Genomic DNA, 57,671 nt, shown 5'->3' on the forward strand with positions numbered 1-57,671 from the left:
ACGGAATCTTGTAGATGAGCCGCGTATCGAACTGAGGCAGGCTGGAATAGGCGTACAGCCACTTCCGCCCGTCTTCGCGCGCGTAGTAGAAGCCGTCCGTCTTGCCCTTCACGAACGCCGCCAGCTTCTCCTCTCCGAGCCGCTCCGTCCCGTTCTTCAGCAACTGCTCGCCGCTCCCGTTGTACAGGAAGCTGCTCGCGTGCGCCGGCAGCTGCACGGCCACGAGATCGCGGTTCAACAGCACTTCCAGCTTCGATATGAGGAGGAAGCCGATCGTCTCGTCGTACTGCTTCGGGTTCAGAATGCTGCGCATGAGGCTGACCGTCGTTCTGCCTTCCGGGCTCGGCGTCAGCCTGAGCGTGCCGGATCCGCCTTCGTTCAACGTCTGCTCCGCCCAGGGGAGCGCGCCGTCGCGGTTCTCGTCGAAGTATTTGAACCCCTTGGTCTTGCCGGACAAGTCGAACGGCGTGCTCATCCCTTGCTTGTTCGCCATGTACAGCGTAACCTCGGTACCGCCCGACGACCAGCGCTCCAAGATGCCGTCCGCCGCCGAGATCTGTCTGAGCGTCTCGATGTGGGTCCAGAATTCGAATTGATCGACGTCGCTGAAGAAGTGATTGTCCAGCAGCGTGACCATTCGTTCGTTCACCGACGACAGCGTCTTCTCGATCGTGATATGGTTCTGCTTCGCCAGCTGCAGCGTCGTCCGTCCCACTTCGTTCGCCATCGACTCCGATCCCTTGTAAGCCGAGATCCAACCGACGATCAGGAAGGGTCCGACGATGAACAGCAGGAACGCCAAGGTGACTTTGACTTTGAGCTTCAGCCCGCTCCCCTCCCGTTATCCTTGCGATATTCCGCCGGGCTGACGCCCGCGTACCGCTTGAACATGCGGCCGAAGTGCTCCGGCGACTCGTAGCCGATCTCGTAGGAGATTTCGTACCGCTTCTTGTCCGTCGTGGCGAGAAGCTGCTTGGCGGCATCGATCCGCAGCTCGGTGACGAAGTCCCACACGTTCTTCTTCATTTCCCGTTTGAAAAGATAGCTTAAGTACGTCGTGCTGAAATGCACCTCGTCGGCGATATCTTGTATCTTGAGCGCGGGATTGCGGTAATTCTCTCGAATGTAACCGACGATGCGCGCGATAATCGTTCTCTCGCGGTCGCGGACCATCGTCTGCATCGCCTGCGCCGCTTCTTGAATGTAAGCGTCCAGCCGGTTCGGCTTCACGTCCGCGGACAGCCCGCGGAAGTATTGGTCCGGATCGAAGCGGTGCAGCGAGACGCCTCCCGAGTGTCCGAATTCCAGCAGGAGCGCGTAGATTCGGTATACCAGCATGCCGAACCGGCTATTGAACAGCTCCTCGGTCGCCGCCATCTCCGTCAAAGGTTGGACGACGTCGCGCGTATCGACTTCGCTCCCGTCCTCGAGCTTCGACTTCAGCGTCTGCACGAACCGGTCCACGGTGCCGATCCATTCGACGACGTCCGCGTTCTCGTACCGGATCGCGTCCTCGTAATAGAGCACCTTGTGGTTCGGATTCAGGTTTTTCCACTCCGCCGCCGTATTGGCTTCCTCCATCAGCTTCGGCAGCATGAACACGTCCGAATGCAGCGTGCTGATGCCGACCGTCGCGTCGACGTTCAAATACTGTTTCAGGTTCATATGGATCATCTGGCCGATCAGCTGCAATTGCGACTTGAGCGGATAGGACGGGCCGTCCGCTTCCGGATCCTGCAGTTGGATAATCGAGACCAGTTCGTTGCCGTACCCGTTGAACGTCAGCCCGTTCCATTCGGACAAGCTCTCTTCCAGAATGTTGACCGACGCGTACTTCAGCAGCTTCCGGTCCGGCAGCGACACTTCCTTGTCGCTGAAGCCGCCGCTACGCAAGTTCAGCCGCGAGGAGAGGACGCCGAAGCTGCGGCCCCGGAAGCGGTCGCCCAGATCGGCGGCCAGCTGCTCGTAATCTTGCCGGGTCAGGTTCCGGTCCGTCACGAGTTCCTGCAGCATCTCGTTCACGCTCATCGACTCCGCCTTCTCGATCCGGGCCAGAGACTGCTTGCCGTGTTCTTCTTTCTGTCGCAGCACTTGGCGGACGACCCTCAGCAGATCGTCCCTCTCGACCGGTTTCACCATGTAATCGTGGGCGCCGAGCCGCAGCGACTTGGCGGCGAAGTCGAACTTCTCGTGGGCGGAGATGACGACGAACGGAAGCTCCGGCTGCTCCATGCGGATCGTCTCCATCAGCTCGATGCCGCTCATCCGGCCCATCTGGATATCGGTCAGCACGAGGTCGAACGCGTCCATGCGCAAGTAATCGATCGCCTCGAAGCCGTTCAGCGCCGTCTCGACGTGCGTGACTTCAAGGTCGGAATCGAGCAGAAAATCTTTGATTCCCGTGCTTACGTTCGGTTCATCGTCCACAACCAATATTTTCACCGTTCGCTCCCCCTGTCGGTCGCCCGCGCGCGCGAGGCCCGCGGCCTATTATTAACATATTAGAGAATCGGAATGGCGGACGGAAGGATGTAATGCCGCGAAATCGTGATGTATTATCCTTCCTTCGCCTCGGATTATAGCATTCGCGCGCGCATCGCGGAATGCATCACAAAGTGAAGAGCTTACATCCTATCTCCGGGCGCCGCTCGCCTATACAATCTATTATTGTAAGACCGATCTCAAACTATCAAGGAGGAATGAAGTAATGTTAGGCACAAGGTTAGGCAAAAAAGCGCTCCTCTGCTGTCTCGGTATGCTCCTGCTTCTGAACGGTATCGTCGCATCGCCTAGCTCTACCTCGGCCGCGGTCAAGCCGCTGCCGGGCCCGTCGAACCCGCTCTTGTACGCGGACTTCAACGGGGGAGGAGATTACACGGGCACCTGGCCGAACTGGCACAGCGACAACGGCGGCTCCGGTACGTCCGCGAAGCTGACCATCGACTCCCGCACGGCCATGAAGTTCGCGCAGACGCCGGCGACGAGCGCTTCGCGAGCCAAGTTCCAGCCGCAGAACGACACGTTCGACGCGCGCGGGTACCGCTACGTGAAAGTCGCGTTGAAAAACCCGGGCTACCCGAACTCCCGAATCCGAATCAACATCCACGACGGCACGAAAAACCACGGACTGACGGCAGGCTTCATCTCGGTGCCGACGACGTGGACCGACTATACGTTCGACCTTGACGCGCTCGTCCCGGCCATCAACAAGAAGTCGGTCAAATTCGAAATCTGGCTGCAGCAGACGACCGGCGCGTACGGCGAGATGCTGGTCGACGACTTGCTCTTGACGACCGCAACCGGCGGCACGGCTCCGACGCTCGCGACGAACGTCGTCACGAACGCCACCGTCGCCACCCCGAACACGATGTACACGTTCAATGCGACGTACACCGACGTCGATAACGATAAGCCGTATGTTATGCAGCTCGTCATCGGCGATACCGCGTACGACATGCGGGAGACCGACGCCGCCGACACGACTTACTCGAACGGCAAGTCGTACGTGCACATGACGAAGCTGCCCGCGGGAAGCCATACGTACTACTTCCGGACGACCGACCTGCGGACGAACGAAGTCGCCACGACGCCTCAGACGGCCACCGTCTCCGCGTCGTCGCAAGCGATCGACGTCGTCGTCAGCCAAGCCGGTTACAGCGCGGCGGATTACAAGAGCGCGAAGGTCGCCGCGACGACCGCTCTGTCGGACACGTCGTACGTCGTGACGACTTCCGCCGGCACCGTAGCCTCCGGGAACATGACGTACGAAGGCTTCTATTGGAATAAGCACGTGTACACGGTAGACTTCACTTCGCTCACCGCGTCCGGCACCGACTACAAGGTGACGACGAACGGCGTGTCGTCTTATCCGTTCCAGATCCAGCCCAACGTATGGGACGGCTACAAGGACGAGATGACCGGCTTCTACCGGTTGCAGCGCTCCGGCGTCGCGACGGCGGACGTCTATCCGCCGGGCTACAGCAGCATCTTCCCTTCCGCGAAGCTGTTCCACGCCGCGGGACATCTGGACGACGGCAAGTCGTTCGACGGCACGACGCATTACGACTTGACCGGCGGCTGGTACGACGCCGGCGACTACGGCAAGTACGCGGGCAACCAATGGGTCGGCACCGAGATCGCGCTCGCCTATATTCGCCATGCGAGCGCGCCGTCCGTCAAGTACGATAACGACAACAACGGCATTCCCGATCTCGTCGACGAGGCGGTATTCGGCAGCGAGTACTTGATCAAGTGGATTGATCAAGCCGGCGGCCTGATGTACGACCTTCCGAACCAAGGCGGATGGCTCCATCCGGAGAAGGTGACGGATAACATCCCGGGCACGGCGGACGATCGCCAGCTGATCCGGCCGAACGTCGGGGGCTCGGCCAAGGCGGCCGCGACGCTGGCCGCGACCGCGCGCGCCATTGAAGCCGCCGTCGCCGAGGGCGACGTCGATCCCGCCGAAGTCGCGGCGCTCGAAGCGTTCGCGGACGACAGCTTGGACGCCGCGCTCGACTTCTACGCTTACGTCGTCGCGAACCCGACCGATCCGCTCGGCGGATATTCGACGACGCGCGGAGGCCTTGCGAACTCGAAGCTGATCGCCGACGTCGAGCTGTACCTGCTGACCGGCAATCCCGCTTACCATACGGCCGCTACGAGCTATATCAACTCCGTGCCGGTCGGCGACCTCTTGTCGACGAACTATTGGGACATGCGGCCGATGGCGCTCGCGGAGTTCTACCCGGTCGCGGATTCGACTACGCAAGCTCATATTCAGGCGTTGCTTAAGGATCAAGTCAACACGTTCCTGACGCTGGCGGACGATACACCTTACGGCGTGCTGGACCAGTTCAAGGACTTCGGCGTCAACGAGCCCCATGCTTCTTACATGGGCGATCTGATCCGCTACTACGAGCTGTTCGGGGATCCCGCCGTCCTGCGCGCCGTTCAGAACGGCATGTACTGGATCTTCGGCGCCAATCCGTGGAACATCAGCTGGGTGTCGGGCGTCGGCACGGACTTCGCCGACTTCCCGCATACCCGGCTCGACGAGGAAGCGAACACGCCGACCGGCATCGGCGCGGTCTTCCCCGGGGCCATGTTCAGCGGCCCGCTGCTGAAGAATACGCTCGATAAGGAGAGCTCCAGCCCTTGGTACCAGGATCGCGCGCTGTACCAAGACGACCTCACGCAATGGCGGTACAACGAATACAGCGTCAGCATTCAAGCCGGCATGCTCTACTCCGTCTTGGCGCTTAGCGCGACCGCGGGCGGATCGGCCGCGGGCGTCGTCCCGGCGGAGCTGCCGACGCTGTCGCCGGTCATCGGAGACTACGTGCGCGGCAACGTCACGCTGTTCGCCAAGCCGGATAGCGGCGTTACGAATATCGAGTACTTGCGCAGCGGCGTGTACAACCCGATGACGGAAGACCGCGGCGTCTATAGCGCGACGATCGATGAGAGCGGAGCCGTTCCGTTCGCGACGCGGCGAATCGACATTCGCGGCGTCGACGCGGGCGGCAACGCCACGTACAGCGCGACGCATTACAGCGTGGCTCCCGCTCTGCCGGACCCGGCGAACCTGTCGCTGTACGACGACTTCGGCGGCAACGGCCTCTGGGGCGTAACGAAGAGCAAGCCGGCATGGGTGAACTGGTGGAACCAGGACGGCGGCGACGGCTCGTTCGAGAAGGTAACCGTAGACGGACGAACCGCGGGCAAGTTCATGCAGACGGCGGATTCGAACAAATCGTACGCGAAGTTCCAGCCGTGGCATAACATGTGGGATTTGATCGGATACCGTTACGTGAACTTCACGATGAAAAACCCGGGCTCCGCGAACATGCAGATGAAAGTCGACATTCAGAGCGGAACGAGCAGCTACAATCTGTCCGGCGGTTGGATCAACGTGCCGGCGACGTGGACCGATTATCAGTGGGACTTAAGCATGGTTCCGTCCGTCCTCGACAAGTCCACGACGAAGTTCTCGATCTGGCTCAGACAGGCGTCGGGCACGTACGGCGAGCTGTTGATCGACGAGATCAAGGCGACGAACGTCGCCACCGGCACGGCGCCTACGCTGACGGCGGTCGGCGTGAATACTTCGACGGGCGACCCGGATACGCCGTTCACGTTCAGCGCGACGTATACGGACGCCGATAACGAAGCGCCTCTCGTCGTGGAATTGCTCATTGACGGCGTCATTCGCCACATGACGCCGGTCAATCCGGGCGACACGAATTACGCCGACGGCAAAGCGTACGCGTATACGACGAAGCTGACGGAAGGCGTACACTCCTTCTACGTCAACACGACCGATACGACTTCCAACGCCGTATCCAGCCCGTTGCAGACCGGAATCAGCGTCTTCGATACGCTGTTCGAGGACGACTTCTCCGACGGCAACGCGGACGGCTGGACGTCGACGAGCGGCTCGTGGACGGTGACGGGCGGACAATATCGCGGCCAGGCGACGAGCCTGAACAGCTATTCGACCGCAGGCGACTCCGGTTGGACGGATTACACGTTCCAAGCGGACGTCAACGTCACGAACAACTCCGGCGGCAACAAGGACGCCGGCATCGTGTTCCGCTATACGGACGAGAACAACCACTACATCCTGATGCTCAAGAACAACGATAAGTCCGGACGCAAGATGGAGTTGCTCTCGGTAGAAGGCGGCGTGAAGACGTCGCTGGGCTTCTCCAACCCGAGCGTCGCTCCGGATACGTTCTACACGTACCGTGTCGAGCTAGACGGCGACGAGATCGAAGTGTACCAGAACGACACGCTCATCCTGAGCGCGACGGACGACACGCACGCCGGCGGCAAGATCGGCGCTCGCGTGTACGCCAGCACGGCCGCGGTATTCGATAACATCATCGTGAAGCCGTAACGCGAAAGGGCTGTCACCCGAATTCATCCGGAAGGATGACTCGGGCGACAGCCCTCTTTTCTTATCGAGTCGTAATGACGTATTCGGCGAATTATAGCTTGCTGTGCTTCCGTCGATACCCCGTCGGAGAGGAGCCCTTCTTCCGTTGGAACACCCTGTTGAAGGTGCTGAGCGAATGAAAGCCGGTTTCGGGGGCGATATCGCCGATTTTCAAATCCGTCGCGGTCAACAATGCGCAGGCATGGCGTAAACGAACGTCCTGCAAATAATCGGTGAAATGCTGGCCGGTATGCTGCTTGAACAATACGCTCAGATAGGAGTCGTTATAATGGTAAAGCCGGGACAGCTCCGAAAGGGTTAGCTCCTCTTTGAAGTGATGCTCGATATGACGGATCACGTTCCAAAAGTTAGATGAGCGTTTCGAAGGATTCGTCGCTTCGGAGCCTGTAGCAGCCGATGCCATGCGCGCGCGATCGAACGAGATCATAAGCTCCAACAGTTTGCAGCGAATGCTTACGAATTTCCACGGATCGTCGCGATCCAATTCCTCTTGAATGCTCCGGAACAGGTTATCCGCGACCGTTCTCGCCTCTCCGTTAAGCAACACGTTGGATGGGAGCTCCGGGTAAGCCAGCAGGAGTCCCTCCATGCCTTGACCGTCTTCCGAAGGACCCGCGAACAGATTCGGCGACATGCCGCAATGCAGCAAAGTTAAGGTCGAATCCGGATCCGGACGGATTTCATGATATTGATGGGGCAACAAGAAGGTGAAGGAGCCCGGCTCCAGCCGAAACTCCGCGCCGTTAATGATTTCCACGCCGCGACCTTCGCTGACGTACGAGATTTCGAGAAAATCGTGCCTGTGGCTTTCTACCTTGGAGGAGAGGCACGACCTTTGCACGGAAAACGGAAACCGCTTATCCATGTTCGTGTAATATTGCAAATACAAAGGAAATGCCACGAGATTACACGCTCCTTCGAATGCCAACGAGATAAGAAAAAGTTCCAATGAGTTGCGTAGTTCATGCGACCGATTGTCTCTATGATTCTATTATAAGTTGCGCGACCTTCAAGGGGGAATGGCAGAATGATCGATCTCGATGTGACCAGGATACAAGATACCGTTTGGATAGAGACCGATAGCGGTTGGATCCTGCTCGAACAAACCGAAGATGCCTGGACGGGCGAAGGCTTACGATTGTATTGTACCCGAGATGACGACGCATTGCGTATATCAATTGCCGCGCCCCATGCCGAAGTCAAGAGAATTAAGCTGATATGGCGCCATGGCATCCAAGGCCGAATTTCCGTATACGGCGACCATTGGGAACGAGGCTACGGCGATCTGGAATGGCGCGGCATCGTGCCGGAACGAATCATGCCTTGGTATGCCATGATTCATGACGGCAACGAAACGGTCGGAATCGGCGTTAGAACCGGCGGCAACTCCTTCTGCCATTGGCAACTGAACGAACGTTCGGCTACGTTGATCGCCGATGTTCGATGCGGCCCCGCGGGCGTGCGGCTAGGAGACCGGGTGTTGCAGGTCGCCGACGTCGTACAATACCGTAGCCGCGAAGACGAAACGCCGTTCTACGCCGCGAAGTCTTTCGCGAAGCGTATGTGCGCAACGCCGCTGCTGCCCGCCCTGCCCGTCTATGGCGGGAATAACTGGTATTGCCGCTTCGGCGATATCGACCCTCAAGATGTTATCGAGGATGCGAAGTTTCTGGCCGGCTTGGCGGACGGGTTAACCAACCGGCCTTACATGGTCATCGATGACGGTTGGCAGCTTCACAGCGGAGACAATGGATACAACGGCGGACCATGGGTCGGAAACCGCAAGTTCCCGGATATGGCCAAGCTCGCCAAAGAAATAGAGGAAGCCGGGGCTATTCCGGGCATCTGGATCCGTCCGTTATTAACGAGGGAGTCGGTACCGGCAACCTGGACGAACGATATGGAATCGGGAGCCATTCTGGACCCGAGCATCCCGGAAGTGCTCGCGCACATCGGGAATATGTTCCGTACGTTGAACCGGTGGGGCTATCGGTTAATCAAACACGATTTCTCGACTTTCGATTTACTCGGACTATGGGGCCCGGATATTAAGGGAAACGCGGCCGCGTATCCATTTGCCGACCGCACTAGAACGTCCGCCGAGATCATCAAGCAGCTCTACCAAACGATCAAAGACGCATCGGGAGACAGCTTGATCATGGGCTGCAATACCATCAGCCATCTAGCCGCGGGACTGGTGCATATCCAGCGTACCGGGGACGATACGAGCGGCGCAGGCTGGGAACGGACGCGCAGAATGGGCATCAATACGTTGGCATTCCGCATGCACCAGCACGATACCTTCTATAGCCACGACGCGGATTGCGTGGCGATAACTCCCGGAACGCCGTGGCCTTATGCCGCTCAATGGCTTGACCTTGTCAGCCGCAGCGGAACGCCGTTGTTCCTATCGGTCAAGCCGGGAACGTTAACCGACGAGCAACTCCTTGCCGTCCAAGCCGCGTTCCGAATCGCTTCCGAACCGCAGATCGACGCCGTTCCGCTGGACTGGCTGAACACGACTTGCCCCGCGACATGGCAATACGACGATCAAGTTGTCGCCTATGATTGGTATGCGGATGAGGGAATTCGAACCATCGACCGCGATAATGTATGGTGGGTATAAGAGCAAGGGCACTCGCGAAATCGCGAGTGCCCTTGTTACGTGTCCGCGTCGGTTATGCGCGCGACTGCAAGAACCGATCGATCTGCTCCCTCGTCGGAATCGAAGCTTGCGCGCCTTCTCCCGTAACGGCGATGGCCGCGGCCGCGGAAGCGAAGCGCAAGCCTTCCGGAATCGCGCGGCCTTCCGCCAGCGAGCTGGCGAACGCTCCGATGAAGGTGTCCCCCGCGGCGGTCGTGTCGACGGCTTCGACTCGGAACGCCGGGCAAGAGACGGCGGCGCTCCCGGCCGCCTTATAGAGACAGCCCTTGGAGCCTAGCGTCAAGATGACCGACTGAATGCCGGCGTCTAACAAGCTATCGATAGCGGCCTCCGCGCCGAGCGAATCGTCGCCGATCGGCATACCGGTTATGACTTCGATCTCGGTTTCGTTCAAGATGAGAGTATGGATATACGGATAGACGTCGGCGGGTATCTTCATCGCCGGAGCCGGATTATACAACACCCGCGCGCCTTGCGAGCAGGCCCTCTTCATGACTTCGCGATTCGTCTCCCACGGAATCTCGTTCTGCAGCAGCACGATATCGACGGCATGCAGAACGTTCAAGCTCTCCACGCGATCATCGAGCCGAACTTGGCGATTCGCCCCGGCCGATAGAATGATGCTGTTCTCGCCCGACTCGTCTACCGTAATGAAGGCGATACCGGAGTTTCCCGGCACGCGCGACACCTGTTCCGCGTTCACGCCACTATCGGCCAGAGACGCGATCAACTCGGAAGAGAACGCATCCTCTCCGACCGCGCCGACCATCATCGTCGTTCCGCCGGAACGAGCGGCGGCGACGGCTTGATTCGCCCCTTTGCCTCCGGGATAATACTTGGTCGACAATCCATGGATCGTCTCCCCGGGCAACGGGTGCTTCTTGACCTCGTTGACGATATCCATATTGATGCTGCCGACGACTACGATATTCTTCATCTCTATCCCCCCTTCTATCTATTTAAATCGAATACGGCGAAGCGATCAAGCCGGAAAAACCGGCCGTCGAATATCCGGTCACGAAGGATTATGGACTATCGCAAAGGAGCGAAGCCTTCCAACCGCCCCAATAGCTCGTCGATCCGCGCAAGCGCATCGGGCGACAGCTTGACGCCGGACGCCCGGACGTTCTCTTCGATCTGCGAAGGCTTCGTGGCGCCGATCAGCGCGGAGCTGACTCCCTCCTGGCGCAGCACCCATGCGAGCGCGAGCTGGGATAGCGTCAGGCCCAGATCGCCCGCAATATCGTTCAGCCGTTGGACGACTTCCAGCACGTCGTCGCGGAAGTAGCTCTTGATAACGCCGTTAACCGATTCGTTCGCCCCTCTGCTGTCCGCGGGATATGCTTGTCCGGGCTTGTACTTGCCTGTCAGCACGCCCTGCGCGAGCGGGGAGAATACGATCTGCCCGAGCCCTTCCTTAGTGCTTAGAGGAAGCACTTCACGTTCGATGTATCGCTCGAACAAGTTGTAGATCGGCTGATTCGAGATGAGCGGACGAAGTCCCAATCTTCTCGTGATGCCCGCCGCATCGGCGATCTGCGCCGCGCTCCATTCGCTGACCGCCGCATAGAGGACCTTCCCTTGGCTCGTCAGGTCGTCCAGCGCCCGAAGCGTCTCTTCGACCGGCGTCTCGGCATCGTACCGGTGACAGAAGTAAATATCGATATAGTCGACGCCCAGCCGGCGCAAGCTCGCCTCGCACTGCTCCATGATATGCTTGCGCGACAATCCCCGGTCGTTAGGTCCTTCCCCCATCGGAAAATACACTTTGGTCGACAGCACGTAGCTAGACCGGCTGAATTGCTTCAGTACGGCGCCCATTGCTTTCTCGCCTTCGCCGCTATTGTAAGCGTTCGACGTATCGAAGAAATTAATGCCGTTCTCGTAAGCCGAGCGAATGCAGGCGTCCGCCGCCTCCTTCTCCGCCGCGGTGCCGTACGTCAGCCAACTGCCCAATCCGATCTCGCTCACTTTGAGTCCGCTGTTGCCTACGCGTCTATATTGCATCCTTATCCTTCTCCTATCGTCCGCTAGAATAACAAGAGTATAGGCGGATAACGCGATTCTCTCAATAAATGAAACGGCGTAAAACTAACCTTTCGTGCGATCCGAACGAGAAAAAACCTTGATGCCCGATCGCGTCGTGACATCAAGGTTCTCCTCTTACAACTGAATTTCACGGCCTCGCTCAGCCGATTCGTATATCGCGCATAGAATCTTGATCATATCTACGCCATGCTCCGGCGTAATGGTCGGCTTCTCGCGACCGAGCACGCACTCGACGAAATGCCGGATATTCGCCGTATGCTGGGGAATCGAAGCGTTCGGGAACTTCGGCTGTTGATCGATCAGCACCCCTTCCTTCTCGGTAAAGAGGCTCAGCTTGTCGTTCACCAGGCTGAATCCGCCTTCGGTGCCTCTCCACTCCAGGAACTTCTTCTCTTCTTCAATATTCGAAGCCCAACTGAATTCGATCTGCAACGATGCTCCGTTATCGAACCGGATGAATCCCGCCGCCAAATCTTCCACGTCGAACGTACCCTTCGGAATGTTGCCGTCGGCGTCCGGTCTGTCCGCGAACTTGCGATAGGTCGATCCCGATACGGTTACCGGTTTCGGGTTTCCGCTTAGCCACATCGCCATATCGATCATATGGACGCCAAGGTCGATAAGCGGGCCGCCGCCGGACAATTCCTTCGTCGTGAACCAGCCGCCGCGCCCCGGTATGCCTCTGCGGCGAATCCAACCGCAACGCCCCATGTACAAGTCTCCGAGCTCGCCTTTCTCGATCAGCTTCTTCGCGAATTGCGCCTCCTCGGTGAATCTGTTATTGCGCATCGTCATGAGCAATTTGCCGGACTCGCGGGCGATGTCGGCCATTTTCTGCGCCTCTACCGGATTAACAGCGTCCGGCTTCTCGCAGAATACGTGCTTGCCCTTGCGCAACGCCGCGATCGCGATTTCCGAATGGAACAGGTTCGGGGTACTGATGCCGACAATATCGATCGAAGGATCGTCCAACAGCTCGACGTAGCTATCGTATACCCTCGCTTCGGGGAAATCCTTCGCTACCGCTTCGGCGGAAGCCTTGAAGGAATCGCAGAACGCGATGACCTCCACTTCCTTATGCGATAACCATCCCGGCAAATGCGCTCCCTTGAATATGCCGCCCGTACCGATTACGCCTACTTTCAATGTCATGAAAGAATCTCCCTATCGTCGTGTATTCAGGTGCGAACACAACTATTAATATCCTTAATTATAGGCAATAATACCGCCTCTTTCGATTGCCCGTTCGCTTCAGTTATTACTCTATTCTGTCCTTTGAAATTTCAAGTTAAGTAAATCAAAGTTGAAGTATTACTCGATTATGATCAAAACCGCGGGATTTGCCCCGCGGTATTGATATCGTCATATAGCGCCCCAGCCGCACTCACGGCGCGGCGTAGAGATGATACACGCCGAATACGTACTAGTCGCTCTCCGGCGCGAGCCCGAGCTTGATCGTCATGTCATGTAAGGTCATTTCCCGGATTGGTCATGAGGAACGGTAACTGTCGCGGTGCCGTTCGTCCGGTTACCCGCACGGTCGGTGGCCGTGTACGTGATCGTATAGATCCGGCCCTTCACGGCTTTCAGCGAGAAGGATGTCGCATCGGTGCCGATCCGCGCGTCGATGTCTCCTATCGCCTCAGGGACGTTGCTGACGATCGAAGTCAAGATCACGGAGTCGAGACCCGAGCCTCCCGCGTCGTTGGCGTTCACGGTTGCGTTTACTATCGCCATCTTCTTGTTAGGCGGCCAAATCTCGGTCCGGTCGAGCAGCAGGCTCAGCGTAGGCGCGGTCTTGTCGATCGAGACCGCGAGAGACTGGATCGGCTCCTCGTTGCCCGCTTGGTCGACGGAGCGATACTCGAGCAGATTGCTGCCTTCCTGACTAATCAGAATCGGACCTGAATAAGTCGCCCAGTTCTCTCCGCCGTTAAGCCGATATTCCGTTCGCTCCACGCCGGATTCCTGATCCTCCGCGGTCAGAGCGACTTCCGCGTTCGAAGCGAGCCAGCCGCCCTCCGGAGCTTGCGGCGTTATCGCCGCCGCCGTGACCGGATGCTCGGCATCGGTCGTCTCTCCTTCGATCTGAACGTCCAAGCTGGAGATGACGGCCTTGACCGGGAGCTTGCCCGCGCCGGAGAACAGGCCGATGCCCGCGAGGAAGCCGCCTCCGTCGAACTCGACGGTCGTCGATCCGATCGTCGCCCACTGTTCGTCCTTGTAGTAGAAGCCGGTGACGGTACCGCCCTCTTTGACCAATCTCATCCGAAAAGGCGCCTCGATGCTCTTGCCGGCGTAATCCAACGCCAACCCCGTCGCGGAACCCCAATATTTCTGTTGGGCCGGAGGTTTCTGCGCATCGAGGATGCTCTCCTCGTTGCGGAATACGAACCGCAGCACCTTGCCGGTGCCGTCCGTGCGGAAGTGAACGTGCTTGGAATCGTCGGCGTCTTGCGCCCGGATCATGAGCCCGACGGAAGCCGGATCGCCAGCGCCGAGCGAGTCGATCGTCGCGGTCAGCGTCACCTTCGCGTTCGGGTTGTTCAAAGCATAGCTTCGACTAAGATAGACGAAGTCATCGGACGTATTCCACACGTTGTCACCCGCGCCGACGAGGGAGATCGTGCCGTTCTCCTCGGTCGCGAAGCCTCTTCCGTTCGTGCCGTACGTTCGGACGGACCATCCGTTCACGTCCTGCGGAGCCCCTTGCGGGAATACGGTAACGACCTGCGTATCCGCCTTGGTCACGCCGCCGAGCGTCGCCAGCGCTGTAATCGTGACCTGCCCCGGCGCGAGCGCCGTGAACGAGGCGGCGGCATTCGCCACGCCGTCGATGCTCAGTACGCTGGAATCGCTTGAGGTGAACGAGATGTCCGCGGCGGACAAGTCGGCCGCCAGATCGTTCTGCAGCGTGCCGGTAATCGGCAGCGTTCCTTGGCCGCCGACCGTATACACCGGATTCGGCGCTTCGATCCGGACTTCCTTCAGCATGGACAAGTCGACGCCGGGATCGAACGCCGTCGCCTCGATAAGTCCGGTATCGTCCGCGTAAGAGATGCCTTGGGCATTGCCGGACTTGTAGATTCGGACTCGCGCGTCCGTATTCGCCATGCCCGTGCGGAACGGGATCTCGATCTTCGTATAGGCCGTGCTGTCGGTAGACGTATCGATCGCCGTGCCGCCGTAATTCAACACGCCGACGACGATTCTCTCGTTGGTCGTATTCGGAGCGTTCATGACCCACGCCACGAACTTGTAGTCCGTATTCGGCTTAAGCCCCGTCACCTTCTGCTCAACCCCGCCGCCGGGAGCCAGCTTCAAGCGCCTGCTCTTGCCTCTGAATTCTTGAGGGGGAGAATTAGGAACGTCGACGACGCTATTGGCGGCGTTGGTCGACCACAGCAGCCATCCGTTCGTACCGTTCTCGAATCCGTTGTTCTTAACGAGATTCATATACGGCGTATTCACAGACGTATACGAAACATTCGGAGGATTGTTCAAATCCGCTCCGGCCGTCCAGCCCGCGCCGCCGAATTCGTACGCGCCGGCGTCAGGGGCCGTGCCGGCGTAACCGTCCGTAATGCCGGGAATGACGGCTCCCGAGTTGATGGCCGTAGAACCGGCCGTCAGGCGGTAATCGCCGCCCGCCTCGTCGGCGAATCCAACGCCGGAGCCGGTCAGGATATTGAAGCCGCTCGACGCGTCGCTCGTGAGCGAGACGCTGCCCGTGAAGATATTGTTGTACGCCCGCGTCCCGAATAGCTCCTGGCTGTAGGGCGCGGTGCCCCAGTACCCGATGCTGGTCAGATCGTTGTTCGCGACCGTGTTGTTGTAGATGAGCCGGTAATTGCCCGGCGTGTTCAACTGAATGCCGACGTTGTTGTTGTAGATGACGTTATGATGCACGACGGCGTTATTGGCGAAGTTGTCGAAGTACAACCCCACGCTCATGTCCGTGCCTCTGCTGTCGTGGATCAAGTTATGGGCTATCTCGCTGTTGCCCATGTCCGTTCCCCAACTGTAGATCAACGCGCCGTCCCGCGACAGCCACATGCCGCCCGAGATGTCGTTGTACTGTATCTTGGCGCTGCCGGTTCTCCAGTAGAGGTTATAACGCCCGGAATTGTAAATGTCGTTGTGGCTGATTAAGTTCTCCGCGCCGCTCGTCAGCTTGATGAGCGGATCGTAGGAGGCCATGTAGCTGCCGTCGTGGACGATGTTGTTCACGATCCGGTTGTTGGATCCGTCGATATTGATCAGCGTGCCCGAGGAGTAGGCGATCTCGCTGTTCTTGATCTCATTGTTGTTGCCCGAGACGTTGATTCCGTTCGTTAGCTGGTGCTGAACGGAGGTGCCGTGGGACTCGGTCGAGGTATACAGATACCGCGCTTCGATCCGGTCGAGAACGTTGTTGCTCGCGCCGTTGTCGACATGGATGCTTCCGCCGACCGTCTTGATCCCGGTAAGGCGAATGTACGATAAGCCGCCCAGGTCGAAGACGGTCAGCCGCTTCTTCGCTTCGATACCGGCCGGAACGCCTCCGCCCGGAGCCCAGAGATACGCCTTCCCTGCGTTGCCGTCGACGTACCATTCGTTCGGGGCGTCCAGCTCTCCGAGGACGCCGCTTAAGTAGAAGGTCGTGCCCGCCTCGGGGTCCATGTAATCGAAGCTGTTCGGGATCGGGTCGAAAGTCAGCGTACGGCTCGCCAGATCGTAGCCGGTCACCTTGGCCGATTGCGCGACGTAGGCGTCCCCTCCCCGCTCCCAGAGCGTAGCTCCCGTCCAATATCCGCTCGGCTCCGTCAACGCGGCGCTGACGAGTGTCGTCGCCGAACCGCCAGTCGCGGTCGCAACGCCCTGTTGAAGCGCTTGCAAGTTATGGGCTCCGATATTGGGCCAGCGAGCTTCCCACAGCGGCGAAATCCCGCCGCTTCCGATCGCCAGAAACTGATTCTGTTCCTTGAGATCCCAGCCCAGGTCGGCGACGTAGATCGAACCGGCATACGGCGCCCAACCGCCGATCGGTTCCATGCCGCTAACCGTGACGTCCGCGCCGGGAGCCGCCGCGAACGTAATCGGCTGGCCGGCCGAACCGCTGCGCGCCGGCTTGACCGTCTCCCGGTAGGTTCCCGACTCGATGAGACAGGTGTCTCCCGGCTGCGCGACTTGCGCGCAATAGGCAATCGTTCTGAAAGGGGTGCTTGCGGATCCGTCAGCGGAGTCGCTTCCCGCCGTCGCGACATGATAGGTCGTGCCCGCCGCGTACGCCGTAGGCGCCGCGGGCAAGGCCACCGTAAGCAATGCCGCAACCATAATAAGACACCAAATCCCTCCCGACATTCTCGACACTCTCGAATTCTTGAACAAGCGAAAACCTCCTCATAAAGGAATAATGGGCTAAGCCACGCTATCCACTCTATCAGGAAGACGCCGGATCGGAAGTGCAAAATCCATACTTTTCGGCATTCCGGCGTTCCACGATGCATACTTATCTGAATTTTCTGTTAGGGTTCGACCGATTGCATGATCCGGTCATCCTTGGGGATCGTGCCGAACCGTTTCTTTTATATTTTCGCACAATAAAACAAGGACGAGGTTGCTCTACCCCGTCCCTTATAATTCGATCATGTCGGATTTCGATTGAAGCTTAGCCTTTAACCGCACCGAGCGTGATCCCTTTGGTGAAATATTTACCGAACATGACGAACAGCGCAATCAGCGGCAGCGTCGCCAGCACGGCGCCCGCCATCGCGATTCCGTAATCGTTATGGAACTCCTGCGCCTTCTGCACGACGCGGATTCCTACCGGCAACGTGAACATGCTTTTATCCGTCAAGACGAGCAGTTGCCACACGTAGTCGTTCCACGTATTGACGAATGTGAATATCGCCAATACGGCGAGTCCCGGCTTGGCCAACGGCAGGATGACGCGAGCATAGATGCGGAATTCGCTGGCTCCGTCTATCCGGGCAGCCTCGATGAGCGCCGTCGGCAGCGTCTGCATAAATTGACGAAGCAGAAACACTCCGAATGGCCAAGCGACGACCGGCAAGATCGCCGCCGCGTACGTATTAATCAGATGAAACTTATTCATCATTTGAAACAGGGGAATGAACATTACGGCGTGAGGAAGCGTCAATGCGCCCAGCATGACCGCGAATATGGCGTTGCCAGCCCGAAAGCCCACCTTGGCGATCGCATAAGCTGCCATTGAGCTTAATACGAGCACGAGCGTCGTCGAAGCAGCCGCGACAAGGGTGCTGTTGAGAAACCAGCGCGCAACCTGATGTTCGACGAACAACGTCCGGTAGTTGCTCCACGTCGGCGATAGCGGCACCCACTGCGGCGGAATCTCGATGGCGACGGTCAAATTCTTGAACGAACCCGCCAGCATCCAATAGAACGGCCATAGGAAGAATACCGTTCCTAAAGCCAGCAGGCCGTTGCCGACCCAATGTCGTCTCGTTGTTTGATCCATAGGAACGTTCTCCTTAATATTCGATATCCGTCTTCATCAGCCGAAATTGGAGCAAGGCGATCGAGGTGATGATGAGGCACAGTATGATCCCCATCGCGTTCGCCGCGCCGAAGTTCATGTTGATGAAAGCTTCGCGGTAAATCAGCATTAGCATCGTTGTTGTCTTATAAGCGGGTCCGCCGCCCGTCATTAATAGAATGATCGTAAAAATTTGAAAGGACGCGATCGTCGACGTGACGAGCACGTACAACAGGCTAGGCTTCAGTAACGGTAGCGTAATGCGCCACAGCGTGCGTCCTGGCGAAGCGCCGTCGATCGATGCCGATTCGTAGATTTCGCGTGGGATGCCGTTTAATCCGGCAGAAAGTACGACAATCGCTGCTCCGACAGAAATCGTAACGACGATCAAGGCGAGCGCGTATACGCCGAAATCGATGCCCAGCCAGTTGACCGGCGCGAGACCGACCGACTTCAATGCGTAGTTGGCAAATCCGAATTGGTTGTTATAGATGTATTCCCAGACCATCGCCAGACTAACGACGGACGTTACCGCCGGCACGTAGAAAACCGCCTTGTAGAACGACTGCGCGCGATTCGAGAATCTATTAATCGTCAGAGAGACGGCGAGCGCTATCAAGGTTTGGGTCGGAACGATCAATACGACGAACCACAACGTCGTCCGAACAGCTCGCAGGAATACGGAGTCGGATAAGATCGCGGCGTAATTGCCGAAACCGTTCCAGTAATAGGACGTATAGTCAAAGCCGTACAGACTGGACTTGAACGCCTGTAAAATCGGATAAACGACGAATGTCAGAAAGACGAGCAGCATCGGTGACACGAACAGCCACCCCGTCAATTCCCGTCGTCCGCGCATGGTCAGCTTATTTGTTTTGGCGGTCATGTAACCGCTCCTTTCTTGCGGGATATAGCGTATTTCGGGCAAGGAAAAGACCGGGCGACAAACCGCGTTTACTGCCCGGCCTTCCGACTTCCATGAGCTTACTTTTTGTATTTTTTAATAATGTCGTTAAACTTTCCGGATATCGTATCGATCGTAGCTTTCGGCGTCGTGTCGTCGTCAATGAACAGACGCTGCATCTCTGGATACATTGCGGCGCGCATTTCCGGGAAACCCTTGACCTTCGTCAGCGGATCGATTAAAGGCCATTCGCCGACTTGTCCGAGCAGTTTGGACAAAAACTGCCATTCCGGGTCTTCGTTCGTCCACGACGGAGCATCGCCGATCGTCTTCATTTGTTTCAGGCCGTTAAAGTAAATATCCGTTTTATTAATCGCCCATTCGAAGAAAATTTTCGACCATTTGACCTCATCCGCATTCTCTTTCTTGAACACCGTGCCGTAGCCGAGCGAAAGCTTGATGCCGGACTTTCCTTTCGTTTCGGACGGGAAGTTGACGAACATATAGTCGAACGGTTCTTTGATGCTGCCGTCCGCGATTTTGGACTTGATCGTCTGAACGACGGCGGGAGCGGCGACGATAATCCCATTCTTCCCTTGGAAGAAATAGTCGTTGGCATTCGTTGTCGACAGCGTTTCCGGGTTCGGAGCGACGAGTCCTTCGTCCACAAGCGAACGGAAAAACGCAAGCACCTCTTCGGATTTCGGGTCGGCGGCCGCCGTATATTCGGTGTAATCTTCGTTAAATAGCTTAACCCCGTGCGTCATCATCGTGTTGTTGTATAGTTCGTCACCCTGTTCGTTCATTGCGTACATCGTGAATCCGTACGTGCCCGTCGACGGATCGGCCACGGCTTGAAGCGCCTTCTTGAACTCGTCGAGCGTCCAAGTCCGGAGTTCGTCCTGCGGCAACAAATCGAGCGCGCCTTTGGCTTCCCACAGGCTCTTGTTTACCAGCATCGTGACCGGGACGGCCGCTAGCGGCATAATGACGATCTGATCGTTAAGCGAAACGAACTTCATCAAATCGGGTTTGGAACGAACGCCCTTCAGGTCTTCAGGCGTAAGAATGTCGTCCAACGGCTCGACGACTCCCAATTGAGCCAGCGGCAATATTCGGTTGGCGACGTCGAACAGCAGGTTAGGCAACGTGTTCGAAGCCGTGGCTACCGACACTTTCTCTTGAATACCGTCGAAAGGCACCAGCTCGACGTTGATCTTAACGTTCGGATACAGCTTGTTGAATTCGGGAATCAAGTCTTGGGCGATCCATTCGCCCGGCTTCTCGCCGTCCTTCAGAATACCGTTAGGCGTCGCCCAAAGCGTTAATTCCGCGGACTCGTTCGGATCTACGCCAGAAGCGGCCGATGCCGCCGGCGACGAGGAACTAACCGGCGTGCTTTCCTTCGCGCTTGCCGCCGCGTTCTCGTTTCCGTTGTCGTTGTTGCCGCATGCGGAGAGTACCACTGTTACGATTAAAAATAGGCTAAGCATCATACCCGTAAAACGTTTGCTCAATTCCGCCACCCCTTTGATCGATTAGTTTTGCACCTTAACGGTAACAGCCGTTTCGAGCATTCAAAAAGGTAAAATTGTTTAGAATCAGGTCGAAAATATAGGCGAAAATGAGCATTCTCTATGTTTTTTCTTGATTTCGGTATTGCGAAGGGGTGAGACCGGTTTTGTCCTTGAACCAGATGCCGAAATAATGCGAGTCCTCGTAGCCGACCTCCAGCGCGATCTCTTTGATCTTCAGGTTGGATTGCGCCAATAACCGGCGCGCGCTTTCAAGCCTAGCGCGGTTCAAGTAATCGATAAACGAAATGCCTATATCTTTTTTGAACAACTGGCTGAAGTATACGCCGTTCATATTGAGCCTTTGAGCCATATATTCGATGCCGATATCGAACTCCCGGTATTCGCGGTCGATGATTTCGACCGCCTTTGCGATAACGGCACTAATCGGCTTCGCGTTACGGCCTTTGATCGCTGCGATGTATCGGTCGATGGCCGCGAGCAACTCCGCGAAACTCTCGGCAGGCGTTAGCCTGTTGTCCGCGATCCATTCTCCCGTGCCGAATTTGGGGCCGAATAAGGAAGACGGGTCAACGCCATTCATGATCGCCTGCTGATTAACGAATATGTAAGCGTTTGCTAAAAGGGTTTGAAGAATGAACGGTTTCGTCGCGCTCCCGCGCATATGGTCAAGCAATTCATCGACCAATCGTCCGCATTGCTTCGCATCGTGCTGTTCAATGTAATATTTAAGTCGGTTTTCGAACTTCTCCGGATAAGTCGTTTGCCACATTTGCGCCATCACTTCGTCGTAGCGGATGCAAGAAGATTTGGAGAAGAAACGGTAACTCGTCAGCTCTTTCGCTTCCTCGAACGAGTTTTTGACGAAGTGGATTTCCGCATACTGACCGCCGATATAGACGGTCGCGGCATCTCCAGACTCGTTACGGAGACGGACCGACATCTCCGCGGCGATGTTGGCCGTTTCATTCGCGTCCACGTTGAAGATAACTCCGTAACGCCCTGGTTTCAGCGTGAATACGACCAGAGGATGGCGTTCCTCGTAAGCGAATAGGCGATCTTCCCATTCGCGCAGCTTATCAGGCTTCGACTCGGGCGGAAAGTCGACTAACGCGACTTGGTAGAAGGGTTCATTCAGCGGCAACGCGGTCATCCGGTTCATCTCGCGGAATTCCTCCATCGTCACGTTCTGCTCCAGAATGGACCTGATCAGCTTCTCTCTCCGCAATGGGATACCTTCGCGAATATTCGCGAGCATGCGATTGAAACTGGCGCCGAGCATGCCGACCTCGTCTGCGTATTGGGGCAGGAATTTGACGTACAGATTGCCTTTCTCGACCTCTTCGTTCAGTTGAGTTAACGTTTTGAGAGGACGCGAGATGCTTCTCGACACCGCAATGGATACGAGCCCGATCGGAACGAACGCAGCGAGGAATAACGCAGCCCATACGATATACATATCGTAAATGTCATTAAAGAGGACATTGCGGTCGATTGTATAGATGAACTTCCAATCAGTGAGCGGATTCGCCGAATAAGTAACTAAATAGGAACGGCCTCCCGACTTGCTTGTATAGTGTCCGCTATCCCCCGACATTTTCGCCGTATCGATGGTCGACATTCGGACATCCGACTCGTCCCTCGAATAGATCTCGCCGTTGCCGACGACAAGGCTATATTCCCCTTCCGCGGAGACGTCGGAATTGAACATTGATTTCAGAATGTCTGGCGAAATCGTGAAAATTACGACGCCAAGCGTCTGCTGGTTTCTTGTGCTTTGAATCGAACGAACCATTTGAATCGTCTTTTGACTCGCCGACCAATTGGTGATTTCCCATTGGTACAGTCCTTTTGATTCCGCCGCGCGTACAAACCAATCTTCTTGCGGGTATCGGCCGGCTTTATCGGGCGCTAGCAAAGACGAACTCTCCCCGAAGGTAAACACGTTACTGTAATTGTCGACGATCGAGATAGATGAAATGCCGTAGGAATTGTTGGTGATCTCGCGAATGCGCTCGTGAATGTCGCGGTAAGCCTGTAGCCGCGGTTTTGGCGCTAGCGCGTCGGGATTGCCAGTCAAGTGGTCTTGGATAGCCGTGCTGTAGATTAATAGAACGGATGATTTGTCGATCCCGTTCAAGTAATTGTTAAGATTGTCCCGGAAAGCTTCGAGATTCGTAAGCGTCGAGCGGATTTCTTTATCCATTAGTATGTTCTTATAGATGATGATCGTCGTCGTGGAGAAAATCGTCAAAGCGAGCAAGCAGAGGAAAGAGATTGCTAGAGTTAGCTTATAGCGCAATTTCAAATTGTGGAAAAAGCCGTTTAGCGAACGCGTCATTTCGTTTCCCCCTTCGTGCGCGTCTAGATTGTCCCAACGCGATCGGATGCGAATATTCCACAGTATAGCACAGGGCCGAAAGCAACCGAACGGGGCGAAACGACTTTGCGAAACTATCTAAATATACCGACCTATTTCCTAAGAATTCGACCTATCCCCGCAGGTCCCGATTGCGGACAATTAATCTGCGCGGCGCCTAGGCGAACGCGAACGACCGTGCGGTTCCCGTTACGGCGTAGATGAAGGGGGAATGGAAGTTGACGAGATCAACAATCGGCATGCGTCCTAGTAAAGTGCTCGCCAAGCTGCGCGCAGGGGAAACGGTGCGGTCCATCAAAGTAAACCTGGCGGATTCGCGCGTCATAGAGATTGCCGCTTTGGCCGGATTCGATTGCATATGGACCGACATGGAACACGTCGCCAACGACTGGTCAGCGATCGAAAAACAAATTCTCGCAGCCAAGGCTTATGATGTCGACATCGTGGTACGTACCGCGCGAGGGGGATATAGCGATCTCGTGCGGCCGCTGGAGCTTGACGCGACCGGCATCATGGTGCCGCACGTGATGAGCTTCGCCGATGCCGCGTCCGTCGTGCGCCAGACCAAGTTCCACCCGCTGGGTAGACGTCCAGTGGACGGAGGAAACGCGGACGGAGCCTATTGTTTGTTGGACTTCCAGCAATATTTGCAAGAGGCGAACGATCAGCGGTTCACGATCTTGCAGATCGAGGACCCCGAGCCGTTGGAGGAACTAGAAAAAATTGCAGGGTTGCCCGGTGTCGACATGTTGTTCTTCGGGCCTGGAGATTTCAGCCAGGGTATCGGGGCCCCTGGGAAGTTAGATCATCCTGCAGTCTTGGAGGCAAGGCGGCGCGTCGCCGAAGTCGCGGCCGCGCACAGGGTATTCGCCGGAACCGTCGGTACGGTCTCTAATCAGGAAGAGCTCATTGAACTTGGTTACCAGTTCATCAACATCGGAGCCGACGTAATCGGTCTTGGCCGATATTTCCGAGAGCTGGCCAGTTCATATTCTACTGAACGATCACCTGCCGCGGCGTTGGTAACCGAAAGCGTATATTCGGACAAATAAGAACGCAACTGCTTGATTCCTAGATAACACAACTATTAGGAATGCTACCCGTTAACGCAAAAAAGGGCCGCCACAATAGCAGCCTTTTTTGCGTTAGCTTAGAAATGAAACTTGAGTTGAATTCCCCGTAACTGTGTGTGCCCCTACACCTTATAAGCCTTCATCGCCTTCAACAATTCCTTGAACGAAGGCCGCTTGCCGTACATAAGAACGCCGGTGCGGTAAATCTTCGCGGCGAGCCACCCGAACAAGACGATCGACGCGAGCAGAATGCCGACCGACAGCACGATTTCCCATACGGTCGGCTCGCTGAGTCCGATGCGCAGGAACATGAGGAACGGCGCGAAGAACGGGACGTACGAGCAGACTTTGATGAAGATATGCTCCGGATGCGACAGGCCGAAGATCGCGATGTAGAAGCCCGCGAGCGTCAGCATCGTGATCGGCAGAATCGCTTGGCCCAGATCCTCCGTGCGGCTGACGATCGAGCCGACCGCCGCGAACAGCGTTGCATATAGGAAGAACCCGGTTAAATAGAAGAACACGGCGAACACGAGCAAGAGCGGATCGATCGAGCCAAGATCGAGGCCCATATCCTTGAGCGCGTCGAGATTGTCGGAGCGCATCAGGTTGATGACGAGCGCGCCGATCAGAACGATCATCTGCAGAATGCCGACGACGAACGTGCCCAGGATTTTGCCGAACATCTGCTTCAGCGGGGAGACGCTCGTCACGATGATCTCCATGACGCGCGAGCTCTTCTCGGCCGTAATCTCCGTCGCGATGAGCTGACCGGTAATCATGACCGCCATGAACAGCAGAATGATCAGGACGTACGTGAGGCCGATCGCGGTCGCTTCTTCTTCCGGCGTCTTGCCCGTTTCGTTCGTGAATTGCACCTGTTCTTGCTCGACGGATACCGGCGCCTGAAGCAGCTTGCGCTGGTCGTCGGTCAGTCCCAAGTCCTTCACGACGATCTCGTTCTTGACGACCTGCAGTCCGATCGTAAGCTTCTGCGAAGTACCGGAGCCTAGCGAGCTCTTGGCGTGGTAGACCGCGTTCGGGAAGCCGACTTCGGCGTTGTCCGCGAACGTCACGTAGCCTTTGATGTCTCCGTCCTCCAGGCTCGTCTTGAGGGCGTCCTCGGAGGCGGAAGGGATCAGCTCGATCTCCGGCTTCTCCTGCGCGCCGTAATAAGCGACAAGCCCTTGCACGATCGTCTCCTGCTGGCCTTGCACGTAGCCGACCTTCGTCGCCTTGTCGGAATCGAGCTTGTTCAGCAGCGTCGGCAGGTTGCCGACGACGACGAGCAGAACGGCCAGCACGGCCGTCGTAATGAGGAACGCCTTGTTCCGCAGCTTCGTGCGCATCGTGAACGCCATGACCGTCCATAGACTATTCATTGTGCTCACCTACCGTCTTAATGAAGATTTCGTTCAGCGTCGGCTCCATGATCTCGAACCGGGTAATCGGCCCTTGCGCGAGGGCATGCTGCACAATCCGCTGCCCGGCGTCCGGCGAATTCACCTTCAGCTCGTAGCCGCCGTGCTCGTGGCGAACGACCTGCTTCACGCCGGCGATTCCTTCGAGCCCTTGAATGTCCCCGTCGGCCGCGATGACGACGCGCTCCTGCGGGAACTTCTTCTTGATCTCCTTGATCGGTCCCTGCAGGACCGGATTGGAACGGTGCATGATCGTGATGTTGCGGCACAGCTCCTCGACGTGCTCCATCCGGTGCGTCGAGAACACGATGCTCGTCCCGCCGTCGCGGAGCTCCTTGACGGTCGACTTCAACAATTCCACGTTCACCGGATCGAGCCCGCTGAACGCCTCGTCCATGATGACGATGCGCGGCCTATGGATGACCGACGCGATGAATTGGATCTTCTGCTGGTTGCCCTTGGACAGCTCTTCGACCTTCTTATTGTAATACTCGGGCACTTGGAACCGCTCGAGCCAATCTTTCAAGTTCTGGTCGGCATCCTTGCGGGACATGCCCCGCAGCTGCGCCAGATAGATGATCTGGTCGCTCACCTTCAGCTTCGGATACATGCCTCTCTCTTCCGGCAAATACCCGAGCATGCTCAACTGTTCGTTGCTATAGGCCTTGCCTTGGTAACGAATGCTGCCCTCGTCCGGCAGAATCAGGCCGAGAATCATGCGCATCGTCGTCGTCTTGCCGGCGCCGTTCGCCCCGAGCAGGCCATAGATCTCTCCCTGTTGAACTTCGAAGCTGAGGCGGTTCACGGCCCGTTTGTCTCCGTAATTTTTCACGATGTCTTCTACTTTAAGCAAGCTCAACGTCTAGTCTCCTCCTTCGTCATTAACTCTAAACACCATACACTGGGAAAACATGGTCGTCAACTCTCGCGACAGGATTCCTTGGCCCGAAAAACAGGAATCGACGCCGTCTTTCGCGAACAAGTAAATAACGCAACCGATAGGAAAGCGAGGAAACATCATTGATTCGGAAGTTTATCCCCCTCTTATTGCTAACCGTTCTCTTGCAATCGTATGTACCGGCTCCAGGCGCGCCTCGCGCCTACGCGACGGACGCCGAGTCCGGCAGCGGACTGCCGGCGCGAAGCGGCGCCCAGATCGCGGAGTTGTGGAAGAAGCTCATGCATCCCGAAGCCGATTACAGCAATCCCTATAGCAAGACCCCGGTCGCCTCCTCTCCTTACGCCGCCGGAGCGCTTCGCCAAGACTATATTCAAGACGGCGTGAACGCGGTTAACTTCTATCGGTTCATCGGCGGCCTGCCCGCCGACGTGACGGCCGACGCCTCGCTGAACGCGAAGGCTCAATACGGCTCCGTGCTGCTGGCGGCATCGGGGCAATTCTCGCATTATCCGGGACAGCCCGCCGATATGCCCGACAGCTTCTACAAGCAAGGCGCGGACTCGACATCGACTTCGAATATCTATTCTTCTTACGGCTACAACGACCATATCGTTTCACGATCCGTAGAAGCCTATATGGAAGATTCCGACGTCGGCAACCTCGACCGGGTCGGGCATCGCCGCTGGATTCTGAATCCGCCGCTGAAGAAGATCGGTTTCGGCCAAGCGGAGGGAGACGACGGCTGGAGCTACTCCGCCCTTCAGATTTTCGACCAGAGCCGCAAGGAGACCGTGGATTATCGCTATATCGCCTATCCCGCGGAAGGCTCGTTCCCGGTCGAAGTGTTCAAAGGAAATTACGCCTGGTCGGTCAGCATCAATCCCGACGAGTATGCCGATCCCGTCATGAAGAACGTCAAGGTATCGTTGAAGCGCCTGAACGACGGCAAGGCGTGGACGCTGACGTCCGCGAACAACAAAGCGACCGTGAACGGCGCCTATTTCAACGCGGAGAACGAATATTACGGCAGCGGACCGGCGATTATTTTCCGTCCGAACGGCATCGAAGCTTACAAGGCAGGCGACCGATTCCAGGTGACGATCACGGGTTTGAAGTCGACCGCGGGCGCCAGCCGCACGATCCAATACGAAGTGGCGTTCATGAGCGCGGACAATTACGTACCGGCCCCCGAAGCCATGAAGACGAAGTTCACGGACATCGGCAAGCATTGGGCGAAAGCGACGATCGAGTGGGCGGCCGGCGAGGGCATCGTGAGCGACGTGAACGGCCCGTTCCGGCCGAACGACGACGTGAAGGAAGAGGAATTTCTGAAAATGTTCATCGCCTCCCTCGGCATCGAGGTGCCCGCTCCGGGCGCAGACGAGCGATGGTCGGCGAACTATTATGACTATGCGGCCGATAACGGGTATAATCTACGTGGGAGCGAAGACGAAGACGAGCGGTTGCTGCCGATTACCCGATTGTCCGTCGCGGAACTGATCGCTTCCGCCGCCGGGCAGCCGTATACCGGAGACGCCGCCATCCGATATTTGCTCGACAACGGCTATTCCCAAGGGAAGTCGGCCGCCACCGTCGAAGGCTACGAAGGAAGCGCCCCGTTGACTCGCGCCGAAGCGGCGCAATTCATACGCAACCTGATCGAAGCCGGCTACGACCTATAAGCGAGAGGATAGATACTTACGATGAAACGCAATGGACCGCCCCGCCGCCAAGGCGGGGCTTTGCCGCGCAAGAGCGCGCCCGCGAGAACGTTCGCGGTTACGGAACCGGGCGAGCTGCTCGTATTCCTGTTGAACAAGCTGTCGGGGCAAGGCCGCAACTCGGTCAAGTCGCTGCTCGCGCACGGACAAGTGTCGGTAGACGACCGCGTCGAGACGAAGTACAATCACCCGCTGAAGCCCGGACAGACCGTGGCGGTCAGCAAGGACAAGAAGTCCGTCGCTCCGGGTCTGATCGGACTAAGGATTCTGCACGAGGACGAAGACGTCATCGTCGTCTACAAGGACGCCGGCTTGCTGTCGATCGCGACGGAGCAGGAGACAGAGCTTACCGCTTATCGCCAGCTAACCGCTCACGTGAGAATCAAGAGCGAGAAGAATCGGATATTCGTGATGCACCGTCTCGACAGGGAAACTTCGGGCGTCATGATGTTCGCCAAGAGCGAGCGCGTGCAGCAGAAGATGCAGGACAACTGGAACGACATCGTGAAGGAACGGTCTTACGTGGCGTTGGTGGAAGGACACGTGAAGAAGGCGCAGGGCACGATCTCCTCGTGGCTGAAGGAAAGCGCGACGCTGAAGATGTACTCCAGCCAGCACCCGAACGACGGCCAGCATGCCGTGACCCACTACAAGGTGCTGAAGGCGAGCAGAGGCTGCTCCTTGCTGGAAGTGATCCTCGAGACCGGCCGCAAAAACCAAATTCGCGTCCACATGCAGGATCTCGGCCATCCGGTCGTCGGGGACAAGAAGTACGGCGCCAAGTCGAAGTCCATCGGCCGCCTCGGCTTGCACGCCCGCGTGCTCGCGTTCGAGCATCCGCGGACCGGGGAGACGTTGCGCTTCGAGACGCCGATTCCGAAGCCGTTCCTCAGCCAATTCTCCGAGGACGCCCCGAAGGCTTAAGAAGCGATCGTTCGATCATTTGTACTTGAAAATAACGATGCCCGCGATCATGACGCCTATCCCGACAAGCCGGTTCGCCGAAATCGCGATCTTCTCTACCCCGAACATGCCGACGCTCTCGATCGCCAGCGTCGCGATCAACTGGGCGACGAGCAAGATCGCGATCGCGTATGCCGGCCCGAGCGCGGTTACCGACTTCATCGCCCCGAAGACGATGACGACGCCCATGCAGCCGCCGAGCAAGTACAGCTTGTTCACGGACGCCAGCTTCGAGATCCCCCCGTCCTTCAAGATCCAGAACAGGAGAAGCGAGAGCGCGAAGCCCGTTCCGTGAACCCATGCGTTCGTGAACCAGAAGCTCGTCTTCTCGCTTAGCCTTACGTTGAATATCCCTTGGATGCTGACGAACAACCCCGCGATCAGCGCGTATGCGATGCCTGCCATGTGCTTCCTCCAAACCTTAGCGGTACTTGTTGCCGCTGGCGAGCGACTTCAGCCGATCGAGATCCAAGATGCCGATCGCGCCTCGCTTGCGCTCTACCAGACCTTCCCTCGCGAATTGCGTAATGATTCTGTTCAGATGCCGATAGCTCGCGCCGAGCAGCTCCGCGATCTCGGTCAAGCGCGACGTCTTCAGCTCCTCGATCCGATCCTCACCGTCCTGTTCCGAAGCGATCGAGACGAGATAGCTGGCGAATCTCGTCTCGACGGGATAGAGCAGATTCAGGCTCGACGCGTTCGAGAACGTATCCAGCTTCGTCGCGAGCTGCCTGACGATGAACCGCAGGAATGCCGGATCTTCGCCCGCCGTTTCCGCCACGGCCTGCCGGCTAATGCCGATGCAACGCGTCTCGTTCACCGATTCGACCGTGCCTCTCGCCCTCTGATCGGTTAGCATCTCCAAATCCCCGATCGTGCTGAGCGGATTATAGAATCGGATCAGAATGGATTTGCCGTTCGGCAAGTTCTTGTATACCTTGACTCTGCCTTCGACGAGCAGGAACAGATGCGTCAGCCGGCCGCCGTGTTCGCAGATAGTCTCGCCGCGTCCGAAGGCGAACAGCTCCATCGCCTGCTCCGTCTTCGCGCCGAACGCGCCGCTTAGACGATGCGCGTCCAAGTAGCTTCTCAATGCCCGCGAATCCTGAATTCTCCTCATACGCGCGCCCGCCTCTCTTGCCCACATTGTATCCGAAGCCATAGGTTTCCCGAAAGGACATATGTCCTACATTCGGCATTAGCCCGCATAATCGAATAGGGTTGCCCCTAACGCCGTCTACCGGCAACCGGAGCAACCCTAGTTCTTCGGCCCGCTACTGAATTCGCAGTATCCGTCCGTCCTGCGCGCAGACGTACAATTCTCCCGCCGCATCCGTCCCGAACGACGTCAAGCTCTCGTCCGCCGCCAATAGATCGACGACATCGGCCTTGCCGTCTTCCCGCTGGCGGAGCGCCCAGATCATCCCGCTGCCGTAATCGCCGAACACGTACCAGCCCTTCAGATCCGGCCGCGCTTCTCCGCGGTAGACGTAGCCGCCCGTCACCGATACGCCGAGGTCTCGCCCGTATTCGTGGATCGGCTGGACGAGCCCCTCCTTGTCGCAGCCGCTCTTCGGGTTATAGCACGCGGTGCCCTCTTGGATTCTCCAGCCGTAGTTGCCGCCCTTCTCGATCAGATCGATCTCTTCCAGGCTGCTCTGTCCGACATCCGCCGCCCATAGCTTGCCGGTCGCTTCGTCGAAGCTGAACCGCCACGGATTGCGCAGGCCGTATGCATATATCTCGGGCAAGCCATCCTTCAGGAACGGGTTATCCGCGGGAATTCCGTAGGCCAAACCCTCCGTCTTGCGATCGATGTCTATTCGGAGAATTTTGCCGAGATAGCTGTTCAGGTTCTGGCTGTTGTTCTGCGGATCTCCCCCGCTTCCGCCGTCTCCCGTTCCGATGTATAGATAGCCGTCCGGACCGAACGCCAGCTGTCCGCCGTTATGGTTCGCGTACGGCTGCTTGAACGTCAGCAGCTTGTCTTCGCTCTTCGGATCGAGCCGCAGCGGATCGCCCGAGACGACGTCGTAGCTAGCGATGACGGTATGCGTCTTCGTCGTGTAGTTCACGTAAGCGCGGTTCGGCTCGTCCGGGTGGAACGCCAAGCCGAGCAGCCCCTGTTCGCCGCCTTCGTCGTAGACGCGGTCCGTGATGTCCAGCACCGTCGCGGGCTTGTCCGACGGACGATCGAGATTCATGGCGACGATGCGCCCCGGCTGCTCGACGACGTAGATAAAGTTCGGGTAGCCTTGGCGCGAGACGACGCCTACCGGACCGTTGAATTCAGTGCCTTCGAATACGTCGCGCAGCGCGATCGGCCCCGGCTTGCCTGCCGCCTCCGAAGGACTGGCGCTCTGGGTAGCGGACGGCGGCGGCGGTTCGGCGGACGCGGACGGCGAAGGCTCGGAGGGAGCGCTCGAAGCCGGCGCGGATGCCGAAGACGGCGGCGCCGAAGACTCTTTCTCGTCTCCGGCTCCGAAGCAAGCGGTCAAGCTTGCCGCGAGCAGCGCGCCCGCGAATAACGGTTTTAGGATTGTCATGCCGATAATGCCTCCTTATATGTACCTCTAACTACCTTATACCCAAGATTGTCGCATAGTCGCGCATGCTCGCACAACACGGGCGACAGAGAAGAAGCCTACCCGTCATATCGACGGATAGGCCTCCATTTTGCTAAGCGACTCGCCGTACTCCCAACTGCTGAAGTGATCCTCCCAGATGATGTGATACAGATTGTCGTGTACCTCCAGGATGACGCCCTTCGTGCCGTCCTTCAGAAAGACGACGTTGTCCCCGATTTTCAACATGCGCTCTCCCCTTTCATCCGAGTCGAAAGACGATGCCATGCCCACCCTTAGGGTACACCCACTTGATGTTCTGGTGCGGACACCCGATCCGGCAACTGCCGCATTCGTGACAGCCCTCGTACCCGACGTGCATCCGGATGTCCTCCCACTTATACACTTCCGCCGGACAGAAAATCGTGCAGATCTTGTCCGGACAGCTCGTTAAACAGACGTTCGCGTCCATGACGTGCAAGTGCGATTGCGTATCCGCGTTGAACCGAAGCAAATACTGCTTCTCCTCGATGCTGGCGCCCTTGGGCGCATCGGCCGGTTCGCTCATCACTTCATCACTCTCCAGGCCCGGAACACGTCGCGGGCGATCTTGAACTTCTGCTTCGCGCTGCCGATGTCTCGCCAGATCTTCCGTTGCTTCTCCCGCTTGGACGACCCGTCGACCGTCAGCATCTGGCTCGCCGCCCGGTTCACCATCGGGATGTACTGCTCGAAGTATTGCGGGAACTTGTCGAAGTGATGGGTCGCGTCCTTGTACTTCTTCATGTCTTGGCCGACGAAGCTGCCCATGAGCGCCTTGCGGTACGAATCGAGGGACGCCTCGGAATAATCCTCCCTCGCCTTGGCCGCGACGATCGTCTCCGCGGCCAGCCGTCCCGACGTCATCGCCATGTTCGAGCCTTCGCGGTGAATGGCGTTGACGAGCTGCGCCGCGTCGCCGACGACGAGCACGCCGGCGCCGACGACCTTCGGAATCGACTTGTAACCGCCTTCAGGAATAAGGTGGGCGAGATACTCCTGCGGTTCGCCGCCTTGGATGTAGGGACGGATCATCGGGTGCCGTTTGACGTACTCCATCAGTTCGTATGGTTTTATTTTATGCTTGATTAGGCCGGATAGTAACGTTCCGACGCCGATACTCAGCGTATCTTTATTCGTATACAGGAACCCGGTGCCCAGGATGCCCTTCGTGGCGTCTCCGAACAGCTCGATCGTGCAGCCCTGGCCTTCCTCCAGATTGAAGCGGTCCTCGATGATCTTCTTGTCGAGCTTCAGAATCTCCATCGTGGCTAGCGCGACTTCGTCGGGTCGGAATTCCTTGTGGAAGCCGAGCGATTTGGCGAGCAGCGAGTTGACCCCGTCCGCCAGCACGACGACGTCCGCGCGGATTTCACCGTCGGGACGGTCCGTTCGCACGCCGACGACTCGGCCGTTCTCGACGATACACTCGAGGACGACCGTCTCGTTCACGAGCAGCGCGCCTTGCTCGACCGCCTTCTGCGCGAACCATTGGTCGAACTTCGCCCGCAGGACGGTGAAGTTGTTGAACGGCTCCTCCGCCCACTCCATCCCCTTATAGGAGAACGTGACCGCCGACGACTTATCCATCATCATGAACCGCTGCTCCACGATCGGACGCTCGAGCGGCGCTTCCTTGTGGAAGCCCGGCACGATCTCCTCCATCATCTTGCGATAGAGCACGCCTCCCATGACGTTCTTCGATCCCGGATACTCCCCACGCTCCAGCAGCAGCACGCTTACTCCCGCCTTCGCCAGCTCGTAGGCGCAGGCAATGCCGGCCGGGCCGGCGCCGACGACGATCGCGTCGAACTTCTCAGGCATTCGCGAGCTCCCCTTTCCCTAACGCGGATTTGAACGCTTCGATCAGCATCGGCACGACTTGGAGGGCATCCCCGACGATGCCGTAATGGCAACATTGGAAAATCGCCGCGTTCGGATCCTTGTTGATCGCGATAATAAGCCCCGAGTTCTGCATGCCGACGATATGCTGGATCGCGCCCGATATCCCGATCGCGAAATAGATCTTCGGCGTCACGGTGACGCCGGTCTGGCCGACCTGGTGATGGTGCGGAACCCAGCCCGCCTCGACGACGTCCCGGCTGGCGCCCACCGCCGCTCCGAGCGTCTCCGCGAGCTGGTGGACGAGCTGGAATCCGGCCGGCCCGCCAAGCCCTTTGCCTCCGGCGACGATGACGTCGGCCTCGTCGATCCGCACCCGATGCGTCGCCGCCCTCACGATGTCAAGCACCTTCGTGCGAATGTCGGCTTCTTCCAGCGGGATCGATTCTTCGACGACCGTTCCTTCGCGCCCCGGTTCGCATGCGAGCGGCTTCATCACCTTCGCCCGGACGGTCGCCATCTGCGGCCGGTACTTCTTGCACAGAATCGTCGCCATAATGTTGCCTCCGAACGCCGGCCGGCTCGCCAGCAGCAGCCCGGTATCCGCTTCTACGTCCAATTGGGTCGTGTCCGCCGTCAAGCCCGTCGGCAAGTCGGTCGCGACCGCGCTGGCCAAGTCCTTGCCGGTAGAGGTTGCGCCGTACAGCAGAATTTCCGGCTTGTGCTTCTCTACGCAGGCGAGTACCGCCCGCATGTACGTCTCCGTCCGGTAGTGGCGATAGATCGGCGCGTCGTAGACGTATACGACGTCCGCGCCGTACTCGAACGCCGTATGGGCAAGATGCGCGACGCCCTCTCCGATCAGGATGCCCGCCAGCTGCGCGCCTCGCTTGTCCGCCAGCTGGCGACCCGCCCCGAGCAGCTCGAGCGACACGGGGACGATCGCCCCGTCCTTCGCTTCGAGGAACACCCAGGTTCCCTTGTACTCGCTGAAATCGCTCATGGCGCCGACACCCCTTCCGCCTTCGATTGTGCCGCTTCCGCGAATAGCTCCCTGCGGGTCAGCAGCACGTCCACCAGCTGCGCGACCTGCTGCCGCGGATCTCCATCGAGCAGCTTGCCCCCTTGCGGCTTCTGCGGCGCCCAGACGGAGCTGACGATCGTCGGCGAGCCTTTCAGCCCGAGCTGCGTCCGGTCGATGTCGGGCAGCTCGTTGACCGACCAGATATGAGGCTGATAGCGCGCGGCTCTCAGCATATTCGGCATCGAGGAATAAGGAACCTCGTTAATATCCTTCTCTACCGAGAGCAGGCAAGGAAGCGAGGAGCGAATGACTTCGTAGCCGTCCTCGAGCTTGCGATGGACGATCGCGTAGCCTTCCTCGCGGTTGATCTCCACGACCGTGTTAACCGACGTCAACGGAGGCATGTCTAACCGGCGGGCGATGCCGGGACCGACTTGCCCGGTGTCTCCGTCGATCGTCATTTTGCCGCAGACGATCAAGTCGATCGGACGAACCTCCGACGCGATCTTCTCGAGCGCCTTCGTCAACGCGTAACTCGTCGCCAGCGTGTCCGCGCCGGCGAACGCGCGATCCGTGATCATGTACCCTTCGTCCGCGCCGATCTCCACGCACTTCTTGATCGCCTTCACCGCGGGCGGAGGTCCCATCGTCAGCACCGACACGACGCCGCCGTACCGGGCGCGCAGCCGAACGGCTTCCTCCACCGCGTGCGCGTCGTACGGGTTCAAGATCGCCGGCGCGCTCGAACGGTCCATCGTATTCGTCTTCGGGTTCATCTTGATGATTTTCGTATCCGGCACCTGCTTAATGCAGGCGACGATATGCAACATACCCTTCACCCTTTCGGCCGCGAAGTAAGCATTCCGATGCTATCGATCACTCTAATCTATTCCGGGCTGGGCGGGTTGATGCTAGGTTTGTCCGATCCTGTATGCAACCGTCGGTTGAGTATGCGCGAAAAATCACTCTAGCGGTTATTGTTCGTTGCCCCGCTTGCGCCTAGAATGAGGTTAATAGAGGAGCGTGAACGGTAATGAAGCAACAACTCGCGAGGAATATCGCCATCTACCGCAAAGAGAGAGGTTTGACCCAGGAGGAGCTCGCGCGCGTGCTAGGCATCTCCTACCAAGCGGTGTCCAAATGGGAGAACGCCCAGACGATGCCCGACATCGCTTTGCTGCCCGAGCTATCGCGGACGCTGGAAGTTTCGATCGACAAACTACTCGGCTATGCGTCTCAAGAGCGCTCTCTGACCATTTACGAGGAAGAGTATAAGGGCGAGAGGTATTATTGGGGTACGGAACCGAACGGAGTCTGCTATGAAGTGTTGAGGCGCGTTCCGCCGACGAAGCGCCTGCGGTTGCTCGACATCGGCTGCGGGGAGGGGAAGGACGCGGTGTTCTTCGCGAGGAACGGGTACGAGGTGACCGCCTTCGACGTGACGGACGCGGGCACCGAGAAGACGAAGCGTCTCGCGGATCAAGTCGGCGTTCACGTGAACGTGTTCAAGGCGGACATTCTCGATTACCGGATTGAAGCTCCATTCGATATCTTGTATTCGAGCGGAGTGATGCACTATATGCGTCCGGAGTACCGCGAGGAGATCTTCGATAACTACAAGAGGTTCACGAATGCGGACGGCGTACACGTCTTTAACGCTTTCGTCGACAAGCCGTTCATCGCGCCTCCGCCCGAGAAGGAGCCTTACGCCTATCCGTGGTATTCGGGCGAGCTGCTGGCCCATTATCGCGACTGGCTTATCATGGACAGCTCGGAAGTCGTCTTCGATTGCAACTCCTCCGGTATTCCTCACCAGCATGCGATGTCGAAGGTGATGACGAGGAAGGTGGCGGGGGTATGATCAGCCATGAACGAATCTATGAAGAGATGGCGACCGCTTACGACGAGATGATCTCCCGGCAGCCCGATCTCGGTTCCACGCTGCGAGAGATCCGTCCGTGGACGGGACTCGACGCGCTCGACCTCGGCGCCGGCTCGGGCCGTCTCTCCCTCCTATTGGCGCAGGAAGCGCGGTCTCTCGTCTGTACCGATGGATCGGCGGAGATGCTGAAGCTTCTCGACCGCAAGTTACTCGATGCCGGCGTCCCTCGAATATGGAAATCCATCGTCGCCGACCACATGCAGCTCCCTTTCGAAGACGGCTCCTTCGATTACGCAGTCGCTGGCTGGACGATCGGTTATGTCGCGAATACGGACAATCCGGATTGGCAATCGAATCTGGAGCGAATCATGGACGAGATACATCGTGTTCTCAAACCCGGCGGAACAATCGTCATTATGGAGACGATGGGGACCGGTACGGAAACGCCGAATCCGCCCGCGTTTCTTCATCGTTATTACAATTCATTAGTCCATGAATACGGGTTCTCTCACCGATGGATTCGAACGGATTATCGGTTCTCAAGCATTGCCGAGGCCAAAGCGCATACGGAGTTTTTCTTCGGAACGGAGCTCGCGGCCCGGATAGACCGGAACGGCTGGTCTACCGTACCCGAATGCGCGGGCATTTGGTGGAAGCATATCTAATCCTAACAAGCCCGTCAGGACTTCTCTGGCGGGCTTGCTTGCGTATGTCGCATGATCCGACACAATCGATCATTTCCTGGGAAATTTCCGCAACAATTTAATGCATGCGACAAATGCTGCACGGAAACCGCCTCAATAACGCCATATCATAACGCTAATTCGCCAACTCCCGCCTCAACGCCCCAACAAACAAAAAAAAAGCCGCCCCGGCGCTACGGCGCCGAGACAGCAAGCTCTTCCCTTACTCCTTATTACCCGAAAATCGCGTCGATAACCGGTTTCGTGTGTCCGCCCGGATAACAGAGGTACAGCAGCACGTATACCGTGATGCCCGTTATCGCCGTCGCGAACCAGATGACCGCCGTCTTGCGTCCCCACTTGCGGTGCTTCGCGAAGTTTTTGCGGAACGCGAGCGTCAGCGTCGTAATGCCGAACACCGCCGCGACCGTAGCGAGCACGATGTGGAACAACAGGAAGATCAAGTAGATCGTCTTCAAGTTGTCCGGACCGTTGAACACCGTGTTGCCGACGAAGATCGTCCGCGACATGTAGATGATGAAGAAGATCGTTGCCGCGATGGCCGCCGCGATCATCGTCTTCTCGTGCGCCTCGCGTCTGCCTTGAATAATGAACCGCCAGCCGAATGCCACTAGAATCGCGCTCAGCGCGATGAAGCTCGTACTGATCATTGGAAAAATTTCGAACACGGACATCTTGCTTCACCTGCTCCATCGCATCGTAGGTATGATCGTCGAACTGTACGACTATGCCTATTGTACCTACCGTTCAGGCCCAGTTCAACGTTTCGGCGCAGGCTTCACACATTGTTCATACGGCGGCGCGCGGCGACCGGCTACTTAGCCCAGCGAAGGCTCGAGAGCAGGCTCGTCGTCTCTCGCGCGCTCCCTTCGGTACCACTTCATGAACACGACGTACAGCGCCCACGAGTTGACGAATTCCTGCAACAGCTTCATGACGATACCGCCAAGCTGCTGGTCGTCCCTCGCGCTCATCATGTTGAAGAACGACGGTCCGCCGAACTTGGCGAGCACTTCCGCCGGATCGCCGGAGATGCAATACCCCATCGCCTTCGTCCACACTTCCGGATCGTTGTATACCGCGAACAGCGGCTCGCCGGCGAAGATGATCATGACGCACGCGGGCGTGAGCAGCAATCCGCCCAAGAAGATATACCCGAGGGTCATCAGCGGCGAAATTCTTCTCCATTCTTCTACCGGCAGGAAAATATGCCACCACATGATCATCGAGGATAAGAACAGCGCGATATAGACGAGACGGTGCACCGTGAAGTGCGTCATGATCCAGTCGTGATTGTCCGGCATGTGATAGAACGAGAACAGCAGAATGAACAGCGCGAGGCTGACGATCGGATTCATTAGAATGCGGAACGCTCTCCAGAACTTCGCCTTGAACATGTTCCGCCATAACCAATCCGGAATGCCGTACAGGAGCAGCGGCGGCACGAGCATGTACGCGATCGCCATATTCGTCATATGGAACGTGAACATCAAGTGGCCCATGAAGCTAAGCGGACCGCCCTGCGTCAGATAGATCAGAACCGCGGCCAAGATGAATGAAGCTTGCCGAATCCATGACACCTTGGCTCCGCCTTCGAACTTCTGCCTCCAGGGACCCACGATGAACGAATACATGACGATAACCGCCATCGTGAACACGATGAACGCCGGACTCCACAGATCTCGGAAAGAGAAATATTCCAATCCCCACATCGTAATTTCCTCCTTTCCTTAGGACTGCTTTCCGTAAAAAAAGAGAGGCGGATTGTGGCCCGCCTCTCTTCGATTCAACTCCGTATTACCACCATACCCAATAGAGCGCCATAATAACCATCGTGAAGACGATGAATACGCCGGACAAAATCGCGATGATCGGGAACAGATGTCCGCGGTCCTTCATGTGCATCCAGAAAGCCATCTGCACGAACACTTGAAGAATCGCCATTCCCACGAGAATGATGTACGTGAACGTCGTGTTGATCTCGCCCGCCGCGACTGCAGCGAAAGCGATAATCGTAAGCGCGAGCGACATCACGAAAGCGACGATATGCTTCTGAGGTCCTTCCGTTCTGTGACGCTTCGCTTGCTCGCCCGTAGCCGAATGGTTGCTCGACATGAGATTAGCCCACCTTTCCCATCAAGTACACAACGGTGAAGATGAATACCCATACGACGTCGATGAAGTGCCAGTAGATCGCCGATACGTAAATTTTCGGTGCCGTAACGGTCGTAAGGCCCTTCTTGTAGATTTGCGCGATAAGCAATCCGATCCACAGGACGCCGAACGCGACGTGCGCTCCGTGGAAGCCGACCAGCGTGTAGAACGAGGAGCTGAACGCGCTTGTCGTGAAGCCATGGCCTTCGTGCACGTAGTGATAGAACTCGTAAATCTCAAGGCCCAGGAAGCCGAGACCCAGAAGAATCGTGATGATCAACCAGTTGACCATCGCGGTCTTCTTATGCGCGTGCAGAGCTTGAACCGCGAACACGCTCGTCAAGCTCGACGTCAGCAAGATCATCGTGGCCAGGAATACCAATGGAAGCTGGAACAGCTCGGACGGAGGCGGTCCGTCCATAATGTTATGACGCAGAGCCAGGAACGCGGAGAACAACGTTCCGAACAGGACGGTTTCCGCGCCGAGGAAGATCCAGAAGCCGAGAATCTTGTTGCGACCCTCTAGCGTCGCCGTCTCCGGCTGGTGCGGCAAATGTCCGTCAGCGTGATCGTGCGCGCTCATGCGTGCACCCCCTTGTCCTGATCTTCCGGCTCGATATGGAAGCCGTGATCGTCGAATACGGAGCGAAGGAACATGCAGGCGAACGTTACGAGCAGTCCGGCGCCGCCGACGTAGAGATTATCGTACATGAAGCCGTAGCCGGCAATGAACAATCCGATGCTCATGATGAGCGGAAGAATCGAAGGCGAAGGCATGTGGATCGGACCGACCGGTTCTGCCGGCGTCATCTCCGTCTTGCCGTCCATCTTCTCTTTCCACCAAGCGTCGTAACCGCGAACGAGCGGAGTCTGCTTGAAGTTGTACTCGGGCGGCGGCGATGGAATCGTCCACTCGAGCGTACGTCCGTCTTCCCATGCGTCAGCCGGCGCGTTGCGAGGCTTCGCCCACGTGATGAAGATGTTCAGCAAGAACGCGATCGTACCGATACCCATCAGGAACGCGCCGATCGAGCTGACCAGGTTCATTGTGTCGTAGCCTTGGCCAGGCAAGTACGTGAATACCCGACGCGGCATGCCGAGCAAGCCAAGGAAGTGCTGGATGAAGAACGTTAGGTGGAAGCCGATGAAGAACGTCCAGAACGTGATTTTGCCCAGTCCTTCGTTAAGCATTCGCCCGAACATCTTCGGCCACCAGTAATGCAAGCCGGAGAAGATGCCGAAGATCAAGCCGCCTACGATAACGTAGTGGAAGTGAGCGACGACGAAGTAGCTGTCGTGATACTGGAAGTCCGCGGGAGCGGATGCCAGCATAACGCCGGTTACGCCGCCCATAACGAACGTCGGGATGAATCCGATCGCGAACAAGCTAGCCGTCGTGAAGCGGATCGAACCGCCCCACAGCGTGAAGAGCCAGTTGAAGATCTTGACCCCGGTCGGAACCGCGATCAGCATCGTGGCGATGGAGAACAGGCCGTTCGCGACCGGACCGAGACCCGTCGTGAACATATGGTGAGCCCATACCATGAAGCCGAGGAACGCGATCAGGACGGTCGCGAATACCATCGAGCTATAACCGAACAACCGCTTGCGGGAGAACGTGCTGACGACTTCGGAGATAACGCCGAACGCCGGCACGATCAGGATGTATACTTCGGGGTGACCGAATACCCAGAAGATATGTTCCCACAATACCGAGTTGCCTCCGTTGCCGGTTTCGAAGAAGTTCGCGGCGAACAGCCGGTCGAACATGATCGCGACCAGACCGACCGTCAGAACCGGGAAGGCGAATACGATCAGCGCCGCCGTGATGAAGATCGTCCAAGTGAACATCGGCATGCGCATGAAGGACATGCCCGGCGCGCGCATGTTGATGATCGTCGCCATGAAGTTGATGCCCCCGAGGAGCGTGCCGATACCGGCGATCTGAAGACCGATGACGTAATAATCGACCCCGTGCCCCGAGTTGTAGGTCGGACCGGCCAGCGGCACGTATGAGGTCCATCCCGCATCCGGCACCGCTCCCGCGAACCAGCTCAGGTTCAACAGCAAGCCGCCGAAGAAGAACGTCCAGAAGCCGAGCGCGTTCAGGAACGGGAACGCGACGTCGCGCGCGCCGATCTGAAGCGGAATGACCGCGTTCATCAGGGCGAACAAGAGAGGCATCGCCGCCAAGAAGATCATCGTGGTGCCGTGCATCGTAATCAATTCGTTGAATGTGTCAGCGGAAACGACGTCGTTCATCGGTTTCATTAACTGAACCCGGATAACGATCGCTTCCAAGCCGCCGATCAGGAAGAAGAACAACCCTGCAATCATGTACAGAATGCCGATCTTCTTATGGTCGACGGTCGTAAGCCAATCCATCAAGCCCGTATAGCGCTTGACGCTATGCCCGTGTGCGTGTGCAGACAAGACCGCGTACCCCCTTCAAATTCCCGCAAGATTAGTAATCGAGTTTGTATTCCGACAAGTATTTCGCGATGCCGTCGATCTGCTCGTCCGTCAGATCCACCGTAGGCATCGTGTTGCCCGGCTTGACTTCTTGCGGATCCTTGATCCAGTCATGCAGGTTTTCTACCGTCGTTTTGTCGCCCTCTTGCGCATCCTTGACGATGTCCGAGTTGTACAAGATACCCGCGATCGTCTGGCGATTGCCGATGCCCGTCAGGTTCGGCGCGGAGTTGCCGCCCTTCTCGCCTACCGCGTGGCAGGACAAGCATTGCGCGTTGAACGTTTCCGCGATTTCCGGATCCGCAGGCATGGACGCAGGCGCTTTCATCGCCGCGAGCCACCGATCGAACGAATCTTGGCTGACGGCCTTCGCTTTGAAATCCATCAGCGCGTGGGAAGGTCCGCAGAGTTCCGCGCACTTGCCCCGGAACACGCCTTCCTTCGGGAATTCCAAGAACATCTTGTTGGTCAGACCCGGGTTATTATCCATCTTGCCGCCGATCGCCGGAATCCAGAACGAGTGCTTCACGTCTGCGGCGACGAGCTCGAATTGGATTTTTTTGCCGGTAGGAACGATCAATTCTTGCGCGGTCGTAATGCCGTAATCCGTATATTCGAATTCCCACCAGTATTGGTGCGCCGTTACTTTCACTTGCACGGCGTTCTGGTCGTTCGAATAATCCTTGGCGAGTCCGAAAACGTGTTGGATCGTCGGTACGCCGAGAATCAGAAGCAACACGAGCGGAATGACCGTCCAGATGATCTCGAGCGTGTGGTTGCCCTCGACCTGTTTCGGAATCGTCTTGTCGCCCTTCTTGCGGCGGAACTTGATCAAGACGTAGATACAGATGGCGAACACGACGACGACGACCAGAGTCATAATGCCAATGGACAGTTTCATTAAATCGAATTGCGTCTCGGCCACCGGCCCTTGCGGGTTAAGCGTCGAGAGGTCTTCTCTTCCGCACGCCGACAAAATCAGCATTACGCCGGCCATGAGCGGAAGCAGCCTTTTCATTACGTGCCACCGATTCATCATATCAACCCCAATTTGACGTTTTCATAGATAGCGTTATCTAGGCTTGTTCAAGCGCTATCTATATGTACACGGATGCAAGCCAAAACCGCCGTAGCCGTTCTTCGAGCACTCTAATAAATATAAAGATTGTTCCGCCTTGTTGTCAATGTTCACAGGACAGTTCACAAATTGTTCTCAAAACTGTCAAAAACGCCGTCGTTATAGGGTTTTTGAACGTTTTTGCCCATCGCGCGATCCCCTCCTGACGGTTCGTCCGAACATTTGTCTCGAGTCGATTCGACAAGTCGCGCGAATCGTCCTTCCCTTCTCTTTTTGCCAATCGCACCTGCTTTTATGTATGGGTCGCGCCGCATAGTTTTCCGCTTGCGGTAAACGCTATGCATAGCGATCTCGCGCAATCTTCGCCAACACCGTTCAGGGGGTATCCGTTATGAACACGTCTCGCCGCTTGCCGGCCGTGCTTGCCGCCATCGTCATCGTCTCGTTGCTCGGCGCCTGCAATTACAAAGGCCATTATCAGAAAAGCAATTACGACTATGCAAGCCGGGCGAATAACGATCCGAAAATGATGCGCGTGCGTTCGTACGGTCCCACGACGGGCAATCCGAAGCAGCACGACAATAAATATTTCGAATACAGCGCCGACGTATCCAATAAAGTCGCCGCTCTGCCCGGCATCAATACGGCGATCGTCTTCTTGACCGACAAGAACGCGTACGTGGCCATCCTGACCGACTGGACGGCGACCGGAACGAGAGCCCGCGGCGGACATAAGGTGCGCGAGCAAGACAACACCGGTACGACGGAAGGCGTGTACAACGTCGCGAACGGCAGCTCGAAGTGGGACAACCGTCAAGTGTCCACGCCGTATAACTCTTATTTCTCCCATAAAGACTACACCGACCTGTCCACCGAACTCCGTCAGGTCATCGGCGACGCCGTGCGCTCGATGCATTCCCGCGTGCAGGAGGTGCATATCTCGGGCAACCGGGAATACGTGAACCAATCGCTCGAATTCGCCAAGGTCGCCTGGGCCAACAAGTCGCTCGCCGAGCTGACCCCGAGGTTCAACACGCTTGTCCGATATATCTTCGACAACGGCAACGAGATTCCGCTGCCTCTGGGCGACGAGAAGAACGAAGACCAGAAGCTGCCGAATCACTGATGCCGGGCCGTATTATTTCGTCAGGATGAGCGGACCGTCCGCCGTGACGGCGACCGTATGCTCGAATTGGGCGGCCCAGCCGCCCTTTTCCGTCATGATCGACCAACCGTCTTCCTTCATATAGATATCCGCGTCTCCGATCGTCAGCATCGGTTCGATCGTGACGACCATGCCCTCGCGCAGGCGAACGCCTTTGCCCGGCTGGCCGACGAAGGGGATCTCGGGCGGCTCGTGCATCGCCCTGCCGATGCCGTGACCGCCGAATTGACTGATGACGCCGAAGCCGCCGGCCTCCGCGATCAATCGCACCTGCTCGGCGATGTCGCCGAGCGTGCGCTTGGGCCGGGTCTCCGCGATCCCGTTCATCATCGCCCGGTAAGCCGCCGACCGAAGCTTCGCATGCTGCGGCGATACGTCGCCTACGGCATACGTCCAAGCCGTGTCCGCCATCCACCCGTTCAGCTCCACGACGAAGTCCAGCGTGACCAGATCTCCGTCCCGCAACGGCCGGTCGTCGGGCAGCCCATGGCAGACGCAGTCGTTGACCGCCGCGCAGATGGCATAGGGGTAGCCGTGGAACCCGATCTGAGCCGGGTAGGCTCCTCTCTTCGCCATATATTCGTCCGCGAACCGGTTCAGCTCCAGCGTCGTAACGCCCGGCTTCACCCGCCTGCCCAATTCGCGCCGGAGCTTGGCGGCGAGCCTGCCGGCGACGGCAAGCCCGGCGATCTCCTCCTTCGTTCGAATCGCGATCCCGCTTTTTCCGCCCGCCACAGCCATTCCTCCTTAGCCGATATCGACGCTCAAGCTAGCGATATAGCATACGCAGGCGGCGATCAGCAGGATCGTCGCCCCGATGACGCGCATGTGCATCCCATCCCCCGCCTTCGCCGCCGGAATGTTATATTGTATGCGGCGCGCCCGCGCGGACAAGCACGGAAATCGCGTATATTATATAGAAAAAAAAGAACCGCCACGCGCGGGACCTGACGGTCCGGCGAGTGTCGGCTCATACTGCGCCCGCGCTCATGAGGCGGGCGTATTTAACTTGACCAGCTCCCGTTCGACGAGTACGGTCAATTCGTCTTCGTATCCTCCGGTAATTCTGTACTTGCGAATATAATCCTTCACGAACTTGCGCGGATCCTTGGGGCGGAAAATTCTAGTCAGTTCTCGCAAACTTTCCTGAACTTCATTGTGGCTGCGTTTGGCCATGCAATTCCCTCCCAGCGGAATGGATACCGGGCTATCAAACTCCCGGAACGGAATTTGTGTTACGCCACCCGGAGAACCCATTCGGGTTCGTCCTGCACCAATATTCAATTCGGTCACCGCATGCCTGCGACATTATATCCTGCATTTTCTGATTATACCATTTTACGGACAGGTGTTAAAGCCTAACCTTTGCATTCGATCCGCCTAATAATGGAAACGGGACGTTCCGCTTATTCGCCCGTCTTCACTTCGAACAGATGCTGGGCGCCGGATAAGGAGAACCTCTCCCCGTCGCGCAGCTCGTACAGCTTGCCGGGTATCAACCGGACGCCGTCGGCCAAGAACGTGCCGTTCGAGGAGCCGTGATCCTCGAGCAGGAATACCCGTTTGTCCGCGTCGTACCGCACGGTGCAATGCTTCCGGCTCACTTCTCCCGATTCGTACGGAAACACGACGCCGCATTGGACCGAGTCTCTGCCGATAAGCAGCCGGCGATTCAGCAGCCTGTAGCTGGCCCCCGCATGCTCGCCGTCGATGCCGCACAATCTCGGTTCGCCGGCAACCGCCGGTTCGGCCGTATCCGGCGAGGCCAATATTTGCGTGACGGGTATCGTATAATCGGTTAACGTATCGTCCGCTTCGTCGTCTTCTTCGTACGTCGAATCGGAGCCTTTGCCATCGTCCGAATAAGTTTCCTGCGACGAATCGGCGTCCTCGCCGGGCGACACTCTCATCTGACCCGCGAACGCCTTTCCCTTGGCGGTCATCTGCAGGAACGCGATGACGGCGCCGACCGCGACGGCGATGCCGATGCCGAGCGCGGCAAGAAGCGGAAGCGTGCCGACGGTCACTTGGGCCGTGGACGTGGACATCGAGCCCGCCGCGGCCGCTTGCGCCGGCGCCGCGATCAGCCCGAGCAGCATGATGGGCATTCCGTATGCCCTGGGTGCACGATGTTCGCGAAGAAGCCGCCTTCCCCGCAACCTGATGCGACCCCTCCTCTCTATTCGGCTATTCCGACTCTCCGTCAACGTGAACACCTCCGTTCGATCCGCCCGCGTTTCATATTGTAAACGCTTTCTTCATTATACAGCATGCACATCTTATTTGCAGTCACATGCACCTAGTATAGCGAAATCGGATGTTTCGTTCAACGAAGCCGTCCCAAATTTTAGCATTAATTAAGGTTGTCTTCCTCCTTGATTAAATTGACTCTTCGTCGGGCTCGACTTTACTCACCCTTCAACTTCCGCCGCAGCACCTTGCCCACGATCGATTGCGGGAGACTGTCCCTGAACTCGTATATTCGCGGCACCTTGTAAGCGGCGAGCCTATCTCGGCACCACCGGTCGAACTGCATCTCGGAAGCTTGCCAGCCATCCTTCAGCACGATATAGGCTTTCACCGTCTCGCCTCTGTATTCGTCCGGAACGCCGAGCACCGATGCCTCCTTCACGGCCGGATGCTCGAACAGCACCTCCTCCACCTCTCTCGGATAGACGTTGAAGCCGCCCGCGATGATCACGTCCTTCATCCGGTCCATAATCGTGAAGTATCCTTCGTCGTCCATCGTGCCGAGATCGCCCGTGCGCAGCCAGCCGTCTTGAAGCACCGCGGCCGTCTCCGCGGGTCTTCCCCAGTACCCGGCCATTACTTGCGGTCCTTTGACCGCGATCTCTCCGAGCTCTCCGACCGGCAACGGCTCCAGACTGTCCGGACCGACGACGCGGGCCTCCGTATCGGGCAACGGGACGCCGATCGTCCCCGTCTTGCGCTTGCCCCTTAGCGGATTGCAATGGGTGACCGGGGACGCCTCCGTCAAGCCGTACCCTTCCGTCAGCTTGCCCCCGGACAGACGCTCGAACCGGTCTTGCACCTCCCTCGGCAAAGAAGCCGCGCCGCTGACGCATACGCGGATGGAACCGAGATCGGCCTCGTTCAGGCGAGGATCGTTCATGATCGCGATATACATCGTCGGCGCGCCGGGGAACACCGTCGGACGGCGGCGCCGAATCGCGGCGAGCACCATCTGCGTGTTGAACCGGGGCACAAGCACTAGCGTGCCCGCCATATGGACGCTCTGGTTAAGCAGCACGGTCAGTCCGAACACGTGGAACAGCGGCAAGGCGGCCAGATAACGCTCCTTCCCCCGCTCCATGCCGGCGCACCATGCCGCGACCTGCAGCGTGTTCGCGATCAAGTTGGCATGCGTGAGCATGACGCCCTTGGGCTTGCCCGTCGTCCCCCCCGTATATTGAATCATGGCGAGATCTTTGCCTGCGTCTACGGTTACGTCGATCGGCGCTTCGCTGCTTCGGCTCAGCCAACGCGACCAGCGCAGGACGCCCCCTCGGCCGTAATTCACCTTCAGCTTCGGATACTCCTTGCGGCGCTTGATCGGATATAGCAAGCTCTTCGGCCACGGAAGCGCGTCCGCGAGCGACGTCGCGACGACGTGCTCGAGCGGCGTGCCTTGGCGCGCCTCGCTTACGCGGGGCACGAGAAGGTCGAGAACGACGAGAACGCGCGCCCCGGAGTCGATCAGCTGATTGTGCAGCTCCCGCTCCGTATAGAGCGGATTCGTCTGCACGACCGTCGCCCCCGCCATCAACGCGCCGTAATACGCGATGACCGCCTGCGGGCAATTCGGCAGCATGATCGCGACCCGGTCTCCATTCGCGACGCCGAGAGATCGGAGTCCGCCCGCCAATCTGCGGCATTGTCCGAGCAGCTCCGCGTAGGTCGTCGTTCTCCCCAGGAAATCCAACGCTTCATGGCGCGGATAGGCAGCCGCCGCTTGAAGCAGCAGATCGGCGACGTTCTGTTCGGGATACGCGATCGTCAGCGGTACGTCCAGAGGATAATAACGGAGCCACGGATTGCCGGCGATATCGCTCATGGGGATTCGCTCCTTTAATCCTTAAGTGCGCGTTCGAAAAGTCCGGTTAGCGGCTGTGAGTAAGCCGTCATGATCCGACGTATTGTTCTGCGGATATGACGCGGGCGGCTATCCTCCGGCGAAGCGCCGTCACGTCTCCCGGATCCAGCTTCAGCAGCCTCTTCAGTACGGATAATTGCAAGCGCAGCGATTCGCCCTTCGCCAAGCCGGCCAGCAGCTGTCTCGCCCGCCTTCCCGCGCTCTCGAGCGCTTCCTCCGCGAACAGCGACGTCATGTCCGCCATGTGTTCGGCCTTGCCCGGATCGGTTTCCTCCCGCTTCCGCGTCCGCAGCAGCGCGCTCTCGAGCGCATACACTTCGATCATCGCGTCGGCGAGCGAGGCGACGATCTCCTGCTCCCGGTCCATGCGGAGCCCATGCGTCTGAATCGCGAGGCCGCCTACCATCAGGAACGTCTTCTTCAGCGCCGACACGATCGCCGCGGGCTTGGCGAGGGGGTCGTTCGGCAGAGGCGCGGACAACGTCGGATGGAGCAGCTCCTGCTGCACCTCCTGAGCTTTGGCGATCAGCGGCAGCTCTCCCTTCAACGCGCGCCTGATCAGCGTGGCGGGAATGAGCAGCCGATTGATCTCGTTCGTCCCTTCGAAAATCCGGTTAATGCGCGAGTCGCGGTACAGCCGTTCGATCTTGTATTCTTGAATGTAGCCGCAGCCGCCGTGAATCTGGACGCCTTCGTCGACGACGCGGTCCATCGCTTCGGAAGCGAACACTTTGTTGATCGAGCACTCGATGGCGTATTCGGCGATCGCCTTCGCCGCTTCGATGCCGCCCAGCGGTCCGTCCAGATCGGCATTCGACAGCGATTCGTCGAGCAGCCCGGCCGTCCGGTACACCGCGCTCTCCGTCACGAACGTCAGCGCGTTCATGTCCGCCAGCTTCGCCCCGACGAGCGGAAATGCCGAGATCGGCTTGCCGAACTGCTTGCGCGTATTCGCGTAGGCCGCCGAAAGGCCGATCGCTTCTTTCATTCCGCCGATGCAGCCGGCCGCCAGCTTGAAGCGTCCGATGTTCAGAATGTTGAACGCGATCAGGTGGCCTTTGCCGACTTCGCCGAGCAAGTTGCCTGTCGGAACGAGGGCGTCCTCGAAGAACAGCGGCCGGGTGGACGAGCCTTTGATGCCCATCTTGCGCTCCTCCGGACCGATCGAGAAGCCCGGCGTATCCCGCTCCACGATGAACGCGCTGAAGTGCGCGCCGTCGACCTTCGCATAGACGATGAACACGTCGGCGAAGCCGGCGTTCGTGATGTACTGTTTCGATCCGTTAAGCAGGTAATGCGTTCCGTCCTCGGACAACGTTGCCGTCGTGCGCGCGCCGAGCGCGTCCGAACCCGAGCCGGGCTCCGTCAGGCAATACGCCGCGATCTTCTGTCCGGACGCGAGATCGGGAAGCCAGCGTCGCTTCTGCTCCGGCGTGCCGAAGAACACGATCGGCAGCGTTCCGATGCCGGTGTGAGCGCCGACGGTCAAGGCGAACGACGACGCCGGCGACAGCGTCTCGGCGAGCAGCGTCGTGCTGGCTTTGTCGAGCCCGAGCCCTCCGTAGGCTTCGGGCACGTCCGCGCCGAGCAAGCCGTTCTCTCCCGCCTTGCGCAGCAGCTTAACGGTCAGCTCGTAGTCCAGCTTCTCGATCTCCTCGTCTTGCGGCGCGATGTCCCGCTCCACGAACGCGCGCACCGCGTCCGCGAGCATGCGCTGTTCTTCCGAGAAATCTTCCGGCGTAACGACTCGCTTCGGATCGGCATCCTCCACGGTGAACCTTCCGCCTCCCCATACCGACCTAGCCATCGCGAGCCACCTCCTTCTCCTGCATGCTAGGAATCGGTTGCACGCATGATGCCTTGCGCAATCCGTCATGTATGCGAAAAACCGACTATAATTCGAGCATTCGAGCGTGCTTCGCACGTCCCTGCGACTTCACCCCGTCTAAATGGCCTCGAACACGCCGGCCGCTCCCATGCCCCCGCCCACGCACATCGTCACGACGCCGTAACCGCCGCCGAGCCGCAGCAACTCGTGCAGAAGCGTCACCGTCAGCTTCGCGCCCGTGCAGCCGAGCGGATGGCCGAGCGCGATCGCGCCGCCGTTCACGTTCACGAGCTCCTCGTCGATATCGAGCCGGTGGATGACGGGAATGCATTGGGCGGCGAACGCTTCGTTGATCTCCCATAGCGACACTTGCTCCGTGCGGATGCCCGCCAGCTTGAGCGCCTTCGGCACCGCCTCGATCGGTCCGAGCCCCATGATCTCCGGCTGCACGCCGGCGACCGCGTACGAGCGGAACATCGCGAGCGGCCGGGCGCCGAGCCGCGTCGCCCGTTCTCGGCTCATGAGCACGAGCGCGGCAGCGCCGTCGCTGAAGGGCGAAGAATTGCCCGCCGTCACCGTGCCTCCTAGCGCGAACGAAGGACGCAGCGCCGCCAGCTTCTCCTCGGTCGTATCGGCGCGAACGCACTCGTCCGCGGACACTCCGGCGAACGGGACGATCTCGTCTGCGAACCGTCCGACCGCCGCGGCCAGCGCCGCCTTCCGATGACTGCCGACCGCATACCGGTCTTGCATCTCCCGGGATACCCGGCAGCGCTTGGCGACGAGCTCCGCCGTGTGACCCATCCCCATGTAAGCCGCGGGCAGCTTCTCCAGCAATCCGGGATGCGGCGATAGCTTGAAGCCGGTCATCGGCACGCGGCTCATGCTCTCCACGCCGCCGGCGACGACGACTTCGGCGGCGCCGCTGACGATCGCGGCGGCCGCTTGCGAGATCGCCTGCAGCCCGGACGCGCAGAACCGGTTGACGGTGACCGCCGGCACCGAGACGGGAAAGCCCGCGTGCAGCGCGATGAGCCGGGCGACGTTCAAGCCTTGGTCGCCCTCGGGCATCGCGCAGCCGAGCACGACGTCGTCGACGTCGGACGACTTCAAGCCCGGCACCCGGGCGACCGCTTCCTTCAACGCCGCCGCTCCCAGATCTTCCGGCCTCGCTTCCGCGAAGCCGCCCTTCTTGCCGCGGCCAACCGCGGTCCTTACGGCCGATACGATCACCGCTTCTCTCATGGCGATTCCTCCTTCCTGGTTCGTTGACGCTATCGCATAGCTCTAGTCGCCGAATTTCCGTCACTCTTGCTCGCTAACGCCATCACATAATGCTAATTGCCGAATGTCCGCCGCCTAGTTCCGCAACGGCTTCCCCGTCGCCAACATATGCCGCATCCGATCCTGCGTCAGCTTCTCCCCGCATAAGCTAAGGAACGCTTCCCGCTCCAGATCGAGCAGCCGCTGCTCCGGAACGGCCGTCCCCGCCGGCACGTCGCCGCCGCTCAGCGCATGCGCCAGCTTGCCGGCGATCTTCGCGTCATGGTCGGTGATATACCCTCCCCTGCGCATCGATTGCACGCCCAGCTTCATGACCGCCGCCGCGTCCCGCCCGCCGACGACCACGTTGCGGTTCGCCTCCGGCGCCGCGTAGCCGAGCCGATCCAGCTCCAACACCGTCCGCTTCGCCTCCGCGATCCGCGACTCCTCGCGCAGCACCGCCTTATCTCCCGGCCGCCAATAGCCGAGACGCTTCGCGCCGTGCGCGCTGTCCGAGACCTTCGCCATCGCGATCGACTCGAATAACGCCGTCAAAGGCGAGCGAACGTCGTCCAGTCCCGCCTCCTCCGCGCGATCCGCAGCGAGCGCGGCCGCCGCCAAGCAGCCTCCTCCCGCCGGCACGAGTCCGACGCCCGTCTCCACGAGCCCGAAGTACGTCTCCGCGGAGAAGACGATCCGGTCCGCGGGCAAGCAAGCTTCTACTCCTCCCCCCAGCGTCATCCGGTGCGGCGCCGCGACGACCGGCCGCGCCATCGTCCGCAACCCCCGCATGCTATCCTGAAAATCCCGAATGATCAGATCGATGTCGTCCCATTCCTCGTTCTCCGCTTCCATTAACAGCAGCATCAGGTTCGCGCCCACGCAGAAGTTACGGCCCTCGTTGGCGATGACGAGCCCCCGCCAATTCCGCTCCGTCTCCCCCGCCGCGCGGCGAATGGCCGCGAGCACGCCCGGACCGATCGCGTTGCTCCGGGAATGGAACTCCAGGCACGCCACCTCGTCGCCCAAGTCGATCAGGCTGGCCCCGTCTCCCGCGAACACGACCTTGCCGCCTTCCTTCAACCGCCTGAGCGATATGTCGTCAGGCTCTTGTTCGACCTCCCGATAGACTCCTTTCGCATATTGGAACAAAGCTCCGTCCCGAGCCGCATAGAACGACTTTTCTCCTTTGTCGAGCAACGACGCGACGACCACGGGCACCGGCTTGCCCCGTTCCTCCAGCGAAGCCGCCAACGTCTCGAGCCCCAGCGCGTCCCACGTCTCGAACGGTCCCTGCTCCCAATTGAACCCCCACCGCATCGCCCGATCGATCTCGCTCGGCGTATCCGCGATCTCTCCGAGCTTCTCCGCCGCGTAGATCAAAGAATCTTCCAGCACGTCACGCGCGAACGCCGCCAGCCGGTCTTCCCCGGCGTCCGCCGCCTGCAGCAACGCCCGCAGCTTGCCCGTCGTCCCTTTCGCCATGCCTGCGGCCTCGAGCGCGGGCGAGCTCACCCCCGCGCGCGGCACATAGCTCATCGACATGACGTCCAACGCCTGAATCCGGTCTCCAACCGCCTCCTTGCTTTTCCGGTAAAATCCGCTGCCGCTCTTCTCCCCCAAGCTCCCTTGCGCGACGAGCGCCTCCACGATCGGTGGCGCGGCGAACGCCGCCGCTTCGACCGCGTCTTCCGCGTTCTCCCGGACGTTGCGGCACACGTGCAGGAAGGTGTCGAGCCCGACGAGATCGAGCGTGCGGAACGTCGCGCTCTTCGGCCGCCCCATGAGCGGTCCGGTAACCGCATCGACCTCCTCGACGGTCAGTCCGTGCTTCTCCATCGCCCGCAGCGTGGCGAGCATCGCGTACGTGCCGATCCGGTTCGCGATGAAGTTGGGCGTGTCTTTGGCGATTACGACCCCCTTGCCCAGCCGGTTCCGGCAGAAATTCGCCACCTCCTTGACCAGAGTCGGATCCGAGTCGCGACAAGGCACGATCTCGACGAGCTTCATATACCGCGGCGGATTAAAAAAATGGGTAACGACCGCGTGTTTCCGCATCTCCTCGCCGCAACCGGATACGATCGCCTCGATCGACAAGCCCGACGTATTCGTGCTGACGACGATGCCGGGTTTCCATGCCGAAGCGATCCGCTCCCATACCGCATGCTTCACGTCCAACCGCTCCGATACCGCCTCGATGATCCAATCGCAATCCGAGAGCGCGGCGATATCAAGGTCCAGCTCGCCGGCCGTAAGCCGCGACGCGAGAGCAGGGTCGTAGAGCGGCGAAGGCTTCGTCTCCTTCAGCCGCGCTATCCCTCTTGCCGCCAATCCTTCCAGGTCGAGCAGCAGGCAGCGTATGCCCGCGTTCGCCAGATGGGCGGCGATCGCCGATCCCATGACGCCCGCTCCGATGACCGCCGCTTTTCGTACGTTCCACACGCCGCATCCCTCCTTCCGTTCTTACGGCTCCAGCACGGACATCGCCAGCAGCTCCGCGACGTCCATCGCCCCGGTCCGTTCCTCCGCGCCGTGCTTCCGAAGCCCTTCCTCCATCATCGTCAAGCAATACGGGCACGAGGAGCCGATCAGCTCCGCCCCCGTCGCGAGCGCTTGCGCCGTTCGCACCTCGTTCACCCGGCGTCCCGGCTCTTCGATCCACATCCTTCCGCCGCCCGCGCCGCAGCACAGCCCTTGCTTGCCCGATCGCTCCATCTCCTTCAACGCGAGGCCCGGTATGGCCGCCAATATCGCCCGAGGCGCCTCGGTTATGCCGTTGTACCGCGCCAAGTAGCACGAATCGTGCAACGTCGTCGTCCGGACGACCGGCCTGCGCGGTACAAGCTTCCCGGAAGCAAGCAACTCCGCGAGCATCTCCGTATGGTGCTTCACCTCCCCTTCGAACCCGAAGTCCCGATACTCGTTGCGAAAAAGATGGTACGTATGCGGGCACGTCGTGACGATCCGCTTCACGCCGTACCGCCCGAACGTCTCCACGTTGCTTCTGCACAGCTCCTGGAACAAGTACTCGTCGCCGAGCCTTCTCGGCGTATCGCCCGAATTGCGCTCCTCCGTCCCGAGAACGGCGAACGAGACGCCGGCTTCCCTGAGCAGCTTCGCGAACGCGTACGTCACCGCTCTTGCCCTCAGGTCGTACGCCCCCATGCTGCCGACCCACCAGAACCATTCCGCCTTCGGGTTATCCCGGATCGTCGGTATGCGCCACCCTTCGCGCGCCGCGAAAGCGTCCATCCAAGCCGCTCGCTCCTGTCGCGGGAACCCCCACGGATTGCTCTGGCGATCGATGTTCTGCAGCGTGCGCTTCGCCTCCGGCGGCATCCGCCCTTCCGTCAGCACGAGATACCTGCGCATCTCGATCAGCGGCGTCAATTGCCGGTTGCCGACCGGGCAACGCTCCTCGCAGGCGCGGCACGTCGTGCACGACCACAGCTCCTGTTCCGTAATGACGTCGCCGATCAAGGAGGGGGCTGCTGCGGTTTCGTCCCGTGCCATCCATCCCGCCGATTGCCACGCCATCGTCGGACGGATGTCCATGCCGGCCCCGGCGACTGCGGCAGGGGCGGGGGCTACCGTCGCCGGGGCGAACGCCTTGCCCTTGTCGAGCAGCGAATCCCTCAGCTTCGTCATCAGGTGCATCGGAGACAGTCCTTTGTCCGTGTTCGACGCCGGACAGACGTCCGTGCATCGCCCGCATTCCACGCAGGCGAACAGGTCCAGCCGCGTCGCGCGCGTCAAGTCCGACAGCTCGTTCATGCCGAACTTCTCTGCGCTCTCGTCCTCGAGATCGAGCGGCGTCATAGTCGGCGGACCCTGAGGCCGGAACAGCCAATTCACCGGAGCGGTCATGAGGTGAAAATGCTTCGACAACGGCACGTAGACGAGAAATCCGAGCAACAGCGCCAGATGCGCCCACCACGCCGCTTCGTACCCGTACTGCGGATATCGGGCGGCATCGGACAAAGCGTCCAACGCGGCCGCCAGCGGAGACGTCAACGGCGCGCTCGCCGATGCTTCCCGTCCGTCCCGCAGCCGGTCGAACGCGAGCGTAAGCGCTACCGAAATCATCAACGCCGTAATCCAGAACAGGACGAGCGCGGGCTTCCAGCCTTTGGGGAGTCTCGCCAAGCGGCTCGCGTACCGGCGGTATGCCGCATATGCGACCGCCGCGACGACGAGCAGCACCGTCGTTTCTTGCACGAATCCGAACCATTCGCCCTCCAAGAAAGGAAGCGAACGGCCGCTCAAGCCTTTCGCGATAATGTCCAACGCGCCTAGCTGCAACGCGATGAACCCATAGAACAACACGAGGTGCATGACGCCGCTGCGGCGATCCTGCAGCAGCCGCCGATGACCGAATACTTGACCGCCTGCCTCCGTCGCGCGCTTCCAGGTCAGCTTCATCCGCCCGTCCGGCTTGCCGGCCATAATCAACCGCGCGCGGCCGGCCGCGATCCATGCGAACAGACCAACGCCAAGCCCCGTCGCCGCCAGGAATATCCACCCGTTAATCATGTCCTTCACCTCGCTGCCGCGAAGCCGCGCGTCTTCTGAACCGGGCGGTTCCGTCATAAGCATTAGTAAAAGTCGACATCGTCCGTTACTCGTAAATTTATTCGCCGGCCGCCTACCCATATGCCCGAATCGGCAAAAAAGGACACGTTAGGCCTCCCGAAAGCCCGCGCAACGGCACTTTCCGCTATGCGCGCGCCGGGGAGAACGAGAGAGAAGGTGAACGGGATGGATATCATCGTGCTGCTTAAATCCGTCATCGCGACGGATGAACCGATCCGGGTCGTTAACGGCAGCGTCGACGACCGGTCGACGAAACGAACGATCAATCCGTACGATGAATACGCGCTCGAGGAAGCGCTCCGGATCAAGGAAGCGCAAGGAGCGACGGTCACGGCGCTGTCGCTCGGCGGAGACGCCGCGCCGGAAGCGCTCCGGACGGCGCTCGCGATGGGAGCCGACGAAGCCGTCTGGATTCGCGCCGAGACGGACGGGCTCGACGAATACGCGGCTTCGGCGTTGATCGCGAGCGCGCTTCGGCAGCGCTCCTGCGATCTCGCGTTCGCCGGGCATCTGTCCGTCGATAACGGGGCCGGCCAAGTCGCCATCCGCGTGGCGGAATTGCTGGGCTGGCCTCACGCGGGCGCGATTACCGCCTGCGAGATCGACGGCGGCGTCGCGCGCGTGACGCGGGACGCGGAAGGGGACAGCGAGCGGTGGGAGGTGCCGCTGCCGGCGGTGCTGACGGCGCAGCAAGGGTTGAACGAGCCGAGGTACCCGGCTCTCGCGGGCATTATGAAGGCGAAGCGGAAGCCGCTGGCGGAGCTGGCGCCGGATGCGCTCGGCGGCGCCGCGGCGGCGCGCTCCGAGCGGCTCGCGTGCGAGGCGCCGCCCGCTCGGCCGGCGGGCCGGAAGCTGGCCGGCTCGCCGCGGGAGCAGGCGGCGGAGTTGCTCGAGCTGCTGCGGGGCGAAGCGAAGGTGCTGGAGCGCGGGTGAGGCGAATGTGTTGGAACGCGGGTGAGGCGGGGTTCTGCGCGTGGATAGGCGCGTAGATAGGCGTGGTGGTGACGCTGCAGCGGTACCTCGTACCGTTACAGCGGCGGAGTCGCATGTTTTGCGGGCTGCAGCGGCGCCTCATACCGTTAGAGCGGCGAATTCTCGCGCATGTGAGCTGCAACGGTACCTCGTACCGTTACAGCGGCGGAGTCGCATATTTGCGGGCTGCAGCGGCACCACGTAACGTTAGAGTGGCGAAGTCGCGCGGCTGCAGCGGTACCACGTACCGTTACAGCGGCGAAGTCGCAAGATTGCTCGCTGCTGCGGTACCACGTACCGTTACAGCGGCGAAGTCGCAAGATTGCTCGCTGCTGCGGCGCCTCGTGCAGTTACAACGTTGAAGTCGCACGGTTGCTCGTTGCAGCGGCGCCTCATACCTTTACAGCGGCGAAGTCGCACGGTTGCGCGCTGCTGCGGCACCTCGTACCGTTACAGCGGCGAAGTCGCGTGGTTGCGGGCTGCTGCGTTACAACGTACCGTTACAGCAGCGAAGTCACGTGGTTGCAGGCTGTAGCGTTACAACGTACCGTTACAGCAGCGAAGTCACGTGGTTGCAGGCTGTAGCGGTGCCTCATACCGTTACAGCGGCGAAATCGCGTGGTAGCAGGCTGTAGCGGTGCCTCGTACCGTTACAGCGGCAAATACTTTCGCGCATGCATTGGAGTTCGTAGATTAAGAGGTTGAAGAGAGGTCGAAGTTGACCCCAACGTCGGCGCATTCCACTTATTCAACGGAGGTGAGCAACCGATGAAACAGCACGTGGTCGTCGCGGAATGCCGCGACGGGAAGCTGCGGCGAGTCTCGCTGGAAGCGATCGCCGCAGCGCGGCAGTGCATGTCGGACGGCGACGCCCTCGCCGTCCTGCTGCTGGCCGGCGGCGCGAC

At 59.0% G+C, this 57,671-nt stretch carries 46 protein-coding genes (2 of these 46 cut by a window edge); 10 read left to right on the forward strand and 36 right to left on the reverse strand.

All coding sequences use genetic code 11. From position 1 onward, the window contains the following. Together ACFQZG_RS13155 and ACFQZG_RS13160 are read right to left on the reverse strand one after the other, a co-directional pair. Positions 1-802, reverse strand: partial view of a cache domain-containing sensor histidine kinase gene (locus ACFQZG_RS13155; RefSeq protein ID WP_378153159.1) — the start only. It extends 914 nt beyond the left edge of the window; only the first 802 of its 1,716 coding nucleotides appear in the window; it begins with the start codon at positions 800-802; its stop codon lies off the left edge, out of view. A gap of 20 nt (positions 803-822) precedes the next feature. Continuing rightward, the gene (locus ACFQZG_RS13160; RefSeq protein ID WP_378153161.1) at positions 823-2,442 is read right to left on the reverse strand and encodes a response regulator transcription factor; all 1,620 of its coding nucleotides are present in this window, start codon (positions 2,440-2,442) and stop codon (positions 823-825) included. Positions 2,443-2,707: 265 nt separating this feature from the next. Here ACFQZG_RS13160 and ACFQZG_RS13165 point away from each other — a divergent pair, with 265 nt between their 5' ends. Beyond that, positions 2,708-6,901 carry a glycoside hydrolase family 9 protein gene (locus ACFQZG_RS13165; protein WP_378153163.1) on the forward strand — a complete coding sequence of 1,398 codons (4,194 nt, stop codon included), beginning with the start codon at positions 2,708-2,710 and terminating at the stop codon, positions 6,899-6,901. 91 nt (positions 6,902-6,992) lie between these two features. On the opposite strand, the gene ACFQZG_RS13170 is transcribed toward ACFQZG_RS13165, so the two are convergent. Continuing rightward, positions 6,993-7,862, reverse strand: a complete 870-nt coding sequence (locus ACFQZG_RS13170; RefSeq protein ID WP_378153165.1) for a helix-turn-helix transcriptional regulator — start codon at positions 7,860-7,862, stop codon at positions 6,993-6,995. Between the two features lie 126 nt (positions 7,863-7,988). On the opposite strand from ACFQZG_RS13170, the gene ACFQZG_RS13175 reads away from it, so the two are divergent. Further along, a complete protein-coding gene (locus tag ACFQZG_RS13175; RefSeq protein ID WP_378153167.1) occupies positions 7,989-9,587 on the forward strand; it encodes an alpha-amylase family protein in 1,599 nt (532 codons plus the stop codon). Positions 9,588-9,639: 52 nt separating this feature from the next. On the opposite strand, the gene rbsK is transcribed toward ACFQZG_RS13175, so the two are convergent. From rbsK to ACFQZG_RS13215, 8 genes are all read right to left on the reverse strand, one after another. Beyond that, positions 9,640-10,563 carry a ribokinase gene (gene rbsK / locus ACFQZG_RS13180; RefSeq protein ID WP_378153169.1) on the reverse strand — a complete coding sequence of 308 codons (924 nt, stop codon included), beginning with the start codon at positions 10,561-10,563 and terminating at the stop codon, positions 9,640-9,642. Positions 10,564-10,658: 95 nt separating this feature from the next. Then, complete coding sequence (locus ACFQZG_RS13185) at positions 10,659-11,633, reverse strand: aldo/keto reductase family protein (protein WP_378153171.1); 975 nt, start codon at positions 11,631-11,633, stop codon at positions 10,659-10,661. Positions 11,634-11,789: 156 nt separating this feature from the next. Further along, a complete protein-coding gene (locus ACFQZG_RS13190; RefSeq protein ID WP_378153173.1) occupies positions 11,790-12,827 on the reverse strand; it encodes a Gfo/Idh/MocA family protein in 1,038 nt (345 codons plus the stop codon). Between the two features lie 321 nt (positions 12,828-13,148). Next, the gene (locus ACFQZG_RS13195; protein WP_378153175.1) at positions 13,149-17,045 is read right to left on the reverse strand and encodes an OmpL47-type beta-barrel domain-containing protein; all 3,897 of its coding nucleotides are present in this window, start codon (positions 17,043-17,045) and stop codon (positions 13,149-13,151) included. A gap of 280 nt (positions 17,046-17,325) precedes the next feature. Continuing rightward, entirely contained in the window at positions 17,326-18,156 is an 831-nt protein-coding gene (locus ACFQZG_RS13200) for a carbohydrate ABC transporter permease (protein ID WP_378153177.1), read from the reverse strand. 13 nt (positions 18,157-18,169) lie between these two features. Beyond that, positions 18,170-19,060 carry a carbohydrate ABC transporter permease gene (locus ACFQZG_RS13205; RefSeq protein ID WP_378153179.1) on the reverse strand — a complete coding sequence of 297 codons (891 nt, stop codon included), beginning with the start codon at positions 19,058-19,060 and terminating at the stop codon, positions 18,170-18,172. 98 nt (positions 19,061-19,158) lie between these two features. Next, positions 19,159-20,595 carry an ABC transporter substrate-binding protein gene (locus ACFQZG_RS13210; protein ID WP_378153181.1) on the reverse strand — a complete coding sequence of 479 codons (1,437 nt, stop codon included), beginning with the start codon at positions 20,593-20,595 and terminating at the stop codon, positions 19,159-19,161. A 118-nt stretch (positions 20,596-20,713) separates the two neighbouring features. After that, entirely contained in the window at positions 20,714-22,954 is a 2,241-nt protein-coding gene (locus tag ACFQZG_RS13215) for a helix-turn-helix domain-containing protein (RefSeq protein WP_378153183.1), read from the reverse strand. A 257-nt stretch (positions 22,955-23,211) separates the two neighbouring features. Here ACFQZG_RS13215 and ACFQZG_RS13220 point away from each other — a divergent pair, with 257 nt between their 5' ends. Then, positions 23,212-24,045 carry an HpcH/HpaI aldolase family protein gene (locus tag ACFQZG_RS13220; RefSeq protein ID WP_378153185.1) on the forward strand — a complete coding sequence of 278 codons (834 nt, stop codon included), beginning with the start codon at positions 23,212-23,214 and terminating at the stop codon, positions 24,043-24,045. Positions 24,046-24,188: 143 nt separating this feature from the next. Here the strand turns inward: ACFQZG_RS13220 and ACFQZG_RS13225 are convergent, their stop codons facing one another. Together ACFQZG_RS13225 and ACFQZG_RS13230 are read right to left on the reverse strand one after the other, a co-directional pair. Further along, a complete protein-coding gene (locus ACFQZG_RS13225) occupies positions 24,189-25,448 on the reverse strand; it encodes an ABC transporter permease (protein WP_378153187.1) in 1,260 nt (419 codons plus the stop codon). Further along, positions 25,441-26,346, reverse strand: coding sequence for an ABC transporter ATP-binding protein (locus ACFQZG_RS13230; RefSeq protein ID WP_378153189.1), 906 nt, complete (start codon positions 26,344-26,346; stop codon positions 25,441-25,443). Before ACFQZG_RS13230 ends, ACFQZG_RS13225 begins: the two co-directional genes overlap by 8 nt. Positions 26,347-26,507: 161 nt before the next feature. Between ACFQZG_RS13230 and ACFQZG_RS13235 the strand changes: the two genes are divergently transcribed. Next, entirely contained in the window at positions 26,508-28,070 is a 1,563-nt protein-coding gene (locus ACFQZG_RS13235) for a CAP and S-layer homology domain-containing protein (RefSeq protein WP_378153191.1), read from the forward strand. 21 nt (positions 28,071-28,091) lie between these two features. Continuing rightward, the gene (locus ACFQZG_RS13240) at positions 28,092-29,033 is read left to right on the forward strand and encodes an RluA family pseudouridine synthase (RefSeq protein ID WP_378153193.1); all 942 of its coding nucleotides are present in this window, start codon (positions 28,092-28,094) and stop codon (positions 29,031-29,033) included. A 15-nt stretch (positions 29,034-29,048) separates the two neighbouring features. Here the strand turns inward: ACFQZG_RS13240 and ACFQZG_RS13245 are convergent, their stop codons facing one another. The 8 genes from ACFQZG_RS13245 to ACFQZG_RS13280 form a co-directional block, all read right to left on the reverse strand. Beyond that, complete coding sequence (locus ACFQZG_RS13245) at positions 29,049-29,477, reverse strand: DMT family transporter (RefSeq protein ID WP_378153195.1); 429 nt, start codon at positions 29,475-29,477, stop codon at positions 29,049-29,051. Between the two features lie 16 nt (positions 29,478-29,493). Next, complete coding sequence (locus tag ACFQZG_RS13250) at positions 29,494-30,192, reverse strand: Crp/Fnr family transcriptional regulator (RefSeq protein ID WP_378153197.1); 699 nt, start codon at positions 30,190-30,192, stop codon at positions 29,494-29,496. Positions 30,193-30,346: 154 nt separating this feature from the next. Beyond that, positions 30,347-31,618 carry a PQQ-dependent sugar dehydrogenase gene (locus tag ACFQZG_RS13255; protein WP_378153199.1) on the reverse strand — a complete coding sequence of 424 codons (1,272 nt, stop codon included), beginning with the start codon at positions 31,616-31,618 and terminating at the stop codon, positions 30,347-30,349. Positions 31,619-31,723: 105 nt separating this feature from the next. Next, complete coding sequence (locus tag ACFQZG_RS13260; protein WP_378153201.1) at positions 31,724-31,885, reverse strand: hypothetical protein; 162 nt, start codon at positions 31,883-31,885, stop codon at positions 31,724-31,726. A 13-nt stretch (positions 31,886-31,898) separates the two neighbouring features. Continuing rightward, complete coding sequence (locus tag ACFQZG_RS13265) at positions 31,899-32,204, reverse strand: ferredoxin family protein (RefSeq protein ID WP_378153203.1); 306 nt, start codon at positions 32,202-32,204, stop codon at positions 31,899-31,901. Further along, positions 32,204-33,499, reverse strand: coding sequence for an FAD-dependent oxidoreductase (locus tag ACFQZG_RS13270; protein WP_378153205.1), 1,296 nt, complete (start codon positions 33,497-33,499; stop codon positions 32,204-32,206). Before ACFQZG_RS13270 ends, ACFQZG_RS13265 begins: the two co-directional genes overlap by 1 nt. Further along, a complete protein-coding gene (locus ACFQZG_RS13275; protein WP_378153206.1) occupies positions 33,492-34,520 on the reverse strand; it encodes an electron transfer flavoprotein subunit alpha/FixB family protein in 1,029 nt (342 codons plus the stop codon). Before ACFQZG_RS13275 ends, ACFQZG_RS13270 begins: the two co-directional genes overlap by 8 nt. After that, positions 34,517-35,371: an electron transfer flavoprotein subunit beta/FixA family protein gene (locus ACFQZG_RS13280; protein WP_378153208.1), complete on the reverse strand. Its 855-nt coding sequence runs from the start codon at positions 35,369-35,371 to the stop codon at positions 34,517-34,519. The genes ACFQZG_RS13275 and ACFQZG_RS13280 overlap by 4 nt, the downstream gene beginning before the upstream one ends. 203 nt (positions 35,372-35,574) lie before the next feature. On the opposite strand from ACFQZG_RS13280, the gene ACFQZG_RS13285 reads away from it, so the two are divergent. Then, on the forward strand, positions 35,575-36,402 hold the full coding sequence (locus ACFQZG_RS13285; protein WP_378153209.1) for a helix-turn-helix domain-containing protein: 828 nt from the start codon (positions 35,575-35,577) through the stop codon (positions 36,400-36,402). Beyond that, positions 36,399-37,088: a class I SAM-dependent methyltransferase gene (locus ACFQZG_RS13290; protein WP_378153210.1), complete on the forward strand. Its 690-nt coding sequence runs from the start codon at positions 36,399-36,401 to the stop codon at positions 37,086-37,088. Before ACFQZG_RS13285 ends, ACFQZG_RS13290 begins: the two co-directional genes overlap by 4 nt. A 251-nt stretch (positions 37,089-37,339) precedes the next feature. On the opposite strand, the gene ACFQZG_RS13295 is transcribed toward ACFQZG_RS13290, so the two are convergent. The 6 genes from ACFQZG_RS13295 to coxB all read right to left on the reverse strand — a co-directional run bounded on the left by ACFQZG_RS13295 (position 37,340) and on the right by coxB (position 42,792). Next, the gene (locus tag ACFQZG_RS13295; RefSeq protein ID WP_378153212.1) at positions 37,340-37,801 is read right to left on the reverse strand and encodes a DUF420 domain-containing protein; all 462 of its coding nucleotides are present in this window, start codon (positions 37,799-37,801) and stop codon (positions 37,340-37,342) included. A gap of 144 nt (positions 37,802-37,945) precedes the next feature. Beyond that, positions 37,946-38,839: a cytochrome c oxidase assembly factor CtaG gene (ctaG, locus tag ACFQZG_RS13300; RefSeq protein WP_378153214.1), complete on the reverse strand. Its 894-nt coding sequence runs from the start codon at positions 38,837-38,839 to the stop codon at positions 37,946-37,948. A gap of 85 nt (positions 38,840-38,924) precedes the next feature. Further along, positions 38,925-39,242, reverse strand: coding sequence for a cytochrome C oxidase subunit IV family protein (locus tag ACFQZG_RS13305; RefSeq protein WP_378153216.1), 318 nt, complete (start codon positions 39,240-39,242; stop codon positions 38,925-38,927). A gap of 4 nt (positions 39,243-39,246) precedes the next feature. Then, on the reverse strand, positions 39,247-39,864 hold the full coding sequence (locus ACFQZG_RS13310) for a cytochrome (ubi)quinol oxidase subunit III (protein WP_378153218.1): 618 nt from the start codon (positions 39,862-39,864) through the stop codon (positions 39,247-39,249). Then, positions 39,861-41,666, reverse strand: a complete 1,806-nt coding sequence (gene ctaD, locus ACFQZG_RS13315; RefSeq protein ID WP_378153340.1) for a cytochrome c oxidase subunit I — start codon at positions 41,664-41,666, stop codon at positions 39,861-39,863. Before ctaD ends, ACFQZG_RS13310 begins: the two co-directional genes overlap by 4 nt. 79 nt (positions 41,667-41,745) lie before the next feature. Next, positions 41,746-42,792, reverse strand: a complete 1,047-nt coding sequence (coxB, locus tag ACFQZG_RS13320; protein WP_378153220.1) for a cytochrome c oxidase subunit II — start codon at positions 42,790-42,792, stop codon at positions 41,746-41,748. A gap of 430 nt (positions 42,793-43,222) precedes the next feature. On the opposite strand from coxB, the gene ACFQZG_RS13325 reads away from it, so the two are divergent. Beyond that, on the forward strand, positions 43,223-43,957 hold the full coding sequence (locus tag ACFQZG_RS13325; RefSeq protein ID WP_378153222.1) for a YhcN/YlaJ family sporulation lipoprotein: 735 nt from the start codon (positions 43,223-43,225) through the stop codon (positions 43,955-43,957). A 12-nt stretch (positions 43,958-43,969) separates the two neighbouring features. Here ACFQZG_RS13325 and map read toward each other — a convergent pair whose 3' ends face one another. The 9 genes from map to ACFQZG_RS13370 all read right to left on the reverse strand — a co-directional run bounded on the left by map (position 43,970) and on the right by ACFQZG_RS13370 (position 55,734). Beyond that, entirely contained in the window at positions 43,970-44,731 is a 762-nt protein-coding gene (gene map / locus ACFQZG_RS13330) for a type I methionyl aminopeptidase (RefSeq protein WP_378153224.1), read from the reverse strand. Between the two features lie 12 nt (positions 44,732-44,743). Then, positions 44,744-44,890: a hypothetical protein gene (locus ACFQZG_RS13335; protein WP_378153226.1), complete on the reverse strand. Its 147-nt coding sequence runs from the start codon at positions 44,888-44,890 to the stop codon at positions 44,744-44,746. A 93-nt stretch (positions 44,891-44,983) separates the two neighbouring features. After that, positions 44,984-45,172: a hypothetical protein gene (locus ACFQZG_RS13340; RefSeq protein WP_378113462.1), complete on the reverse strand. Its 189-nt coding sequence runs from the start codon at positions 45,170-45,172 to the stop codon at positions 44,984-44,986. Between the two features lie 230 nt (positions 45,173-45,402). After that, positions 45,403-46,104 carry an FHA domain-containing protein gene (locus ACFQZG_RS13345; RefSeq protein WP_378153228.1) on the reverse strand — a complete coding sequence of 234 codons (702 nt, stop codon included), beginning with the start codon at positions 46,102-46,104 and terminating at the stop codon, positions 45,403-45,405. 299 nt (positions 46,105-46,403) lie between these two features. Further along, positions 46,404-48,071 carry a long-chain-fatty-acid--CoA ligase gene (locus ACFQZG_RS13350; protein WP_378153230.1) on the reverse strand — a complete coding sequence of 556 codons (1,668 nt, stop codon included), beginning with the start codon at positions 48,069-48,071 and terminating at the stop codon, positions 46,404-46,406. 67 nt (positions 48,072-48,138) lie between these two features. Beyond that, positions 48,139-49,917, reverse strand: a complete 1,779-nt coding sequence (locus ACFQZG_RS13355; protein ID WP_378153232.1) for an acyl-CoA dehydrogenase family protein — start codon at positions 49,915-49,917, stop codon at positions 48,139-48,141. Positions 49,918-50,055: 138 nt separating this feature from the next. Further along, a complete protein-coding gene (locus ACFQZG_RS13360) occupies positions 50,056-51,183 on the reverse strand; it encodes a thiolase family protein (RefSeq protein ID WP_378153234.1) in 1,128 nt (375 codons plus the stop codon). Positions 51,184-51,297: 114 nt separating this feature from the next. Then, positions 51,298-53,643, reverse strand: a complete 2,346-nt coding sequence (locus ACFQZG_RS13365) for a 3-hydroxyacyl-CoA dehydrogenase/enoyl-CoA hydratase family protein (RefSeq protein WP_378153236.1) — start codon at positions 53,641-53,643, stop codon at positions 51,298-51,300. Positions 53,644-53,664: 21 nt separating this feature from the next. Next, entirely contained in the window at positions 53,665-55,734 is a 2,070-nt protein-coding gene (locus tag ACFQZG_RS13370; protein ID WP_378153238.1) for a (Fe-S)-binding protein, read from the reverse strand. Positions 55,735-55,959: 225 nt separating this feature from the next. On the opposite strand from ACFQZG_RS13370, the gene ACFQZG_RS13375 reads away from it, so the two are divergent. Both ACFQZG_RS13375 and ACFQZG_RS13380 read left to right on the forward strand, forming a co-directional pair. Next, the gene (locus tag ACFQZG_RS13375) at positions 55,960-56,727 is read left to right on the forward strand and encodes an electron transfer flavoprotein subunit beta/FixA family protein (RefSeq protein ID WP_378153342.1); all 768 of its coding nucleotides are present in this window, start codon (positions 55,960-55,962) and stop codon (positions 56,725-56,727) included. An 807-nt stretch (positions 56,728-57,534) separates the two neighbouring features. Further along, on the forward strand, positions 57,535-57,671 hold the beginning of the coding sequence (locus ACFQZG_RS13380) for an electron transfer flavoprotein subunit alpha/FixB family protein (RefSeq protein WP_378153240.1). It continues 850 nt past the right edge of the window; the window shows 137 of its 987 coding nt (coding positions 1-137); it begins with the start codon at positions 57,535-57,537; the stop codon falls past the right edge of the window.

It is taken from the genome of Cohnella sp. GCM10027633 (assembly GCF_042675445.1).
Lineage (GTDB): Bacteria > Bacillota > Bacilli > Paenibacillales > Paenibacillaceae > Cohnella.

Coding starts and splice junctions, on each gene's coding strand:
- ACFQZG_RS13350 (WP_378153230.1), bottom strand. CDS start 48,071: ATGAGCGATATCGCCGGCAATCCGTGGCTCCGTTATTATCCTCTGGAC.
- ACFQZG_RS13200 (WP_378153177.1), bottom strand. CDS start 18,156: ATGGATCAAACAACGAGACGACATTGGGTCGGCAACGGCCTGCTGGCT.
- ACFQZG_RS13175 (WP_378153167.1), top strand. CDS start 7,989: ATGATCGATCTCGATGTGACCAGGATACAAGATACCGTTTGGATAGAG.
- ACFQZG_RS13280 (WP_378153208.1), bottom strand. CDS start 35,371: ATGTTGCATATCGTCGCCTGCATTAAGCAGGTGCCGGATACGAAAATC.
- ACFQZG_RS13190 (WP_378153173.1), bottom strand. CDS start 12,827: ATGACATTGAAAGTAGGCGTAATCGGTACGGGCGGCATATTCAAGGGA.
- ACFQZG_RS13345 (WP_378153228.1), bottom strand. CDS start 46,104: ATGCCCATCATGCTGCTCGGGCTGATCGCGGCGCCGGCGCAAGCGGCC.
- ACFQZG_RS13360 (WP_378153234.1), bottom strand. CDS start 51,183: ATGAGAGAAGCGGTGATCGTATCGGCCGTAAGGACCGCGGTTGGCCGC.
- ACFQZG_RS13215 (WP_378153183.1), bottom strand. CDS start 22,954: ATGACGCGTTCGCTAAACGGCTTTTTCCACAATTTGAAATTGCGCTAT.
- coxB (WP_378153220.1), bottom strand. CDS start 42,792: ATGATGAATCGGTGGCACGTAATGAAAAGGCTGCTTCCGCTCATGGCC.
- ACFQZG_RS13260 (WP_378153201.1), bottom strand. CDS start 31,885: ATGTTGAAAATCGGGGACAACGTCGTCTTTCTGAAGGACGGCACGAAG.
- ACFQZG_RS13255 (WP_378153199.1), bottom strand. CDS start 31,618: ATGACAATCCTAAAACCGTTATTCGCGGGCGCGCTGCTCGCGGCAAGC.
- rbsK (WP_378153169.1), bottom strand. CDS start 10,563: ATGAAGAATATCGTAGTCGTCGGCAGCATCAATATGGATATCGTCAAC.
- ACFQZG_RS13295 (WP_378153212.1), bottom strand. CDS start 37,801: ATGTCCGTGTTCGAAATTTTTCCAATGATCAGTACGAGCTTCATCGCG.
- ACFQZG_RS13270 (WP_378153205.1), bottom strand. CDS start 33,499: ATGCCTGAGAAGTTCGACGCGATCGTCGTCGGCGCCGGCCCGGCCGGC.
- ACFQZG_RS13305 (WP_378153216.1), bottom strand. CDS start 39,242: ATGTCGAGCAACCATTCGGCTACGGGCGAGCAAGCGAAGCGTCACAGA.
- ACFQZG_RS13310 (WP_378153218.1), bottom strand. CDS start 39,864: ATGAGCGCGCACGATCACGCTGACGGACATTTGCCGCACCAGCCGGAG.
- ctaD (WP_378153340.1), bottom strand. CDS start 41,666: ATGGATTGGCTTACGACCGTCGACCATAAGAAGATCGGCATTCTGTAC.
- ACFQZG_RS13250 (WP_378153197.1), bottom strand. CDS start 30,192: ATGAGGAGAATTCAGGATTCGCGGGCATTGAGAAGCTACTTGGACGCG.
- ACFQZG_RS13290 (WP_378153210.1), top strand. CDS start 36,399: ATGATCAGCCATGAACGAATCTATGAAGAGATGGCGACCGCTTACGAC.
- ACFQZG_RS13165 (WP_378153163.1), top strand. CDS start 2,708: ATGTTAGGCACAAGGTTAGGCAAAAAAGCGCTCCTCTGCTGTCTCGGT.
- ACFQZG_RS13355 (WP_378153232.1), bottom strand. CDS start 49,917: ATGGCTAGGTCGGTATGGGGAGGCGGAAGGTTCACCGTGGAGGATGCC.
- ACFQZG_RS13275 (WP_378153206.1), bottom strand. CDS start 34,520: ATGAGCGATTTCAGCGAGTACAAGGGAACCTGGGTGTTCCTCGAAGCG.
- ACFQZG_RS13240 (WP_378153193.1), top strand. CDS start 28,092: ATGAAACGCAATGGACCGCCCCGCCGCCAAGGCGGGGCTTTGCCGCGC.
- ACFQZG_RS13225 (WP_378153187.1), bottom strand. CDS start 25,448: ATGAATAGTCTATGGACGGTCATGGCGTTCACGATGCGCACGAAGCTG.
- ACFQZG_RS13375 (WP_378153342.1), top strand. CDS start 55,960: ATGGATATCATCGTGCTGCTTAAATCCGTCATCGCGACGGATGAACCG.
- ACFQZG_RS13340 (WP_378113462.1), bottom strand. CDS start 45,172: ATGGCCAAACGCAGCCACAATGAAGTTCAGGAAAGTTTGCGAGAACTG.
- ACFQZG_RS13285 (WP_378153209.1), top strand. CDS start 35,575: ATGAAGCAACAACTCGCGAGGAATATCGCCATCTACCGCAAAGAGAGA.
- ctaG (WP_378153214.1), bottom strand. CDS start 38,839: ATGTGGGGATTGGAATATTTCTCTTTCCGAGATCTGTGGAGTCCGGCG.
- ACFQZG_RS13325 (WP_378153222.1), top strand. CDS start 43,223: ATGAACACGTCTCGCCGCTTGCCGGCCGTGCTTGCCGCCATCGTCATC.
- ACFQZG_RS13185 (WP_378153171.1), bottom strand. CDS start 11,633: ATGCAATATAGACGCGTAGGCAACAGCGGACTCAAAGTGAGCGAGATC.
- ACFQZG_RS13205 (WP_378153179.1), bottom strand. CDS start 19,060: ATGACCGCCAAAACAAATAAGCTGACCATGCGCGGACGACGGGAATTG.
- ACFQZG_RS13245 (WP_378153195.1), bottom strand. CDS start 29,477: ATGGCAGGCATCGCATACGCGCTGATCGCGGGGTTGTTCGTCAGCATC.
- ACFQZG_RS13370 (WP_378153238.1), bottom strand. CDS start 55,734: ATGATTAACGGGTGGATATTCCTGGCGGCGACGGGGCTTGGCGTTGGT.
- ACFQZG_RS13265 (WP_378153203.1), bottom strand. CDS start 32,204: ATGAGCGAACCGGCCGATGCGCCCAAGGGCGCCAGCATCGAGGAGAAG.